This window comes from Bradyrhizobium sp., from assembly GCF_016219575.1.
GTDB lineage: Bacteria > Pseudomonadota > Alphaproteobacteria > Rhizobiales > Xanthobacteraceae > Bradyrhizobium.
On record NZ_JACRMG010000007.1, the window covers coordinates 1 to 55,733 of the forward strand.

The following is a 55,733-nucleotide window of genomic DNA, read 5'->3' on the forward strand; positions in this document are numbered from 1 at the left end:
ACTGCCCAGGGCTGAGCATCCACATAGGTCGCTCCACCATACTTCAGCGTCGGCCCCGTTCCGCCCGCGACTGGATCGAAGGAATAGGTGCTGCCGTTCAAGACAAGCTTTGTCACACCGTTCGACTCGATCACAGTGCCCATCGGCGCAGGCACTCCGATCACGCCGTCATGGTTCAGGTCTTGCTGGAAACTGACCTCAATCGACTGCAATGCGCTACTGCTGGCAGAAGCGTTTGCCAGCGGCCTCGAAACAAAGTTGCCGTTGGTGTCAGTGTTCCAGATCGTATAGACGCTGCTAGCCGAATTGAACCAGGCTACCTGGTAACCGCTCGACGTCTGTTCCACGCCGATCACCGCCCAGGGCTGAGCATCCACATAGGTCGCTCCGCCGTACTTCAGCGTCGGCCCCGTTCCGCCCGCGACCGGATTGAAGTAGTAGGTGCTTACGGTCAGAACCAGCTTGGTCACGCCCAACGATTCGATTGTAACCGATGTCACCGGAGCCGTCTGCGCGCCGAGAATGACGCTGGCGCTGAGCGCGATGTTGCCCGTGAGGTCGATCGCAAAGTCGGCAACGCCATCGCCGTTGATGTCGCCCCGCAGCGTGGTGATGCCACTGCTGTAGGAATAGTTGAGCGCGTAGGCGCCGCCGTCGAAAGCCGAGGTGCCGAGGAAGCGGAACGAGCCCATCGCGGAAATGTCGATGAGGTCGCCCGAACTGAAGTCGGTGATGATGTCATGCTGGCCGCTGGCCGCCGAGCTGTGGCCGGAAGCGAATACAAATGTGTCGGCGCCGCCATTGCCCGTCATCGTGTCGCGGCCGGCGCCACCGGTGAGCCGGTTGGCGATCGCGTTGCCGACGAGGGTATCGGCGCCAGAGCCGCCGATCGCATTCTCGATCAGGGAACTCGTATTGCCGTTGAACAGATACGCATTGTAGACGTTGCCGGCCGCATAATGGCCGGCGCCGAGATAGGCGAGTTGCGCGGCCGAGGTGATGCTCGACGCACCCGGATTGAGGTTGATCGAAACCGCCGTCGTGTAGTTCGACAGGTCGTAGGTGTCGATGCCGTTGCCGTCCCAGATCGTCTCGAAAACGCGGTTCGCCGAGCCGCCCGCGCCGCCGCCAGGCGCCAGTTGGGCGACGCCGTTGATGAACATCTGTCCGGTCGTCGAACTCCAAGTATAGACCGTGTTGCTGCTCTGGGTGTTGTAGTTGGCGCCATAGAGCGTCTGCAGGGCGAGGATGTCGTTCGCCATGTAGGTCTGCGAGAAGCCGTAGGATTCGGCCGTGTACCCCGTGAGCGGCGCCCCCGCATAGCTGCGGTAGCTCATGATGGAGTATTCGGAGTTGTCGTGCGCGTACGGCACCGCGACGTTGGAGACGCCGCCGGTCTCCTGGCTGTGCTTGAGGCCGAGCGCGTGCCCTAGTTCGTGCAGCGCCGTGGCGAAGAAGTAGTTGCCCGACGCCGCCGCCGCGTAGTTGTAGGCAGTGCCGAACCAGATATCGCCGCCGGACGCGGAGCTCCACGGATAGTAGGCGTAGGAGGTCGGATTTGCCGCCGGCGACTGTGCGATCTGGAGGTCGGCGGTATTGGTGCCGGCATAGCTGATCGAAATGTTGGTGTAGCCCTTGATCAGCCCGACAGCGTAGTTGATCGCCGACTGCATCGCGGCCGGCGCCGACGAAAAGCCGGATACCGCGGGTTCATTGTCGGGGGAATAGCCGCTGGCCGGATAGTCGCTCGTCGAATCCGGAAAGCTGTAGGTGATCGAGCCGCTCCACTTGGTGCCGCCGAGCAGGCCATCGATTTCAGGATTGTTGGTTGCACTGACGCCGACAGCGGTAGCCACGTCCGATCTCCGGGATTCGTTTCCTTCAAATGACTAGCATTGCGGTTGGAATGCTAGATGCGCACACCATACATCCGGCTTAATTTCGACCGCGTCCGTGCAGGCTTGATAGCAACACTTTCTTAACCAGGATTTACTGCACAAAGAAGCCGGGGAACGAAACGCGGCACGGTCAAGAAAGAGGAAAAAGGTGAGGAAAACCCGCCGTTCCGGCGTACTATTGGCAATGCTGCCGGCTGCTGTGGTGCTGCTGCCGGTTCCTGACCGTATTTCTCCGGGAGAGGATACCCCGATGTACAGAAAAGCCAATGCGGGAGAGCCGTCTGCCGCCTCACCGGAACGCACCATGCCGCCCGCGCGGAACCCCAAAATCGCCGTGGCGGAGGAATACGAGATCGCGCGGCGCCGCGGCACGGCCGAGGCGCTCGAGCTCTTCATTGCCCGGCATCCGGACAGCAGCCTGGCCGAGCGGGCGCGCACCGAACTAAGGCAAATGAAGCGATAGGGTGCGGCGGCCAAGACCGGGCGCAGGCCAATTTCATGGATGTATGCGTCGCAGGGAGGCAGGCCCCCCTTCCCGGCATTTGGAAATGCTCAACAAATTGTTTAAGCACTAACTCACGCTTTTCGGCCGGCAAGAAAACGAGAGATTTCAATGCCCTTCCCGCGCGCTTCCCAGGCCCTCTCCCGCTTTACCGTGCTCGACCTCACCCGCGTCCGCTCCGGGCCGACCTGCGTGCGCCAGCTCGCCGATTGGGGCGCCAACGTCATCAAGGTTGACGCACTTCTGGAAGATGCCGCCGGCGAGCAGCCGGGCGGCCCGCGCCAGGGCTCGGACTTCCAGAACCTGCACCGCAACAAGCGGGCCATGACGCTGAACCTGAAAGATCCCAGGGGCCTCGAGGTGTTCATGCGGCTGGCGAAACAGGCCGACGTCATCGTCGAGAATTTCCGTCCCGACGTGAAGGCCAAGCTCGGCATCGACTATGAGAGCGTGCGCAAGGTCAATCCACGCATCGTGTATGGCAGCATTTCCGGCTTCGGCCAGGACGGCCCCTACCACAAGCGCCCGGGCTTCGATCAGATCGCCCAGGGCATGGGCGGGCTGATGTCGGTCACCGGCGCGCCGGGCGCCGGCCCGATGCGGGTCGGCATCCCCGTCGCCGACCTCACCGCGGGGCTCTTCTGCGCGCTCGGCATCCTCACCGCCCTGCTCGAGCGCGACGTCTCGGGCGAAGGCCAGTGGGTGCAGACCTCGCTGCTGCAGGCACAGATCTTCATGCTCGATTTCCAGGCCGCACGCTGGCTGATGGAAAAGGAAGTGGCAAAACAAGCCGGCAACAACCACCCGACATCGATCCCGACCGGCGTATTCAAGACTTCGGACGGCTATATCAACATCGCCACCACCGGCGGCCGCATCTGGGAGCGCTGCGCGCAGGCCATTGGCGCGCCCGAGCTGGTCACCAACCCCGATTACGCTACCGCCCCTGCGCGCTCGAAGAACCGCGACGCGCTCAATGCCGCGATCGAAAAGCTCACCGAGAAGAAGTCGACGGAAACCTGGGTGAAGGAATTGAACGCCGCCGGCGTGCCCTGCGGTCCCATATATTCCATCGACCAGATGTTCGATGATGCGCAGGTCAAGCACCTCGGCATGGCGCAGCATGTGCCCAACGACGAGAATCGCCACATCCAGCTCGTCGGCCAGCCCGTCACGCTGTCGCGCACGCCGAGCAGGATGGCCGTGCGCCCGCCGGAATTCGGCGAGCAGACCGACGAGGTGCTGGCCGAGTTCGGCTTTGCCAATGACGAGATCGCAGAGCTCAGGCAGCGCAAGGTAGTGTGAGGCATCGGCATGCAGGGAGCCGGCTATCTCGCGATCTGGAGCGACCTCACGCCCGAGGACGAGACCGACTGGGCGCACTGGATCACGCGCGAACACGCCGCCGAGCGTGTCGGCATCAATGGATTTCTGGCCTGCCGCATCTTCCGCGCGCTTGGCACGGCGGCAAACCGCTATTTCATCCTCTACGAGCTCGAAGATGAAAAAGTGGTCGGCGGCGCCGACTACCTGGCGCGGCTCAACGCGCCGACACCGTGGTCGCAACGCATCATGCCGCGGCTGGGCAACTTTGCGCGCGGCGGCGGCCGCATTGCCGCTTCCGCCGGTCTCGGTCAGGGTGGCATCGTGGCGCCGCTTCGCCTCGATGCCTCGCCGTCATGGGATGCAGCCACCGTCACCGCCGAGCTCGCGCGCCTCGACCGCATCATCGCCGCCCGGGTTCTCCTCACCGACATCGTAAAGACCTCGATTCCGACCAGCGAGAAAGGCATGCGCAGCAATGACGGCTCCTTTGCAGCCCTCGTGCTGATCGAAGGGCTGGATGAGGCCGCCGTCCGCAACGCACTGCATCATCTGCGCGCGCGATTGCCTGCCGAGCATCGCAACGCCGTCGACGCCCTGCCGCTCTACCGGCTCGCCTTCAGCCTGCCGAAACGGCTGCTGCCGGGCTGAGAGACCCGTAGGGCGGATTAGCCGAAGGCGTAATCCGCCGGTTGCAGCGGCGGATTACGCTGGCGCTAATCCGCCCTACGCTTGCTGCCAAGGATTTCCTCAACGATTTCAGCTTCATTTCCAATAATCAGAATTCCGCTTGACAGTTACGCAAATCAGAACTATGTTGGGTGCACCCTGAGCCCGCCTGAGGGGCGTTTCGCGATCGTCACGATACGTTGGGCACGGGATGCGATGGACGCTGCGGCGTCAGGCGAGCTTTGGTTCGCCGGACGAAAACGCGGCAGCGTACGGCGAAATCGTGTGGTCCTGGCGCCGCGACCCTGGCGTCTATCCTCGCCGGCCTGTGCTGGCGGGGCAACGGGGGCAAGACAGGCCGTTCCCCGGGGAGAGCGCGACATAAGCCGTAAAGCCATTGCGCGGGGAAGGCCGGGCTGTCCCGGCTGTACCTGTCAAATCCGTGTGCATTTTCTGTTGCACTCTTCGCACACGGTGATGCGGGCGCAGTCGGCGCCCGGCCTTCCCTGCGCCCTCTTTCCGAAAGAGGGCCAACGAAATGACAAACCCGGGCAAGGACGCGCCGCGGGAATGCGGATTCACGCCTTCGCCGGCCGCAGCGCACGCGTCACGCCGCTGAACAGGCGATCGATCACCGGCCAGAATAGCAGCACGATGGCGAGCGTCGTGATCGAGCCGACCAGGTAGTTCGACCAGAACACCTTCAGGTCGCCGCCGGCGCCGATCATCGAAAGGCGGAACGCATCCTCGGCGCGGTTGCCCAGCACCAGCGCCAGCGTGAACGGCGCCAGCGGAATGCCGATCTTCTTGAAGACGTAGCCGATCACGCCAAAGCCGAGCATCAGCCAGATGTCGAACATCGCGTTCTGGATCGCATAGGCCCCGATGGCGCAGGACACCACGATCATCGGCGCCACGGCGGCGAACGGCACGCGCAGGATCGAGGCGAAGATCGGCACGGTGGTGAGCACGAGCACGAGGCCGACGACGTTGCCGAGATACATCGAGGCGATCAGGCCCCAGACGAAGTCCTTGTGCTCGACGAACAGCAGCGGCCCCGGATTGAGGCCCCACACCATCAGGCCGCCGAGCAGGATCGCAGCCGTCCCGGAGCCGGGAATGCCGAGCGCCAGCATCGGCAACAGCGCCGCGGTGCCGGAGGCATGGGCGGCGGTTTCCGGCGCGAACACGCCCTCGATGCGGCCCTTGCCAAAACTGTCCTGGTCCTTGGCAAAGCGCTTGGCGAGATTGTAGCCCATGAAGCTCGCCGCGATCGCGCCGCCCGGCGTAATGCCGAGCCAGCAGCCGATGAAGGACGAGCGCAACAGGGTCACCCAGTATTTCGGCAGGTCTTTCCACACCGACAGCACCACGCGCAGCGAAATGCCGGCGGCATGCCCGCGCAGCGCCAGCCGCTCTTCCATGGTGAGCAGGATTTCGCTGATGCCGAACAGGCCGATCACCGCGACCAGGAAGTTGACGCCCCGGAGCAGTTCCGCCGAGCCGAAGGTCATGCGGAGATTGCCCGACACGGTGTCCATGCCGATGCCGGCGAGCAGGAGTCCGAGCGACATGGAGATGACCGTCTTGTGCTTGGCCTCGCGGCCGAGCCCGACGAAAGAGCAGAAGGTGAGAAGATAGACCGAGAAGAATTCCGGCGGGCCGAACTTGAGCGCAAAGGAGGAGATCATCGGCGCCAGGAAGGTGATCAGGAGCACCGCGACCAGCGAGCCGATGAAGGAGGAGGTGAACGCCGCGGTGAGCGCCTCCGCCGCCCTGCCCTGCTGCGCCATCGGATAGCCGTCGAAGGTGGTCGCCACCGACCAGGCTTCGCCGGGGATGTTGAACAGGATCGAGGTGATGGCCCCACCGAACAGCGCGCCCCAGTAGATGCAGGAGAGCATCACGATGGCCGATGTCGGATCCATGGTGAAGGTCAGCGGCAGCAGGATCGCCACGCCGTTGGGACCGCCAAGCCCCGGCAGCACGCCGACGAAAATGCCGAGCACGAGCCCGATCATCATCAGCACAAGCGTCTTCCAGGTCAGCAGCACGGCAAAGCCGTGCATCAGAAGGCCGAAGGCTTCCATGTCGCGCGCCCCGGCTCTAGCGGCCGAGGGCCGCTTCGAGCGGCCCCTTCGGCATGATGACGTCAAAGGCGACGTCGAAGGTGACGAACATCGCTGCGGTGAAGATGAAGGCGGTGAGCAACGACTTCCACCACGCGATCTTGCCGACAAAGTACATGAAGCCGGAGATCAGCAGGAAACTTGCCACATAGAGGCCGAGGAACTGGGTCGCTAGGACGAACAGCACGGTCGGCACGAACACGGCAAGCACGCGGCGGAGTTGCGCCTGCGTGACGAAGGTCTCACGCGCCTCCTTGCGCGACAGAAACGCCGCGACGAGGCCATAGAGGCTCGCGCCGGCGAGAATGATGGCGAGATAGAACGGGAAATAGCCGGGCTGCGGACCGGTGGATTCCCAGCCCGCGCCGGTGCGCCAGTTGTCCCAGCCGAGCGTCACAGCGAGCCCCAGCAGGAGAAGGCAGACGACGACGTCGACGGCGCGATTGCTGGTGACCGCAGGCGAGTTCGCCTCGGGCGCGGTCGGATCGTCGATGACGATTTCGATATCGGTGTTGGACATGGGAAGGGAACCCGGCTGGCGATGATCGCAAACCGGGATACGTGCCGATGTGGCCCCCGTCAATGACCGGCGGCGCGCTCGGGGAATGCGCTCGCAAGTGCAGCACGGTCCGCGCGCAGCACGCCGCGCTCGGTGATCAGCCCCGTCACCAGCCGCGCCGGCGTGACGTCGAAGGCGTAGTTGGCCGCTTGCGAGCCCTCGGGAACTACGCGCACGGTCTCGATGCGGCCGTCGCGGGTGCGGCCGGTCATCTCCGTGACTTCGCTGGCCTCGCGCTGCTCGATCGGGATTTCCGCAATCCCGTCATTGATACGAAAGTCGATGGTCGGCGACGGCAGCGCAACATAGAATGGCACGCCGTTGTCATGCGCGGCGAGCGCCTTCAGGTAGGTGCCGATCTTGTTGCAGACGTCGCCATTGGCGGCGACGCGGTCGGTGCCGACGATGGCGAGATCGACCATGCGGTGCTGCATCAGATGCCCGCCGGTGTTGTCGACAATCACCGTGTGCGGTACGCCGTGATGGCCGAGCTCCCAGGCGGTCAGCGAAGCGCCCTGGTTGCGCGGGCGGGTCTCGTCGACCCAGACGTGGACGGGGATGCCGCGGTCGTGGGCCTGGTAGATCGGCGAAGTCGCGGTTCCCCAGTCCACGGTGGCAAGCCAGCCGGCGTTGCAATGGGTCAGCACGTTGACCGCCTCGCCGGGCTTCTTGAAAGCGGCGATCTTCTCGATCAGGGCGAGGCCGTTCCTGCCGATCTCGCGATTGATGGCCACATCCTCTTCCGCGATCTCGGCGGCCCGCGCATAGGCTGCCTGCGCTCGCGACGACGGCGGCAACGGCCGCAGCGTGCGCATCATCTCGTCAAGCGCCCATTTCAGGTTGATCGCCGTGGGGCGCGAATTCACCAGAAGCTCGTAGGCACGGTCGAGATTGGCGTCGGAACGGTCGTCGCGCATGGCGAGCGCCATGCCAAAAGCGGCGGTGGCGCCGATAAGCGGGGCGCCGCGCACCAGCATGGTGCGGATCGCATCGGCCGCGGCAGCCGCGTTCTCGATTCCGACGACGACGAATTCATGCGGCAAACGGCGCTGGTCGATCGCGCTCACGGACCAGCCGTCGGGCTTGAGCCAGATGCTGCGAAAATGCTTGCCGTCGACCTTCACGACCGAAGCACCCTCCCCGCCACGGCATCGAGCTTCTTGAGCAGCGCGGGATCGCGCGCCTCCGGCGCGGTGATCAGCGCGGTCTCCAGGGCGCGATCGGAACCGAGCGGGCACGGCTCGTGTTCCCGCGGGAAATCCCGCGCCAGCCGCGACACCAGCGCCTTCGCCTTGTCGGCGTTGGAATTGAGCATGCGGATAATGTCCTGCACGGTGACCGCGTCATGATGGGGATGCCAGCAATCGAAATCGGTGACCATAGCGACGCTGGCGTAGCAAATCTCAGCCTCGCGGGCGAGTTTGGCCTCGGGCATATTGGTCATGCCGATCACGGAATAGCCGGCTGCCTTGTAGGTCAGGCTTTCGGCGAGGCTGGAGAATTGCGGACCTTCCATGCAGACATAGGTGCCGCCATCGACGGCGTCGATGCCTTCGGCTTTCGCGGCAGCGGCGAGATGCTCGCGCAGGCGCGGCGAGACCGGATTGGCCATCGAGACATGGGCGACGCAGCCCTTGCCGAAGAAAGAGCTTTCACGCCTGTAGGTACGGTCGACGAACTGATCCACCAGCACGAAGCATCCGGGCGGCAGTTCCTCCTTGAAGGAGCCGCAAGCCGACAGCGCAACGAGGTCGGTGACCCCCGCCCGCTTCAGCGCGTCGATATTGGCGCGGTAGTTGATGTCGGAGGGCGACAGCACATGACCCTTGCCATGGCGCGGCAGAAAGACAATCGGCAAGCCCCCGAGCGTGCCGCGCCGGAGCGGCGCCGACGGCTCGCCCCAGGGGCTTGCAACTGTCTCGTCGCGGACGTTTTCCAGGCCCGGCAGGTCATAGATGCCGGACCCGCCGATAATGCCGAGCACGGCGCGGGTCATGACTGCTCCAGATCAATCGTGTCGGGGGAAAGTTCGACTATACTGCGGCGCAATAATCAACCCTTGTTATCCGGCACGAAGCACGTTGATATGCCGGCCATGAAAGATCGCAACAAGCGCCAATCCATCATCGATGCCTGCCTGCGCATGAACGCGCTGGGCATCAACCAGGGCACCTCGGGCAATATCAGCATCCGCCATGGCGATGGCCTGCTGATTACGCCGACCGGCACGCCTTACGAGACGATGCGGCCCGAGCAGATCGTCCAGATGGGCCTCGACGGCTCGCACGATCCGGCGCAGCGGCCGTCGAGCGAATGGCGGTTTCACCGCGATATCCTGAAGGCGCGGCCCGACGTGGAGGCCGTGGTGCATGCCCACCCCACCTACTGCACCGCGCTTGCGATCATGGGCATGGAAATTCCTCCGGTACACTACATGATTGCCTGCGCCGGCGGCGATACCGTCCGCTGCGCGCCCTACGCGACGTTCGGTACCCAGGAATTGTCCGATCATGCAGTACGTGCGCTGGAAGGCAGGTTCGCCTGCCTGCTCGCGCAGCACGGCATGATCGCGGTCGGGCCGTCGCTGGCGAAGGCAATGTGGCTGGCCGTGGAGGTCGAGACGCTGGCGCGGCAATATCACGCGTCCCTCCAGATCGGGAAACCGCCGCTGCTGTCGAAGGAGGAGATCGAGAAGGTGCGAGTCCGCATGGCGGGGTACGGCCACGCGGACAGGTGAATGAAGGCCTGCGCTACCGGCGTTACTTGGCGATGAAACCGGCCTGATTCATCAGAGACGCATTGAGCTTGTCGTCTTCCTCGAGGAACTGGACCATGTCCTTTCCGGTGAGGAAGATCGGCTTCAGCGCCTGCTTCTCCATGTAGTCCTTGTATTCGGGGGTCTGCGTCACCTTCTGGAACAGGTCGACATAGAACGCCTGCTGGTCCGGCGTGACCTTGCCGGGCAGGAACATGGCGCGCAGCATCAGATACTGCACGTCGAGGCCTTCTTCCTTGCAGGTCGGGATGTCGCTCCAGGACTGCGTTTCCGTAACCTTGGTCTTGTAGGCGATGCGCTCCTTGTCGAACACGCAGAGCGCGCGAACCTGGCCCGCGCGCCAGACTTCGAGGTTTTCGGAGGGGTTGTTGACGTTGGCCTCCGTGTGCCCGCCGACCAGCTGCGTCGCCGCCTCACCGCCGGACTTGTAAGGCAGATAGGAGAATTTGGCTCCGGTCTTCTGCTCCATGAAAACAGTGAGCACGTGATCCTCGCGCTTGGAGCCGGTGCCGCCCATCTTGAAGGGCGAGCTTGCGGCCTTCGCGGCGGCGATGAAGTCCTTCACGGTCTTCGGCCCCGACGCGTTGTCCCACAGCACGAACTGGTCCAGCGCGATGACAGACACCGGCGTGAGGTCGCGCCAGTTGAACGGAATCTTCGCCGACAGCGGCAACATGTAGATCAGCGAATAGGCAATCAGCACCTTGTTGGCATCGCCGTCGCTGGACTTCATGTACATCAGCGCTTCCGCACCCGATGCGCCGCCCTTCAGCGACACCACCATCGGCTGCTTCATCAAATTGTTCTTCTGGATCGCGGCCTGCATCATCCGCGCCATCTGGTCCGACGCCCCGCCGGCGCCGGCGGCGACGACGATCTCGACGGGTTTGGTCGGCTCCCAGGCGGCCGATGCCGGAGCGACTGCGATGACGGCGGCAAAGGCGGCCGCGGCTTTGAGGACATGTCTCACGCGTCTCTTCCCTGTATTCTTGTTCTAGCTGAGGAAAAGTGCCCAGCATGAGGATCCATTGTGCGCAGTCATCCGCGCAAGTTCAAGACGAGCTGTCGTCGCAGCCATATGATTTTCGCATGATTCGATCGGCCGGGTCACCGAACCGGCGCCAGCTACTTGCCCTTCCAGTTCGGCGTCCGCTTGCTCAGGAAGGCGTCCATGCCTTCGCGGAAATCCTCGCTCATATAGGCCTTGAGGATCAGGTCTTCGCCCTCGTCGCGCGACAGCGTGCGGCGGATGCGGCGCACCGCTTCCTTGGTGACCTCCAGTGTGATCGGCGCGTGGCTCGCGACGAGCCTGGCGGTTTCGTCCGCCCGGCGCTGCAGCACCATGACGTCAGGCACGATTTCGTTGAGCAAGCCAAGCGCAAGCGCTTCCTGTGCTTCAACAAGCCGCGCCTTGAAGATCAGATCCTTGGTGCGCGCGGGACCGACCAGCGAGACCAGGCGGGAGATGTTCGACATCGACAGGCAATTGCCGAGCGTGCGCGCGATCGGAAAGCCGATGCGCGTTGACTCGGTGCCGATGCGGATGTCGCAGCAGGCCGCAATTCCCGCGCCGCCGCCGGTGCAAGCGCCGGCGATCGCCGCAATAACGGGTACCCGGCAGGATTCCAGCGTGCCGAGCACGCGGTCGATCCGCGCTTCATAATCGAGCGCGTCCTGCGCGGTCTTGAACGCGCGGAATTGCGAGATGTCGGTGCCGGAAGCGAATGCCTTGTCGCCCGAACCGGTAAGGATCAGCGCCTTGATCGAGCGGTCCTGATTGATGGACTCGCAGATGGAGGCCATCTGTTCGTACATCGCAAAGGTCAGCGCATTGCGCGCCTGCGGACGGTTGAAGGTGATCCGGGCGATGCCGTCCTCGACGGAATAGATCAGGTCTTCGGTGGCAGTGACCGGCGCATTCATCCTGGCTCTTTCTCTTTTCTCGCGTGGACCGATGCCGCCTCAGGCGACCGCCGCCTTCGGCATTGGCACCACGTCGCGTCCCTTCAGCACGTCCATCGCCGCCAGGACACCGCCGCTGCGATGCGGAACCTCGGCGAGGTCGAGACCCATCTCGACGCCCGACAGCGTGCCCATCAGCATGAGGTCGTTGAAATGACCGATATGGCCGATGCGGAACAGCTTGCCCTTGACCTTGTTGAGGCCGGTGCCGAGCGACATGTCGAAATTCTCTAGCACCACCTTGCGGAAGGCGTCGGCGTCATGGCCCTCGGGCATCCGTACGCCGGTCAGTGCCGGCGAATGTGCATTCGGATCGAGGCACTGCGTCTCCAACCCCCACACCTTGATCGCAGCACGTGTGGCGGCGCTATGGCGCTTGTGGCGGGCGAACACGTTCTCGAGACCTTCTTCCTCGAGCATCCTGACCGCTTCGCGCAGGCCAAACAGCAGATTGGTCGCCGGCGTATAGGGCCAGGTGCCGGCCTTGTTGATGTTGATGACCTCCTGCCAGTCCCAATAGGACCGCATCGCCGTGTTGGTCCTGGCCACCGCAAGCGCCTTTTCCGAGACCGCGTTGAAGCCGAGACCCGGAGGCAGCATCAGGCCCTTCTGCGAGCCCGCCACCGACACATCGATGCCCCAGGCGTCGTGCTCATATTCGAGCGAGCCGAGGCCGGAGATGGTGTCGACCATCAAGAGCGCCGGATGCTTGAGCGCATCCATGATCTTGCGAACTTCGCGCGGGTCGGTGACGCAGGCGGTCGAGGTCTCGTTATGGACCACGCAGACCGCCTTGATCTTGTGCCCCTTGTCGGCCGACAGCCGCGCCTCGATCTGGGTGAGGTCGGCCCCATGACGCCAATCGCCCGGGATGAAGTCGACGTCCAGCTTGAACTTGTCGGCGATACCGCGCCACAGCACGGCAAACTGGCCGGTCTCGGCCATCAGCACCTTGTCGCCGGGGGCGAGCGTATTGACGATCGCGGCTTCCCAGGCGCCGGTTCCCGAGGACGGATAGATGATCACGGGCTGCTTGGTGCGGAACACCCGCTGCATGGCCGCCATGACGGCAAAACCGATCTCGGCGAATTCCGGACCGCGATGGTCCATGGTCGGCATATCCATGGCGCGCAGCACCCGGTCCGGCACATTGGTCGGTCCCGGAATCTGCAGAAAATGCCTTCCAGTATGCACGGTCATGGGCGTCCTTCCCGGTCTTGCCTTGTCTTCCCTTGGCTTTGCGAGCCGCTCGAATACCACTATTCGGCGGACTTGTCCCACGCCTGGTGGGGGCTGCCATTGCGCAATGGGCAGGGCTTCGCCTTGCCAAGCCGAGGGCAGGAAGGCAAGACAGTTCAAGGACATCGGGCGAGACCATCCATGGCGGCAACGAAGGCCGGAAAGTCGCGAAATTCGGCGGAAAACAGCGCGCTTGCCGCGCGGCTTTCGCGTGAAATCACGGGCGATATCCTGTTCGACGCCTTCAGTCGCGGCCGCTATGCCACTGACGCCTCCTTCTACCAGATCGTGCCGGCCGGGGTCGTGGTGCCCCGCAGCATGGACGAGGCGCTCAAGGCGCTCGCCATCTGCCGGGACGACGGCCGAATCGTCACCCCGCGCGGCGGCGGTACCTCGCAATGCGGCCAGACCATCAATGAGGGCATCGTTGTCGATTTCTCAAAGCACCTGAACCGACTCGTCTCGCTCGATGTGGAAAGCCGAACCTGCGTGGTCCAACCCGGCATCGTGCTCGACGACCTCAACCGGCAACTGAAAAAGCACGGGTTGTGGTTTCCGGTCGACGTCTCCACCGCCTCCCGCGCCACCATCGGCGGCATGGCTGGCAACAATTCCTGCGGCGGCCGCTCGCTGCGCTACGGGACCATGCGCGACAATACGTTGTCGATGGATGCGGCGCTGGCCGACGGAACATTGCTGCATTTCGGTGAGGTGCCGCGCGATCTCGCGCGGGCGAATTCGCCGGACAGCGGGCTTTCGCTGTTCCGCGACATGCTCGATCTCGGCGAGCGCGAGGCAGACGAAATCGCCGCGCGCTTCCCGAAAGTGCAGCGCCGGGTCGGCGGTTACAATCTCGATGCGCTGGTGCCGCGCAACGCGCCTAACAACCTGGCGCACCTGCTGGTCGGCTCCGAAGGCACCCTCGCCTTCACGACGCAGGTCGAACTGAAGCTGTGGCCGGCGATCCGCAACAAGGTGCTCGGCGTCTGCCATTTCGGCGGCTTTTACGAAGCGATGGATGCAGCCCAGCACCTGGTCAAGCTGCGGCCCATCGCGGTCGAACTGGTCGATCGCACCATGATCGCGCTCGGGCGCGACATCGCGATGTTCAGGCCGGTGATCGATGCGACCGTGCGCGGCGATCCCGACGCGCTACTGATCGTGGAATTCGCCGAAGAGAACCACGTCGACAATCTGCAGAAATTGAAACACCTGTCCGAATTGATGTCGGACCTCGGATTCGACTGGAACCGCCCCCAGCGCAAATGGGGTGGCGTAGTCGATGTCGTCGAACCGGAGACACAGACGGCAATCGCGGATTTCCGCACGTCCGGTCTCAACGTCATGATGTCGATGAAGCAGGAAGGAAAGCCGGTCTCCTTCGTCGAGGACTGCGCGGTGCCGCTGCCGCATCTCGCCGACTACACCGAGCGGCTGAACGCCATCTTTGCCAAGCATGGCACCCGCGGCACCATGTATGCGCACGCCTCCGAAGGCTGCCTGCATGTACGCCCTGTGCTGAACCTGAAGCTTGAAAAGGACGTCAAGGCGATGCGCGCCATTGCGGAGGAAGCCTTCTCCATGGTGCGGGAATACAAGGGATCGCATTCCGGCGAGCATGGCGACGGCCTCGTGCGCTCTGAATTCCACGAAAGCATGTTCGGCGAACGCATCATCGCCGATTTCAAGGAGGTGAAGCAGCGCTTCGATCCGGGTCAGACGCTCAATCCCGGCAAGATCGTCGATCCGCCGAAAATGGATGATCGCTCGCTGTTCCGCTATTCGCCGGACTATCGCGTCGGCGAGCTGAAAACTGCGCTTGACTGGTCGGCGTATCCCGGGGCCGGAGGCGGCTTCCAAGGCGCCATCGAAATGTGCAACAACAACGGCGCCTGCCGCAAGCTCGAAGGCGGCGTGATGTGCCCGTCCTACCGCGCCACCCGCAACGAAAAGGACGTCACGCGCGGCCGTGCCAACACGCTGCGGCTTGCGATCTCCGGCCAGCTTGGCCCCGCCGCGCTGTCGTCCGACGAAATGATGGAGACACTGAAACTTTGCGTCTCCTGCAAGGCCTGCCGGCATGAATGCCCTGTTGGCGTCGACATGGCCAAGATGAAGATCGAGGTGCTGGCGGCGCGGGCGGCAAGACACGGGCTTTCGTTGCGAGACCGGCTGGTCGGGTACCTGCCGCGCTATGCCGGGCTTGCCTCGCGCTTTGCGCCGATTGCGAACTGGCGCAACCGCAGTCCGTTGCTGCGAATCCTGTTCGAGAAGTTTGCCGGTATCAGCGCCAGGCGCGCCTTGCCCGCCTTCCGCCGCGACGTGTTCGCGCCCGACGCCGAAGTTTTCGGTCCCGCCGATGGACGCGAAGTCGTACTGTTTGCCGATACCTTCAATCGCACTTACGAGCGAGAGAACCTCGACGCCGCATTGCGGGTGCTGGTGGAGGCCGGCTACCGCATCCACATTCCACAGCCCGCCGATGGGAGACGGCCCTTGTGTTGCGGACGCACGTTCCTGTCCGCCGGCCTCGTCGATCAGGCGCGTGAGGAACTGGCCCGTCTCGTTGCGACCTACTCCCCGTTCGCCGCGCGCGGTGTGCCGATCATCGGGCTGGAGCCGAGTTGCCTGCTCACCCTGCGCGATGAATTGCTGTCGCTACGATCCGACAATGACGCCAGGGCGATCAGCGCGCACGCACTGCTGTTCGAGGAATTCCTGGTGCGCGAGGCCGAGGCCGGACGGCTGAAACTGCCGCTCGGTGCGATCGCAGGCCAAGCGCTGGTGCACGGCCACTGCCACCAAAAATCGTTCGGTGCGTTCAAGCCGGTGGAGAAGGCGCTGCGGCTGATACCGGAATTGAAGGTCGAGGTGATCGAGTCCAGTTGCTGCGGCATGGCCGGCGCCTTCGGCTACGGCGCGGACACTTATCAGGCCTCGATGGAAATGGCCGAACTGTCGCTACTGCCGGCCGTGCGCCGCGCCGACACCGACACCATCGTCGTCGCCGACGGCACCTCCTGCCGCCAACAGATCAAGGATGGCGCCGCGCGCGAAGCGATCCATGTCGCCCGCGTGCTGGGGATGAGCCTCGACAAAATGAAATCAACATCTGCCAATACGAAGGAATAATTTCATGGCCGAACTGACCCTCGAAGTCGCCCGCAAGATCCTCGATGCCGCCCTGGCAAAAGGCGTCGAGAAGAAACTGAAGCCGCTGGTGATCACGATCCTGGATGCGCGCGGCGCCGTGAAGGTCACCGCCGCGCAGGACGGCACCAGCCTGATGCGGGCCGAGATCGCGCATGGCAAGGCCTATGGCGCGCTGGCGCTCGGCATGGGTTCACGGGCGCTGTTCCAGCGCGCGCAGGAACAGGCCTACTTCGTCAGTGCAGTGAATGCGCTTGCGCAAGGCCGGCTGGTCCCGGTCCCGGGCGGCGTGCTGATCCAGGACGGCACCAAACTGCTCGGCGCCGTCGGCGTCAGCGGTGACACGTCAGATAATGACGAGATCTGCGCTGTCGCCGGCATCGAGGCGGCCGGACTGAAGGCGAACGCCGGCTAGCCATTTGCCCGGCCGGGCCGGCTTGCGCTTTTCGCCGAAAGCCTTCAGGCCTTCCTTGACGTCTTCGGTCATCACAAGCCCCGCAATCTGGTCTAGCTGTTGCGCGCAGGCGCTGCGACCTTTTTGACCCAGACCTTGTTGTCGTGGAAGGGTGCACCGCCGATCGGCGCCACCACATCCGCTCCTGTCAGCGTGTTGATGCCGCGGCCGCCGATATGGGACTTGTTGGGATGGATCGACTCGGCGATCAGGACGCCGCGGCGCAGGCCATCGAACAGTCTCGCCGTCAGCTTGGTTTCGCCGCGCGTGTTGCCAAGCGTCACGGCATCGCCATCGGCAATCGACAACGCCGCTGCATCGTCGGGATGGATCATCACGCTCGGGGCGCCTTCGCGGGCCTGCGAGCCCGGTGTCTCGTTGAAGCTGGTGTTGAGGTAGCTGCGCGATGGCGAGGTGGCGAGCCGGAACGGATGCTGTTCGTCCGCCTCCTCGATGACGGCCCAGTGGTCCGGCAGCACTGGCATCTGCTCCCAAGGGCCCTTGCCAGGAATACCGATGGGCGGATGCGCCCAATCGGCCTTGAAGTGGAACTTCTTGTCGGCATGCGCAAAGCCGTCGAGATAATGCGAGGTACGGAAATCCGGCTGGATGTCGCGCCAGAGGTCGGCCTCCAGGGTTGCGATGTCGCCATGGCCGCTTTTCTTCAGCGTGGCGTCGATCAACTCGCGTGGCGTCATCTGGAAGGCAGGATGCACCGCGTCGAGCCGCCTGCCGAGCCCCTGCAACACTTCGTGGTTGGTTCGACATTCGCCTGGCGGGTCGATCAGCTTGGGCCCGACGGAGATGTGCTGGTGACCGCCGCCGTAATAGAGATCGTCATGCTCGAGGAACATGGTGGCCGGAAGCACGATGTCGGCCATCGCCGCCGTTTCGGTCATGAACTGCTCATGCACCGCGACGAACAGGTCTTCGCGCGCAAAGCCCTGGCGAACAAGGTTCTGCTCCGGCGCCACCGTCATCGGGTTGGTGTTCTGGATCAGCATCGCTTTGACCGGCCCCTTGCCCTGCAGCGCTTCAGCGTCGCCGGTAAGGATGCGTCCTATCCTGGATTGATCGAGCGCCCGCGTGGAGCGGTCGATGGCCTCGTGCGCCTCGATCATGGACTCGTTAAACTGCCAAATCGAATAGTTGTTGTGGAACGCGCCGCCGCCCTCATATTGCCAGGCGCCGGTCACCGCCGGAATGCACAGAGCGGCATGCATCTGCGCCGCGCCATTGCGGCTGCGGGTGAAGCCGTAGCCGAGACGGAAGAACGTGCGCCTGGTCTGGCCGACCGCGCGGGCAAACGCCTCGATCTCCCCCACCGGCACGCCTGAGATCGCCGACGCCCACTCCGGCGTCCGTGTCTTCAGATGCGCTTCCAGCTCGTCGGGGCAATCGGCGTAGCGCGCCATGTAGTCGCGATCGGCAAAGCCTTCGCGAAACAGCACATGCATGACACCGCAAGCGAAGGCGCCGTCGGTGCCGGGTCGCAGGATGATCTTGATGTCAGCCTGCTTCATGGTGTCGTTGTTGTAGATATCGATCGCCGCGATCTTCGCGCCGCGCTCCTTGCGCGCACGCATCGCGTGGGTCATGACATTGACCTGGGTGTTGACGGGGTTGGTGCCCCAGATCACGACCAGGTCGGAGACACCCATCTCGCGGGGATCGACGCCGGCGATCTTGCCGGTGCCGACGGAGAATCCGCTGCGCGCGGTACTGACGCAGATCGTCGAGTAGAAACGGGAGTACTTCTTCACATGGGTGAGGCGATTGATGCCGTCGCGCATCACCAGACCCATGGTGCCTGCGTAATAGTACGGCCAGACCGACTCGGCGCCGAACTCGCGCTCCGCCTTCAAGAAGCGATCGGCAATCTCATCCAGCGCTTCATCCCAGGAGATGCGCGCGAACTGGCCGGAACCCTTTTGGCCGGTTCGGCGCATGGGATAGAGCAACCGGTCCGGATGATGGATGCGCTCGGCGTAGCGCGCGACCTTGGCGCAGACGACGCCCGCCGTATAGGTCTGGATTTTCGAGCCGCGGACCCGGCCGATGGAGCGGCCGTCGATCACCTCGACATCGAGCGCGCAGGCCGACGGGCAATCATGCGGACAGGTGGAATGGCGGATGTCGATCTTGGCATGCTGGTTCATGGGACGAGAAGTAGCATCAAATCCTTGCGCAGCCGAGTGGGTCTTGCCGAGCAAATTGGCGCACAGCCTATGCGTCAGGCGCCGAAATAGGCCCCGCCATTGGCGTGGATCGCCTGCCCGTTGATGTAACGCGCGGCGGGACCGCAGAGGAAGCGTACCATGGCGGCGACGTCCTCAGGCCGCCCCTTTTCGCCGGTTAATGTATGGTGCGTCGCATGATGCGAGGGTTCCGGCTTGTCCTTGGGCCGCGGCGTGCCGATCAGGCCGGGAACGACGCAGTTTACGGTGATTCCATCGCCAGCCAGATCATGGGCAAGTGCGCGGGTGAAGCCGACGATGCCGGCCTTGGCTGTCACTACATGAGCCCGATTCGCCGCACCCGTATGCGCGCTCAGGCCGCCGATATTGACGATGGTGCCCGCGCCCGACTGGCGGAGCGCCGGAAGGCAGGCCTTCACGCAATGGAAGGCGCCATCGAGCGTCACGTCGAGGATCTCGCGCCAGCTCGCATAATCCATCTCGGCGAACGGCTTCTCACGACGCAGCGCGGCGTTGTTGACGAGGATGTCGATGCCGCCGAATGTCCTGACGGCTTGACCGGCCATCGCCTGCACGGCCTTGGCATCGGCGACATCTCCGATATGGGCGGTTGCCCTGCCCCCGGACGATTCGATTTCGCGCACGACGGCTTCGGCTTCAGTCCGGTTGCTGCGCGCGTTCACCAGAACAGCCGCACCGCCTTCGGCCAGGGCCAGCGCGATGGCCCGCCCAATGTTGCGACCCGCGCCGGTGACGATGGCAACCTTATCAGCGAGTTCCTGTGCCATGTCCACCTACCCCCGCAACGACGTGAGATCGATGCGGCCGTTGTACAAAGCCGCCATCAGCCTCAATGCCGCTTCGCCACGCGCCTTGCTCCAGCCGCCGTGTTCGACGTTGAGCAAGAACTTGTCAATCACGTCTTGCCGCGTCAGCGGCTCTTGCGCGCCGCCGCGCAAGTGAGGCTGCCGCTCCTCGACCACGCTGCCGTCCTTCAGCGTCACTCGCATATGGCCGGTATAGTTGCTTGGATAGGGATTGTCCGGATCGATGACGAATTTCACTTTCGCGGCGAGCGCGAGCACGCGTGGATCGGCAATCGCGCTTTCGGTGAAGGCGCCGAGCCCGACGCCGCCACGGACGAAGCCGGCCGCGAGCAGATAGGGCACGGCGAATTTGGCGGCATAGCCGTTGCGCGGGCGCTGCTTATCGGCGAGCGGCTCCCAGAGCCGGTGCACCGTGCCCTCCGCGACCTCGCAAACCACTTCCGCAACATCCTCGGCCTTGATGCCGCGCCCAGCCAGTCGCCGCGCGCAATCGATATAGGGCTGCGCCATGGTCCCACACGGATAGGGCTTGAAAGCAAGCGTATCGGTGACCCAACGCACGCCGAAATCGCCAACCAGCGCGTCGTAGTCGCCCTTTGTGGTGTGGGCGAAACCTTGGAACAGCCCGTGCACGCCCTCGAACACTGTGCGCGGGCCGACGAAACCGCCCCGCGCCAGAAGCGCGGCACGAATGCCGGATTGCGCGGCCCAGCCGGCATGCAGTCGCTTGGTCCAGGCGCCCTCGGCGAGATATTCGATGATGCCGCCCGCCATGCTGCCGGCAATCCCAAGCGCATCGACGATTTGCTTTGCGTTGAGGCCAAGCGCAGCACCGACACCGGCTGCGGCGCCCATCGCGCCGAATACCGCGGTCGGATGAAAGCCGGCCTTGTGGACGGCCTTTGGCACGACAAGGCTCAATCGGCAAAGGACTTCAGTGCCAACCGCAATGCCAGTCAGTGCCATGCGACCATCGGGATTGTGCCGTTCGCAGGCCGCCAGTACCGCCGGCACGATCACCGCGCCGGCGTGCACCGGACCACCCTCAAAGGTGTCGTCAAAATCCTCGCCATGCGCAGCGGTACCGTTGACGAAAGCGGCCCCGGAGGCGTTCAGCGTGCGCGCATGTCCAATCGCGGTGCACGGACCGTCGTCGTCGCAGCCCGCAAGGGCGCCCCGCACATAGTCCTCGTTGCGCGCGGTGACGCAGAGACCGACCACGTCGACCAGAAGACTCTCGCATTTATGAGCGGTTACAGCCGGTAGTCCACCCGGCTGCAGCGCAGCAATCCTCGCCGCCAGCACTTCGGCGATAGCCGTCTGAGGCAACATAGCCGGCATCAGACACGAAACAGTTTTGTGTAGCGCGCCTTGATCGCCTCTCCCTCTTTTTCCACCGCCGCGGCGTCGTCCTTCATGGTCTTGATCTCGGCGAGCGGCCTGCGGCCGGCTTTTTCCTTGGTCTGCGAATGCACCGAGCGCAGACCACCGACGTCGACAATAAGCTGCTGTGCCTCCCGGCTCAGGCTGAAGGCCTGGAACAGCCGTGCCGCGTTCGGGTGCGGCGCGGCCTTGAAGACGCCGTTCGGACCGATGATCAGCGGGGAGCCTTCGGTGGCATAGACCGGCTCGACGGGACGCCCCGCCTCCTTGATCTGGAAGATATTGTATTCGTTGCCGTCGGCCATCACGGCGCGCTCGCCAAGATCCAGCTTCTTCGGTGGATCGGCCGAAGACTGCACTTGCATCACATTCTGCTTGGCGAGTTGCTCGAAATAACTCCAACCGAGATCGCGCTGCATCTGGTAGGTCGCGGTCATGATCGTGCCGCTGTAGCCGGGATGCGCTTTGACAATCTTGCCCTTCCATTTGGGATCCAGCAGATCGGCAAAACTCTTCGGCGCGTCTTCCGCCTTAACCAGATTGGTGTTGTAGGCGATAATACTGAGCCAGACGCGGAAGCTCGCGAACTGGCCGTCGGGATCCTTGTGCTCGGCAGGATAAAACTTCGCGACATCCTCGGGGACGTAGGGCGCCAGAATGCCGTCGCGTTTCCAGACGATGAAATGGGCGGCATCCGAGGAATTTACGATATCGACCGCATGTATCTTGCTGGCATATTCCTGGCCGATCCGCTGGAACACGCGTTCGGCCCCGGTTCGCTCAACCCGCACCGCGATCCCCGGATATTTGGCTTCGAATGCCTTGGCCAACTTCTCCGCCACCGGCAAGTCGGTCGAGGTATAGTACATTACCTGACCTTCCTTTTTCGCAGCCTCGACCAGCGCCGGCGTAACCGCCTCCGCAGGTGGCGCTGCGGCAACTACCCGGGTTGAAAACACCGCGCCCGCCGCCAATGCTGCACCGCCCTTCAATACGCCGCGGCGCGAAATCGAAAGCTGTTTCATCCCTGTTCCCCGCTCGTGAAAGGCGAAGTTGCATACACCGAAGCCTAACCCTTATTCCGAAGCGACGCCCTTAGTCTATCGTCGACAGCCTATTCGCACTGCAGATAGATTGGCTACACAGGAAAGAACACCAGGGAGAGACGAATGACCGGCTCAAGGTTCGTGCTGGCGCTGGCCGCAGCCCTGCTGACGACGCCGATGGCAGCGCCAGCATTGGCGCAGGATTATCCGGCGCGCCCCGTCAAGATAATCGTGCCCTTTGGCGCAGGCGGGCCGGCCGACGTCACCGCCCGCCAGCTCGGCAACATCCTGCAGGAGAATTTTGGCCAGCCATTTGTGGTCGAGAACCGTACGGGCGCCGGCGGCGTGATCGGCACGGTCGAGGCAGCAAAGTCGCTACCGGACGGCTACACGCTGTTGATGATGTCGAACACCCAGACTGCAAATGAATCGCTGCTGTCGCCGGCACAGCGCAAATATGAACTGATGCGCGACCTCGCGCCGATTGCGCCGGCCAATTATTCCGACCTTGTGATCGTGGTACACCCGTCGGTGCAGGCAAAGACTCTGGCCGAATTCGTTGCGCTCGCCAAATCGCAGCCGGGCAAGCTGAACTATGCCTCGTCCGGCCAGGGCACGCCCTATCACATGGCCGGCGAGCTCTTCAAAGCGATGGCGGGAATCGACCTCGTGCACGTGCCCTATCGCAATAGCGGCGAGGCGCGAAGCGGCGTGATCGGCGGCCAGGTGCAGATGATGATCGACGCGGTGCCGGCGATGGCACCGAATGTCAACGAAAAGCAGGTGCTTGCCCTCGCTACGACCGGCAAGAAGCGCTCGACCGTCATGCCTGACGTGCCTACTGCCGATGCGGCCGGCGTCCCCGGATACGAGGCGACGATATGGCTCGGCCTGATGGCGCCGACGGGAACACCGAAGCCGATCATCGACAAGCTGAACGTCGCCGTGAATGCAGCAATCAAGCGGCCTGATATCGTGAAGCTGTGGACCGGTCAGGGTGCAGTGCCGATGTCAATGACACCGGAAGAGTTCGACAAGTTCCTGCGTGGCGACATCGTGAAGTGGGCGGACGTCGTCAAGAAATTCGCCGACAAGCCGCAGTAGGTTTTTTCGATGCCGCAGATCCGCTTCCGGCTGAACGGCACCGAGACAGCCGTCGACGCCGATCCGGAGCGTTCGCTGCTGGATATTCTTCGAAGCGAGCTCGGCTTGACGGGACCGCATTTTGGCTGCGGCGCCGGCGAATGCGGGACTTGCAACGTCATCGTCGGAAATCGCGCCGTCAATTCCTGCGACATGCCCCTGTGGTCCGCCGAGGGTAAAGACATCACTACACTGGAGGGTTTGGGCAGCGCAGAACGGCCGCATCCGCTGCAGCGCGCTTTCATCGCCGAGCAGGCGATGCAATGCGGCTACTGCATTTCCGGAATATTGATGAGCGCGGCAGCGCTGCTGCGGCAAAACCCATCGCCATCCGCCGACGAGGTGAAAGCAGCACTCGACCGCAACCTCTGCCGCTGCGGTTCGCACAACCGCATCGTGCGTGCTGTGCTGCGCGCGGCAAGAGAGATGTCCGCCGGATGAACACACCCTCCCCGCCCAGGCTGCCGGTCAGCCTCGCAGCCAATCCGCGGCTTTCATCGTGGCTGAAAATTTCAGCAGACGGGTATGTCGCGGTATCGCCCGGCAAGGTCGAGATCGGCCAAGGCATCATCACCGCGTTGGCGCAGATCGCCGCCGACGAACTCGATGTCGACATTTCCCGCGTGCGCATGCAGCGCGCCTCAACCGCCTCAAGTCCCAATGAAGGCGTGACCTCGGGCAGCCTCTCGATCCAGCAATCCGGCCGCGCACTCCGGCATGTCTGCGCCGAAGTGCGGCGCATCTTTCTGGCGAAAGCCTCCGATCGGCTGGGCACGAAAATCGATATGCTCGACATCCAAGACGGCACGATCAAGGGGCCGGGTAACGTCACCACGAGCTATTGGGAGCTGGCTGAGGAAATCTCGCTGGATCGCGATGCAAGCGGCGATACGACGGCAAAGCCGGTGGCGCGGCGGTCGCTGGTCGGACGCTCCGTGGAGCGGATCGATATTCCGGGCAAGGTCTTTGCGCAGCCACGTTTCATTCAGGACTGCGCGCCGCCGGGCACGCTTCACGGACGCGTGCTGCGGCCGGAAATTTCGGGCGCGAAGCTGGGAGAGCTCAAGCAGGACAGCGCGTACGCTGTCGCAGGCATTGTCGCTATCGTGCGCGACGGCGGTTTTGCAGGCGTCATCTGCGAAACCGAGCACGCAGCGGACGCTGCACTGAAGGCGCTACACGGGGGCGCGACCTGGGTGGGCGGCGAACCGCTCCCGGTGGAAAGCGACCTTGCGTCCTTCCTGAAATCGCAGCCGGCGGATTTGACCGTCATCGATACCCGGGGAGGCGCCGCTTACCCCGCGATATCACGCACAATCAGGCGGCAATTCTCGCGTCCCTACATTGCCCACGCTTCAATCGCGCCTTCCTGCGCCCTGGCAAGATGGGACGGCGGCCGCATCCACGTCTGGACCCACAGTCAGGCGATCTATCTCCAGCGCATCGATCTCGCGCGCGTCCTCGGGCTGCCCGTCGAAGACATCACCGTCGAGCACATGGAGGGCGCGGGTTGCTATGGACACAACGGCGCTGACGATGTCGCGCTCGATGCGGTCCTGCTGGCGCGTGCGACCCAAGGCCGTGCGGTCCGCGTGCAATGGTCACGCGCCGACGAGATGACCCATGCGCCGTTTGGCGCGGCAATGCTGGTCGAAATCGCGGCCGATCTCGATGCTCGCGGCGAGGTCGTCGGCTGGCGGCATTCGATCTGGGGCAACGGCCATACATCGCGCCCGGACGGCCTGGAGCCGCCCAAGCTTCTGGCAGCGACCGAACTGAAGGAGGCGTTTCCCCGCCTCGCAGCCGGCAACCAGCGCCAGCCGAGCGGAGGTGCCGACCGCAATTCCGTCCCGCTGTATGATTTTCCGTCATGGCAGGTCGAATTCCACCGGCTCTTGGCCATGCCAATCCGGACCTCGGCGCTGCGGTCGCTCGGAGGGCAGTGCAACGTGTTCGCGATCGAATCCATCATCGACGAGATCGCCTGCGAACACAGCGAAGATCCCGCCGCATTCCGCCTGCGCCACTTGCGGGACGGGCGCGCGCGAGCGGTCATTGAGGCCGCAACGAAGCGCGCTACCTGGAAGTCGGAGAGGCAGCCCGGAATCGGCCATGGCCTCGGGTTCGCGCGCTACAAGAATACGGGCGCCTATTGCGCCGTGGTGGCGGAGGTCGAAGCCATCGGTGAAGTTCGAGTGAAGAAGCTGACGCTGGCCGCAGATGTTGGCGAAGCCATCAATCCGGACGGCGTCCGGAACCAGCTCGAGGGTGGCGCCATTCAGGCGACCAGTTGGGCGCTCAAGGAGCAGGTGCGGTTTGACCGGCAGCGCATCACCAGCACGGGCTGGTCCAGCTACCCCATCATTCGCTTCAGCGAAATACCGGACATCGACATCGTCCTGATTCCGCGTCCGGACCAGGAGCCGCTTGGCGCTGGCGAGGCAGCGCTGGGGCCGGTCACCGCGGCTATTGGAAACGCCGTTTTCGACGCCCTCGGCGTGCGCATTCGTGATCTGCCGATCACCCGCGAAAGGCTGGTCGACTTGCTCGAAAACGCGTCATGAGGCCCGAGAATGGGGTGATGCAGAAGGGCCACACCGGCCCCAAATCCGGCTCGCGAGGCTTTGACACCCCGGGATTCGAAACCTACCGTGGAAACAACGGCTGAGGGTGCATTTCGTGCGAAATCCATGGATTTTGGCAACGGCCTCAACGGTCGCGCTGGCGGGCGCGAACGAAGCCTGTGCTGCGACTGCATATTCCTGGACTGGCTTCTATATTGGCGTGAATGTCGGCGCCGCCGGCCATGAAGCGACGACGCGCGACCTCAACGGCTGGGGCGCGAACGGCCTTTTCAGCCCACCCTATGTCAGTCCGTGGTTCAAATCGAGCACGACCACAGCGACGTTCGGTGGTCAGGCCGGCTATAGCTGGCAGATGAGCTACTTTGTCGTCGGCGTGGAGGCTGACGTCAACTATGTCGGTGCGTCGCAGACGTTCGTGCCTCCGAATACGCTCGCGACGCCTTGCGGGACTTCTTGCGTTGCGACGGCGACCAATGAGCTGACTTGGCTCGCGACCTTCCGTGGGCGCGCCGGATTCACCGTCGACCGTATCCTTATCTACGGCACCGCCGGCGTCGCGGTAGGACAAGTCAGCAACAGCTGGGGTTGGGATAGTGGCCCGCCGATCAGCGACTCGTTTTCGGTATCGGAAACCAGGACCGGCTACGCCGCTGGCGGCGGCGTCGAAGCGATGTTGACGCAGCATGTGTCGTTGCGCGCGGAGTACCTGCACGTCGATCTTGGCACTTCGCGCAACACAATAACAGGCGCGCCGCGCTTCGGCGCACCGGGGATCTTCACCAGCGAATTCAAGAACACGGCGGATATCGGCCGCGTCGGCTTGAGCTACCGCTGGTAACCCGCCCAAATCACTTCCGACGTCACCCAAGCGAGGGAGCGATCCCCGCCAGCCCGCTCCGCATGATGCGGCCCATGTCATTGCGCGGGATGTCGGCGACCTTGACGATGTGAACAGGCACAAACAAAGCCGGCAGATTCTGCGCACAATACGCGCGCAAGCCCTCGATATCGACGTCGGCCGCTCCCGCCACCACGGCCCACACTTCGTCGATCCCGCTGGCGCTGGCACGACAGAATGCACCGGCGTGGGCCACACCGGGATAGGACTGCAGCACGGTCTCGATCGTTTCGGGATTGACCTTGTTGCCGCCGACGTTGATGACAGCTTTTTCCCTGCCGGCGATAATGAGCAGGCGTTCCGGCGTGATGGTGCCTAGGTCACCAGGATAGAACCATCCGTCCTTGAAGACTCCTTCGGCGTTGCGCGGCGCGCCGACATAGCCGGAGACGCAGGTATGCCCACGAAAGCGAACGCGGCCCTGCTCGCCGGCCGGCAAGGACCGATCGGCCTCATCCACGATCTCCGCACCGATCCAGGGCGCGATATACCCGACAGCTCCCTTGGTTCCGACGATCCGGTGCGCGGGCGCCGACGCCAGCGGCGTGATCTCCGTGGCCGCATAGGTCGCGATCAGATGCGTGCACATGCGTTGCCTCACCCGCTCCGACAACGCCGCTGAAAGCATGCCTCCCGACGACAGCATGGTCTCGAACGGGCAGATGAAATCCGGCGAACTCTCGTAATAGCCCACGAATTCTCCCGCGCTTGCCGGCGAACCAATCATGCACTGGACGTTGTAGAGCCCGAATGCCTGCAGCGTTTCAGCCGGATCGGTGCCGCGAAAGAAAACCGCACCGCCCCGCGCGAGAATCTTCATCGCCCAGAGATAGCCCCAGCTCGTTGTCAGGCCTATGTCGAGAAAGATGCGCGCACAGGTCGGGACGATATCGCCAAAGATTCCGTCACAGGCGTGCATGCGCCTGACCAGCATTTCCTGTGTCAGCGCAATGCCCTTTGGATCGCCCGTCGTCGCCGACGTCAGAACGATGCGCGCGGCAGCGGTCTCGTAGCGGCCCGGAGCGTCATACCGTGGAATCGGCCCGTTATCCCCGGTCATCCAGCCCCAATCCGCGCGCAGCACCTTTTCGCAGCCGAGGATTGCATCCGGCATGTCGGTGATGACGGCATCAATGGTGAACTCGTCCGGCAAAGCCGCCTGTCCCGTCGACAACGACACAGCGCCGATCCGCTTCAGCGCGAGAATGGCGGCGAGATGGAGAACAGGGTCGCGTGTCCATATCGCTATGACGTCATTTGCCTTGATCCCCGCGCCAAGGCAGCGCCGGCCAATGGCATTGGCGAAAGCCCGCAGGCGGCCATAACTGACCGGTCCATAATTCGATCCAGGCACGCAAACGGCGAGTGACGTCGGATGATAGAAGGCCTGAAATTCAAAGGCGTCTGCGATATTCACGGCTCGGCTCAGTTGTTCGAATATGAGCCGAAGCTTCATTGAAAACGCCGGTCAGGTCAAACGCGTTGTCGGATGAGCGCGATACCTTGACCTCCGTGCCCTGCACGTGCGGTATTTGCGACCCTGTTGATGCGACGGCGCGGGACGGGATTGATGACTGGCTTGAACATCCTGAGCGGCGGCGCGGCGCAAGGCCTCGTTAGGAGTCTTGCGCCGGCCTTCAAGGCAAAGACCGGCCTCGATATCGACGGAGAGTTCGGTGCAGTCGGCGCAATGGCTGACAAATTGCGTTCCGGACGACCTACCGACATTGTCATACTCACACAAGCGCTGGTCGGTACGCTGGCCCAGCAGCAACTGGTCGCGCCGGCTTCCGCCAGGAATGTCGGCCTGGTCGAAACTGCCCTCGCCGTCCGAGCCGGCGATCCGTTGGTATCGGCGCCGGATCAGGCGGCCCTTCGCAAGGTATTGCTCGCCGCGCATGCAATCTATGTGCCCGACATTAAGGCTTCCACCGCGGGCATTCACATCGCAAAGGTACTCACGCTGCTTGGTATCACCGGAGAGGTCGAGAGCCGCCTGAAAATCTATCCGAATGGCGCGACCGCGATGCGACATCTGGCGGAGTCGCCCGCGCGGCAACCAATCGGGTGCACGCAATCGACGGAAATCATCAGCACGCCCGGTGTTGCGCTGTCGGGCGCACTGCCGCCCGGCTGCGAGCTTGCGACCATGTACACCGCAGGTATCACGACTGATGCCGCGCATCCGCGGGAGGCACAGACACTGATTGATCTTCTCACAGCCGAGGATCATCGCGATCTTCGCGACCGCGCAGGCTTTCTGGAACCCGCGTGACTTACAGGACGCCGCGACGGTAGCCGAGCAGCCGCGCCTCGGCAAAGGACATCATCAGCGATGTCAGGTAGCCGATCACGCCAAGCAAGATGACTCCGGCAAACAGGTCGGCCGACCGGAATGCGCGCGCCGATAGCAGCACGGAGTGGCCCAGTCCGTCGAGACCGGCGAGGATTTCGCAAACCACCGACAGGATCAACGCCACCGTCAGGCTGAGGCGCATACCGGCAAGTATATCAGGCGCTGCGGATGGCAGCGCGATCTTGAAGATCACGGCGAGGCGCGACATCTGCAAGGAACGCGCGACCTCATAGAGCCGCGGCTCGACGGCGGCAAAGCCGTGTATGGTCGCGAGCAACATCGGCCAGATCGCACCGAACGAGATCACGAACAGCGCCATCGTCTGTGTCAGACCGAACATCGCAATCGCGACCGGGATGATCGCCGAGACCGGCAGCGGGCGGAGAAATTCGAGCGACGGTGCGACATAGCTCCGTGCCGTGCGCGAGGAGCCGATCAGCGCGCCGAGCGCAATTCCGGCAACCGACGCAAGGAACCAGCCATAGACCATGTGTTCGAGTGTGCCGAGTAACTTGCTTGCGAGATCACCGGCGGTAAAGCCGCGGACCAGCGACGCCCAGGCGCGGTCGGGACCGGGAAGAAATACGGGCGAAACCAGCTTCAGGTTGGCAATGAGTTGCCAGAGCCCGACGAAGGCTGCGGCGACTACGAAGCTGACGATACGCCAATAGATGACCGGGCGCGTCATGTGCGATCCCTCACCAGCGCCGCGCGTCCGAACAACCGGCCTTGCATCAAATTGAGACCGGCGTTGAGGCCGAAGCCGATCAGGCCGATCCAGATCAGATAAGCCAACATCAGGTCGGCCTGCAGCCCCTGCTGCGCCGCCATGATGGCCGCACCAAGCCCGATCGGGTTGATGGCAATTTCGACAGTGACGGCCACGATCAGCGCGATGCCGGCGGCGAGGCGAAAAGCGACGAAGATGCGCGGCAACGCCGCTGGGATCACGATCTTACGCACACGATCGGCCGGCGACAGTTTTAGCGCGCGCGCCACTTCCATCAGGCGCGGTTCGATCTCGCGCACGGCTGCTCGGGCCAGAATCAGCACCGGCCATATGCACGCAAAGGACACGATCGCAATTTCCATGCGGTAGCCGAATCCGAGTGCGATCAACGCGATCGGCAGCAGCGCGATAGAGGGAATGGGACGGATGGCCTCGATGGTTACTTCCATCAGCCGGTCGACCGGCTGCAGGAGACCAAGGAGAATGCCCAGGGCCAGCCCGATGCTCCCTCCAAGGAACAAGCCGGCAAAGGCCGACATCAGGGTGTCGCGAGTCGCTGTGAGAATGGCGCCGTCGGCGAAAGCGGACCACAGCGCAGCCAGCACCGCGCTTGGCGGCGCCAGCGAGTCGCTGTGGAGATGAGCCGAGCGCGCCCAGATTTCGAAAACGAGCAGCAAAGTGACGGGAAGCGCCAGCGCCTTGCCCCGATCCGCCATCATGCCTCGGACGCCTTGATGAAATCGAACAATTCGCGGCGCAACCGCAGGAATTCCGGATTTTCTCGCGTCGTCAATTGATCGCGGGGCCGAGGCAGATCAATCGCGAGATCAATGCCGATGCGACCGGGATTCGGTAACAGCCCGATCACGCGGTCGCCGAGATAAATCGCCTCTTCCAGATCATGGGTGACGAAGATGACGGTGGTGGTGGAGGCCGCGACCAGCGACAGCACCTCGTCCTGCAATCCCTGCCGCGTCATGGCATCCAGCGCACCGAAGGGTTCGTCCATCAACAGCGCCTTTGGATCCTGCGCGAGGCAGCGCGCAATCTGCAGCCGCTGTTGCATGCCGCCGGACATTTCGGCCGGATACTTATTCGCATGGTTGGGCAGCCCGACCTTCTTCAGGAGTGCATCGATGCGGCCTGCGCGTATTGCGCCGGGAACGCCGGTTGCTTCCAGCGCTAGCGAAACATTGCCCGCCGCCGTGCGCCATGGCAGCAGCGCTTTGCCATAGTCCTGGAACACGATGGCGATGTCACGCCGCGGCGACAGCATCGCCTGCCCCTCGAATTGCACCGAACCGGACGTCGGCTGATACAGCCCCGCAGCAAGCCGCAAGGCCGTGGTCTTGCCGCAACCGGAAGCTCCGACCACGCAAAGGAATTCACCAGGCTTCACCGCAAGACTCAGATCCTCGACAATGGATCTGCCGCCAAGAATAAGCGTGACATTGGAAAATGCGATCTGCGCCGTTTCCGGTCGAGGCACGGCAACTTCTCTTGGCGCAATGGCAGACGGGGCCACCTTCACTCTCTTGCCTGAGCCGGATAAACGAATTTCAGTGTCGAGGCCAAATGCGCCTTCAACATGGTCTGCGACACGTCAAGCTCGCGCGCAAGAATCCTGTCCGCGAGGTTGCGATGAGCCGCAACGAACTCGGCGCCGTCCTCGAAGCCGCGCATCATCACCCGACGATAACGGTAGGCCTGGTCGTAGAGATCGGAATGTGCCGTTAGCAGACGCTTGGAACCGCATGCCGTCAGCAGCGAGGTGTGGAACGCCTTGTGCAGGCGGTCGAAATCTTCCGCGCCCTCGCGAAACTGGTCGCCGTGGCGCTCGACATAGCGTTGCATCTGGTGAAGCGCGGCGAGAATGCCGGCCTCCCACGCATCATCGCCATTGGCAATGGCAAGCCGCAGCGCTTCCAGCTCCACCACCGTACGCATACGGGTGATGTCGAGGAGATCTTCCCGGCTGACCTCGGCGACGCGGAAGCCGCGTTGCCCGATGCCGACGATCAGCCCGCGCGACACCAGCCGCGACAGTCCTTCGCGTAGCGGCGTGGCGCCGATGTCGTAACGGCGGGCAAGGTCAACAATGCCAAGCCGCGCCCCCGGTTCGAGCTGCCCGGTAAGGATGTCATGTTCGACCAACACGGCGGCACGCTCGCTCAGCGTATCGGCGCTGGCGGCGGCTTCCGGAATCCCATGCGCCGGTGCAGTCATGCAGCCCCTATTTCAGTATCAGCTTGTTCAGATCCAGTTTGGACTGCAACATCTTCTGCGACGACATGATGTCGATCCACCATGCGAGTTGCTCGGGCTTTAACGACGGCTCCGAACGGTTTGGCGGCGTGGCCTTGACCAGTTCGATCGGCTGCTTGGTGAATTTCGAAATCGAAACCGATGCCTTTTCGCGGTCGCTATTGACGATCGGCGCGGTCTCGGCGATGGCGGCGCGGAACTTCTTGACGGTCTCCGGATTCTTCTCGGCCCATTCACGCGAGGTCGCATAGAAGATGATCGGTTCGGTGCGGCCAAGCTCGGCGGCATAGCGCGCACCCACGGAGCCGAGGCCCGCATTGGTCATCCGCGTCACGAAAGGCTCGCCGGTCAGCACTGCATCGACGCTGCCGGACTTCATGATGTCCATCATGGTCGGGAACGTTACTTCCACGAAGTTGACCTGCTTTGGATCGACGCCCTTCTCGACCAGCCATTTGACGAACAGCACATGCAGGAAGGCGCCGAGGCCGGGTGCGCCGACTTTCTTGCCGACGAAGTCCTTTGGCGAATTGATGGTGATGCCGTTTTTGACGAATGCCGCGACATTGTTGTTGGTGACCGGGCTCATGACGCTCGCGCCGCCAATTGCGACGAGGTCGAGCCCGCCGTCCGCCGCCTGCAAGAACACCGTCGAGGTCGGGCCGCCGACCTGGATCGAGTTGGAGAGGATCGCCGCGGGAATGTTCGAGTTGATGCCGATCAGCACCATCTCGGCATCGATTCCGTGCTTCTTGAAGACCCCTTCGTCGATGGCGAGCATCGCGGAAGCGCAGTCCGACGTTGCCGTGCAACCGATCTGGATCTTGTTCTGCGCGAGCACCGGTCCGGCCGAAAGCACAACCGCCATCGCTGCTGCCGCAAGGATTCTCGTCATTTCGCCTCCCCGACCGCGATGTTCGCATCGCCTCTTGTTTATCGATATTTTTAATGATCATATATTTTCGAAAATCACAAGGGGGAACGCCCATGAAACTTTCGACATTTCGCTCCGGCGGCGCGGAAAGGATCGGTCTTGTTCATGGCCGCGACACCAAAGTGTTCGACTTGGCCAAGGCGGCAGAGCGCGCCGGCAGAACAAATCCTGCTTTCGTTTCAATGCTCTCCCTGGTGGATGCCGGCCCCGCCGCACTCGACCAAGCGAGCAGCCTGTTCGACAAGTATGGCAAGGATGACGCACTTTCCGAAAATGTCGCTGGCGTTGAAATTCTCGCGCCGGTCCCGGAACCGAGGCAGATGCGCGACGGCATGTCGTTCCCGCTGCATATCCTGCAGGCGCCACGCGGCCAGTTAAAGCTCGCGGCGCGCGCCAAGGGAGACGCGGCTGAACTCGCTCGGATCGACGCAGAGCCGCTCGGCGAATTGCCGGAAGTCTATCGCAAGCAACCGATTTTCTACATCACCAACCGCTTCAGCGTGCGCGGCACGAATACGACGGTAAAATGGCCGCGCTACAGCCAGGTGATGGACTACGAGCTGGAATTCGGCATCATCACCAAGAACAAAGGCGCCAATATTCCGGCCGCCAGGGCCAGGGACCACATCTTCGGCTTCACCATCTTCAACGATTTTTCCGCACGCGATGCGCAGCGCATCGAGATGGAAGGGCGGCTCGGACCGGCCAAGGGAAAGAGCTTCGACGGCGGCAACGTGATTGGCCCGTGGATCGTGACACCAGACGAGATCGGAGATCCCTACAAGCTGAAGATGGAAGCCCGCGTCAATGGCGCGGTGCGCTCACGCGGCGTCTCCGACGGCATGCTGTTCTCCTTCGAGGAAATCATCGCCCATGTCACCAAGGATGAGACCCTGATGCCGGGCGAGTTCATCGGATCCGGCACGGTGGGCAACGGCTGCGGACTTGAGCTCGGCTGGTATCTCGAGCACGGCGACACCGTCGAACTCGAAGTCGAGAAGATCGGCGTGCTGAAGAACCGGGTTGAACGGCAGGACGCCTGAGCGCTTAACTGCTGGCATCAAAATCAAACAAGCGAGGAAGACGCCATGGCGCGCAAACTGATCGACATCTCCGTGCCGCTACAGAACGACGTGCCGGCCGATCCGCCGGGCGGCCATCCGACGATTCAGTACATCAATCACCAGCAGGGCCTGCCGCGGATGCTGCAGTTCTTCGACGGATTGAAGGCTGAGGACTTGCCTGATGGCCAGGGATGGGCGGTCGAGCAGGTGCAACTCTCCACCCACAACGGCACGCATCTTGATGCACCCTGGCACTTCCATCCCACTATGAACCGCGGTGAGCGCGCATGGACCATCGACGAAGTGCCACTGGGATGGTGCTTTCAACCCGGCGTGAAGCTGGACTTCCGCCACTTGCCGGACGGCTATGTCGCGACCGCTGGGGATGTCGAGAACGAATTGAAGCGTATCGGTCACACGCTGTCGCCGCTGGAGATCGTCGTGGTCAACACCAGCGCCGGCGCCAAGTATGGCGAGCAGGACTACGTCAATTCAGGCTGCGGCATGGGCTATGAAGCGACCATGTATCTGCTCGAACGCGGGGTGCGGCTCACCGGCATCGACGGCTGGAGCTGGGATGCGCCGTTCGTCTACACCGCGAAGAAATATGCCGAGACGAAGGACGCCAGCCTGATCTGGGAGGGTCATAAGGCCGGCCGCCATATCGGCTATTGCCATATCGAGAAGTTGCACAATCTGGAGCTTCTGCCCTCGACCGGATTCTTGGTGTCGTGCTTCCCGGTGAAGATCGAGCGGGCTTCCGCCGGCTGGACCCGCGCCGTCGCCATTCTCGACGGCTAGAGAGCGCGCCGCCAATCTGCTGCCCACATGAATGGCGGCCTCAGCGCGCCGTGCCGCTGCGAGCCTGATTGGAGGGCTGGCCGATCTGTGCCGGGGTCGCCGATGCCGGGTCCGTACGCGTGCCAACAAACTCGGTTTGCACAGCGTCTACCACCCACTTTGCAACGTCGGGATGGCTAACAACATATCCAACCAGTGCAATCGCAAGGAGCAGCGGCAAGGCGAAGAGCTTCATGCTCCAATTCTGATAGATGTTCGGCTCGTCCTTTGGAGATTTGTCGAAGGGACCGTGCATGGACGCCTCCATAACGCAGGTACACTCCCCAGGCCCTTCCGCATACCGCACTGCACACGCCTTCCCCTGTGAATTGCTTCACAAGCCCGTCCAGTTCACCGCCTTGTGAGGTCTGCGCCGGAAACGACCACGTTGCGTCAGTTGCTATCGTCCGGTCCCGCCTCGATCAGGGCCTGCAGGGGTTCGGCCTTCAGCACCACAATGGCGCCGTGCTCGAGGCGCACCCAGCCCCGCGACGCCCAGGCGCGCAACTGCTTGTTGATGCTTTCGCGGGTCATGCCGACCATCTCGCTGATTTCCTGCTGAGTAATGGCGAGCGTGCGCTCGCCCTCCGTCAGCTTGCGCCGCTCGGTCAGCCGGAGCAGTGCGCTGGCTAGCCGGCCGGGCAGGTCCTGCAGAATGACCTGCTCCACCTGGTCGCTGGTCCAGCGCAGCCGCGCGCACAGCAGCTCGATGAACTTCATGGCCAACGTCGGTTGGCTTCGCACGAACGGCACGAATTCGCGGCGGTCGATGGTAAACATCTCGCAATTGGTGTTGGCTGTGGCATCCGCGCTCCTGACCTGGTTATCGAGCAGCGCCATTTCGCCAAATATCTCGCCGGGACCAATCAGGTTTAGGATGGCGTTGCGGCCGTCCGGCGAAGAGATGCTGATCTTCACCGTACCGCTGATCACCGCAAACAGGCTGGTTGGGGGATCGCCCTTGGCAAAGATGGGCGTACCCCGCTTCAGCGTGGCGTGCTTGGCGTAGCGGCAGAGCTGCTCGAACGCATCCGCCTCTAGGTCGGCAAAGTACGGATGTTTGCGCAGGACCGACAGCTTGCTGCTTGCAAACCCGCGGGCTTCGCCCTTGTTGTCCTGAGGCACGCTGGTTGACTCCCGGAAGGATTGCCGGCCGGCAATCCCTCCGTAATCAACGTAGTCCCTCTTTTCAACCGGAAACCGACTTTTTTTAGCCGCGCTGGGGGGCAGCAGCACGAATATGACGGCCAGCCTCGACGTCGCGACGGTAGTAAAGCCAGGCGCCCCTTCGTCGGGGCAGTCCCAGAATGATCCAGCATCCGCACAGGCGACACCAAAGCGGGAGACCAAGGGAACCGTGGCCCCGACCAGCACAGCAAGGTGGCGACAGCTACCGAACCACAGACCGGTCCGCGACGCGGAAATAGCCACTGGCGGCAGCGACCGACTTATCGGCATACGTGAACAGCTCGACAATCCAATGTTCCGACGCCGTCACCCCAACCACAGCACGCCGAAGATTCCGCGACGTTTGGGACAAGTCGCGCTACGCCAAACAACAAAAAAGCCCGGTGGCCAGATGGCCACCGGGCTTCTTGGAGATGCGACGATGTATGAGTCAGGCTGTTCGCGGTCGTTCCAGCAAGAGTTCAGCTACGCTAGCTCAAGAATTTGCGCCAATAGAGCGTGTGCGGCCACGCCCACGGATCTTTCGGTCGATACAACCGATAATTTGCCCGGATGAAGTTATTCGCCGAGACAGGATTGTCAGTAGTATCCGAGACTACCGCGTTCCACCCATTTCGTCGCACCTGCCCCTCCATTGCTCGCATAAACCGTAGCTGCAGGCTGTTTCCACAGTGGCCGCGGAGCACCCCGACTCGAGAAAAATAGCCGGCGTTGTGAGCACGAGTCGACGGAATCACTCCTGCAAATCCAACCGGCAAGTTGCCACGATAGGCGAGCCACCAATGTCCTTGTTCGAAGTCAGGAACGACTGCTGCGTCGAAGAATGTAAGACGATGAATTTCAGTCAGGATATCGGCGATATCCTCGTCGTGGCCGTCGACGGCGCGAATCCGATACATGCCGTATCCTTGGGATAGGTTTCCCCGCCTGGACGAACCAGCCCGAGAAGGGAGCCTGAGACAACTATCGGTTCTGACCTGCCGATTACTTTCCCAACATGACTTTGAAGCCAAGCCACGCTGCCCCGACGAGCCCCGTCACGATCACCGTGATCATCGCCTTGAAAGTATGGTCCTGCATACCGCGGAAAATAATGACGCCGTCGCCCGGCGTCTCGATCTTGTCTGTGAATTGCCGAAAACCATGGCCGAGGCCAAGCGAAGCGATCTTGCTCTCGATCAGCCGCTTGCTCGACTGCGCCAGCGTGCGTTGCGCCTCGCGGATGCAGACGGCAAGCGTGCCGCGCTCGGCCTGGCAGGTCTCAACCAGCAATTCGCCAAAGAAATGCGACTTGCCTGAGCCGCGACCGCCATAAACGCCCTTGTAGCGGGCGGGCCTCAGCAGCGGCTCGAAGGCCATGGCTGTCGGGATTTTCAGGATGGACAAAGGGTTGACCTGAATCGTTTCTTCGAAAGTGCGGGACAGGGCGCCTCACGACGCTTGCGTTCGTCAATTGCCCTCGCAGGGCGTGTTGCTTTCCTCACGATCCTGCACCCTTTTCCGATGAATCCCCGGGATGCACGATCACACGCTCGATCCGGTGAATTATCTTGAGCGGATCGTCTCCGCCTTGCAGTGGTTGCGCTACCTTGCCCCAGCCGCGATCGAGGATCGAATTCGCCGCCGAGACGCGCGCGGCGGGAGTTGCGTCCTTCGAGCGCATGATGCCGACCAGCACATTGATTGCGGTCCTGGTGTGGCTGCGGGCGATGGAGCGGATTTCGGTCAGGGTCCTGGCTTTGCTCACTCGTAGCATTCCCAAACAGCGATGACGACGAGCCCGGCGAGCGCAAGCGAGATCAGATAGGCGGTCACGGGCAGCTCCTGGAAGAAAAAGAAAGTGGCGGCATGATCGCTTTCCCTGGATCATTTCCGGCGCGAACCATATCCCTCAACCGGAGGGGCCGCCTGCGGCGGGGCGACGAAACCCCGCCGCAAGGCCGGTGCGTTCGCGCGCACCGGCCAGTAACGCGTTGAATAGGGCTCGGACGGCGGCTCGCTTCCGACGCGGGCAGGACAAGGGGAAGTGTGGCGTCGTGACGTGCGGCCGCCGTCCGATTGGGGATGGGCGTCAAACAAAAAGCCCGCCGCGGATGGCTCCGCGCGGGCTCTCGATGGTTTTTCCGATGATGGCCTTATGCACCTGATTTGCCCGACGCGTCAAGCGCAATTTCGTAAATTACGAAATTATTTCGCGAGCAGATCAAGTAGCTGTGCCTGACATCGCGCGTATTAGGGCGCCCGGGCCGTCAACCCTTTCCAATTCGTAAACGAATTGCGCACAAACTGAGGACATGGCTTCGACGAATGGAAACAGCCCTTCGCTAGCGTCGAACCAAAGAAAAAAGCCCGCCGCCGGTGTCCGGCGCGGGCCATGCAATCTTCGCGATGATGGCGGGATGTCAGTGATTTGCCCGACGTGTCAAGCGCGCTGAATGATTTTCTACAGCGTCGCCCAAGGCGAGTAGGCAACCCGCATGCCAAAGGAGACGGCCGATGTATTTTGCTGCTGTAGTCCTGCTGATCCTGTCCGGCGTCCTCTACGCGGCCGGACATCGCGAGCTCGGTGCCTATAGCGCCGACGTTTGCCGCTATGGCGGAATGTTCTGCGAAAACCCTTCGATCGTGCTGGTCGCCGCCGGCCTTGCCGCCGTCTGGGGCAAGTTCGTCAGCATCCGCTAGTTCCGCATCAGATAGAGCGGCGTGCGAAGCGTCAGCGTGTAGGACGGCTTCGGCACCCAGGCGATCTGTGCGGTGACTCCGAAAAGGCGGTTGTCATCGTCATCCATGCGGTCGAGGTCGAGGCGCACGATCGGCTGCGTGAAAGGTTCGAATGGCACCAGCCGCAGGATCTGCGCGCCGCCGAACGACTGCACGCCAACCCGGCCGGTGAATTTCCAGTTATTGGGCCACTGATAGTAGCCGCCAACCCAGCCGACGATATTGTTGTTGATCCGGGCAAGAGGGGAGTCCACGTCGACATTGGTGTGCTGCACGCCGGCCAGCCATCCCCTCGTCTCGTCTTCGTCAAGCGCGTAGCCGAACTCGACGATGTTGTTCAGCGAAGTAACGGTCAGCGGCGAACCCGGCGCGGAGCGCGTGACCGTCGTTTGCAGCGTCACGGTCGGAAAATATCCGCCATTCTGCTGATAGATGTCGGCCTGGACGCCGAGATTCCAGCTCGTGACCTCGAGCGACGACCATCCCGACCCGCTGTTCGAGGCGCTGGCGGTGAACCCGCCATAGAGCGAGATGCGGTCGCTGACATCGATAGTGAGCGGCACGTCGATCCACGCATTCTGGCTTGCAGGCGAAGTCAGCGTCGGCAGGGTTGGCAAGACCGGCGCGACCGGGAGCGTCGCGGCATTGAGCAACGTCCTGAGATTGGAGAGCGTCCCGAACGGCGAGAAGGACCCAAGACCGATCGAAAACGAGTTGGCCGGCAACGTCGAATAATTCGTTCTCAAATCAAGATAGATATTCGGCGACCATGGCGCGGCCGTGCCATTGGCATCGTCGCCGGCGCAGACCTGGCTACCGCTTATCAGCGCAAGCACCATGATCGCCATGCGGCTCGCCGCCCGCACCCGGCGATACGGGACGTCTCTTGCGCTTCGCCCTCCGCCTACGTTACCCATCACAGACCCTCGGCCGGATCGGACGTTACACCAGCGGAGGGAATGCATTCAACCTAATGAGCACGCAAACAAAAGCCCGCAGCCGTATCCGGCGCGGGCTCAAATGCTTCTCGCGATAATGGGCAAATGCCACTGATTTGCCCGACGTGTCAAGCCTTATTTTCGATAATTCAGAATTTGCCCTTCGCGGCATCCTTGGCGGCCGACATCACCCCGCCGCTGATCTGGCGCATATGCTCGCCGGCGTTGGTAAACTGGCTGCGCAGGAATTCCGACTGGATGCGCATAGCTTCCTGGAGGTCGGTGGCATGAACCAGCTTGCGGGCATGCTCGAAGGCCGCCCTCATGTTCTGCTCGGTGAAGGTCAGCGCCTGCTTCGAAATCTCGGTGCCCGGATTCGGCATCGACGCCATGGATTTCGCAGCCGCATCGAAGAACATGCCGAAGGCCTTTTCAGCCTGGTCGATGGTCTTTTCGGCCAGATCGCGCAATTCCGCCGGAACTTCCAACTTCGGTTCAATCATGGTCGCCCTCCAATTTCCGGTGGACGTTACCATATTTCCGGCTGCTGTCTGCGGCGTATTGGCGGCTTGGCCCAGCTTGCCGGCGAGGACCGCCGGCACCCGGCCACGACGGTGTCGGCGATCAGCCTCCGCCCGAAACCTGCGTCGCGATATGGAACGCCAGGAAAACCGCCGGCACGCTGATGAGCCTGAGAACCTGATCCACTGAAAGCATCGTTCGCCCCTTTGTCCCCGACGCCGCCCCCACGGCCTGCGTCAATTCCCGCGCTGCGCCGCGTGCTGATCCGAGACCAGCACCTGGTCGGTGTAGGCTGCGCCCGAGATGGTGAGCAGCGCCAGAATCGATATGACGGCCAGCGTTTTCATGCTGATGATGGTCGTTCTCGAATGTGGCCAAAAACGTCAGCGCTTGGCGCATTTTCAGGACGTTCCGGGGGAACTTGTTGGAACGTGATGTCGCGCGTGCGTCGTCTTGCCGGAGGGCGGACGAAATTTCGCTAACAAATCTCGGTGCATCGCGCCAAACCGCGCGATGCCGGATGATGTCGGGATTGTGGCGCTGTCGTAGCCGCCCCGTATCAGTACCGGTACGGCTCGATATCCAGCAGCGGGAACGCGCTGAACACGCTCGGAAGATTCGTCGCCGTGGCCTGGTTCAGATAGGACCTGTCCAGCTCCCGGAAGCTGGTGACGCCCAGCAGGCCAAGGCAACGGATCACCTCGTCCTCGAGCAGTTCCAGCATGCGGACGATACCGTCCTCGCCCGCCGCGGCCAGCGCCCAGCACTGCAGCCGGCCGATGCCGACCAGATCGGCGCCCGACGCGATTGCCTTGACGATGTCGGTGCCGCGGCAGAACGAGCCGTCGACCATGATCCTGGCGCGGCCGGCAACGGCATTGACGATCTCGGGCAGCACATGCATCGCACCGCGGCCGTGGTCGAGTTGCCGGCCGCCATGGTTGGAGACGTAGATCCAGTCGACCCCGTGGTCGAGGGCGATCAGGGCATCCTCTGCGGTGGCGATGCCCTTGATCACCAGCGGTATCTTGAACTTGCTCTTGATCAGTTTGACGGTGCGCCAGTCGAGCCCCTTCTGGAAATCGCCTCCGGTAGCCCGAATCCGGCTTTCGCGCACATAGCGCTTGGCAATATCGCGTTCGCGGCGGCTGTAATGGGCGGTGTCGACCGTGAGGCAGAACGCGGCATAGCCGTTGGAAATGGTCCGGCTGACGACGTCTTCGACGAAGGCGTCGTCGCCGCGGACATAGAGCTGGTAGAAGCGCAGCGCATCCGGCGCGGCCTCGGCCGTCTTCTCCAGGCCGGGCTCGGAGACCGAGCTCAGCATGTGCGAGGCGCCGAACCTGCCCGCGCCGCGCGCCACTGCGGCGCCGGAATCCGGATCGAAAATCTCAAGCGCGCCGACCGGCGCGATCATTACCGGCAGACGCAGCCTGCGGCCGAATGCCTCGACCGACGCATCGACCCTCGCCACGTTGCGCAGCACGCGCGGGCGGAACGCGATCTCGTCGAGCGACATGCGGTTGCGCCGCATCGTTGTCTCGGTCTCTGATGCGCCGACGATATAGTCCCACGCATTCTGGTTGAGCTGGGCGCGCGCCTTGTGCACGAACTCGTGCAGGTTCTGGAATTCCTCGCCGCTGGCGCCGAGTTCGACATTCCGCGTGGGCCGGGCCGGCGTGCCGTCATTCATGTGCTTCACTCCTCGCTTGTCTTATTCGTCCGTCCCGCGCGTCGGGATCGCCATGCCGAAGGCACCGGCCTCGGCCAGTTCGGCGATGCGGCGATCGTCGTAGCCGAGCGTCTTGCGCAGCACTTCCTTGGTGTGCTGCCCGAGCAGCGGCGCGGCAATGGGATCGACCGTCGGCGTGAGGCTCATATTGAGCGGCGTCTCGATGTTGGGGACCGCGCCCGCTGTCGGGTGCGGAATGCGGCTGAGGCGGTCGCGATCGCGCACCTCCGGAGCATTGAAGCCCTCTTCGACCGTACGCAGATAGCCTACGGGGATGTTGGCCTTCTTCATCTTCGCCATCCAGTTCTCGAGCTTGTCGCTGGCGAACACTCCGGCAATGATGGCGCGCAGCTTTTCCTTGTTGGCCGTACGCGCCTTGCGATGCGAGAAGTCCGGGTCGGTGACGAGATCCGGACGCTCCAGCACTTCCGTCACCAGCCGCCGATAGAGCCGGTCGTTGGCGCAGGCCATGTAGAGCGGTCCGTCGGAGGCGCGGTAGACGCCGACCGTCGGCGATCCGTTCGGCGAGTTGCCGAAACGGCCGGGATTGTTGCCGCTGATCAGATAGGCCATGCCGTAGAAGCCGGTCATGGCAACCGCGATGTCGATCAGCGCGACCTCGACGCGCTGGCCCCGGCCGAGTTTCTCGCGGGCGAGCAGCGCCATCAGGATCGCATTGCACGCCGACATGCCCGTGGCCATGTCGACGATCGGCGGCCCGGTACGCACGGGCTCGCCGTCCGGAAACCCGTTGAGCGACATGAAACCGCTTTCGGCCTGCGTGATCGGATCGAAGCCGGGACGCAGCGCAAAGGCTCCCTGGCGGCCGTAAGCCGAGATCGAGCAGTAGACCAGGCGCGGATTGGTCGAGACCACCGAGTCGTAGTCGAGGCCGTACTTCTTCATCACGCCGCCGGAAAAGTTCTCCACCACCACGTCTGCCTTGGCGATCAGCGCGCGGGCGACCTCCAGTGCTCTTGGGTTGGTGAAGTCGAGCGCGATGCCGTGCTTGTTGCGGTTGAGGCTGAGGAAAGCGGCGCTTTCGCCGCCGATTTCGGCATGCTCATACGCCCGGGTGTCGTCGCCGCCGTCAGGATTCTCGATCTTGATGACCTCGGCGCCGAAATCGGCCAGCGTTTGCGTACAGGCCGGCCCGGCGACGACGCGGGTGAAATCGACCACCAGCAACCCATCGAGCGCCGTCGGCTGATCCTTGGCGCGCGGCGCGCGCTCCGGCAGATGCGGTCCTGCGGTCATTCCCGGCGTTCCCCCCAAACTTCCGCCCAGCGGCATTGGGCCGAGGCGACACTTTGGGGCTTTTTAGCGAACACCGCAGGTAAGGCCAAACCCGGATTTTGCAGGGCCGGACCTGTCGCGGGCATAGCTGCTCGCGCCTCCGGCCGGGGCCGGCCCGATTGCAGTCGGCGAGGTCACGCAAACCAGCCAGACGGCGGCCCCGTTCGGCCGGCGGCCGTCACTGCTGGTTCTTCTGCCAGAACGAAAACAGCCCCTGCGAGGCGGACCCTCCGATCACGCAGGGGATACCGACAGCGACCTGCCCCAGCGCTGCGGCAGAGACGCAGCCGAGCGCCACGGCGCCGACACCGACCTGGCCCCAGAAGTCGAGATTGCGCCGCGCATCCGACCCCTTGGCCTTCAGATCCTCGACCGCAGTCACGGCATCGCGGCGCAGCGCGCCGATCTGCACGGTATCGGCGGCCTCGACCACCTCCGCCAGCGGCGCCCTGACCGGCTCCTTCGCGTGCGACAGTTCGCTGCGCAGGAACTCGCGCAGATTGGCATCGCGAATGGCGTAGCTTGCCAGGGTGTATCGCGCCATGCTGCCGACCGTCAGCTTGTCGACGGTATCGCGGCTCTTGCTCCAGGGCAGCATCTCGACGATGCGCTTGATCGGCATGTGCGAGCCGGTTGCGAAGTAATAGCCCCACAGCGTATCGAGCAGATCCTGGTTGCCGGCAAAGGTCAGCGTTGTGTTGACCTTCTTCTCCTCCTTGGCGAAGGGATTTTTCGTAAAGCCGTTCTTCAGCTTGTCCATCATCCCGGGTCTGGTTTCCTCGAGCGGGATTTCACTCAGGATCGGCAACTTGCCGGCGAGATAATTGTCGATCATGACGCGACGCGCCGGCATCCGCGGCGCCACCCGGCGCAGCACGTTGCGCCAGTCCGGCAATCCCGAATAGGCGATGGCGCGAACGATCACCCATTCATCTTCCGGCGCCACCGGAAAGAAACTTGCGATCAGCTTCTCGGCCCTGGCCGGGTTCGATCCGATCGCGCCTGCGATGAAGCCGAGATAGATGCCGGCATTCTCCGGCTCCTTGAAGGTCTGGGCGTGGAACAGTACCCGTACGGCGGCGGGAACGTGCGCGTAAGCCGGTTTGGTCCGGTAATTGTAAATCCATTGCTGCACCACACCGAGCGACGCGCGCGGGTCGATCTCGGGTGCCTTCTCCGCCAGTGCAGGCTGCACAAGCATGATCGCGGCGGCGACGAGAGCTAGGTAACGCATGTGATGCTCCTGGCGAGGTTCGGCGCGGATTACACCAACCTCTCCGGCTACTTGGATTGGCGAGACATGAGGCGTGCATTGCGACAATTCTGAGAAATCGCCCGTTAAGCTTGGCGTTCAAATTATGGCGGCGACTGCCCGCAACTCTCCCTGAGTCAGACATTCTTTTGCCCCGCGCCGGCAATTGCATCGCAGACGGACAATCGGGAGTCCGGCAAGGACGTGAGCAACAGACGCAGCATCCAACGCCAGCGCGCACAGCGGCTGCTGGCGGCAGGAGGGATACTGGCCGCAACCGTCGCGATGATGTCGATCGCGATGGCGGCTGAAACCACATCGTCGCGGGACGCCATCGTCGTCGAAGGCAATCGCCGCGTCGACGCCGAAACCATCCGCTCTTATTTTCACGCCGCGCCCGGCGGGCGCTACGACGATGCCTCGCGCGACGCCGCCTTGAAATCGCTGATCGCGACCGGCTTGTTCGCGAACATCGCGATCGACCGCGCCGGCGACAAGCTCGTCGTGCGCGTCACCGAGGCGCCGGTGCTTGCCCGCGTTGCATTCGAAGGCAACAAGAAGGTCAAGGACACCGACCTTTCCGCGGCGATCGAATCCAGGCCGCGCGGCGCGTTGCAGCGCGCTACGGTGCAGTCCGATGCAAACCGGATCGTCGAGATCTACCGGCGCGCCGGACGTGACCAGGTCATCGTCAAGCCCGAGATCATCGACCGGGGCAATGGCAGCGTCGATCTCGTCTATGCAATCACGGAAGGTACGAAGACGCCGGTACGAAAGGTCGAATTCACCGGCAACCGCACCTTCGGCAGCCGGCAGCTCCACGCCGTCATCAAGACCTCTGCACACTCGATGCTGAGCTTCCTCACAGGCGGCGACGCCTACGATCCCGATCGCATCGCACAGGACCGGGAACTGCTTCGTACCTACTATCGCAGCAAGGGCTATGCCGATGCCAGCGTGACTTCGGCCAGGGCCGAATACGATCCCGCGCAAGAGGGATTCACAGTGACCTTCGCGATCGACGAAGGCCAGCCCTACAAGTTCGGCGACGTCAATGTCATCTGCAACATTCCGGGCGTCGATACCGGCCTTTTGTCGCGCGTGGCGTCGATCCGCAATGGCGCCCGGTTCGATGGCAATGCCCTCGACAAGACGACCGAACAGTTCGCCATCGAGCTGTCGAAGCTCGGCTATCCCTTTGCGCACGCAACGCCGCGCATCACCAGGGATCAGGCCGCGCAGCGTATCGACATCTCCTTCGTCATCGAACAGGGCCCGCGCACCTATGTCGAGCGCATCGAAATCCACGGCAATTCACGCACCCGCGACTACGTGATCCGACGCGAGTTCGACTTCGGCGAGGGCGATCCCTACAACAAGACCCTGATCGACAGGGCGGAACGCCGCCTCAAGAGCCTGAGCTACTTCAAGACCGTGAAAATCTCGAGCCGTCCGGGTTCCTCGCCGGACCGCGTGGTGCTCGACGTCGAGACCATCGATCAACCGACCGGCGACATCAATTTCGCCGGCGGCTATGGCACTACGGACGGCTGGCTCGGCGAGGTGAAAATAAGCGAGCGCAATCTTTATGGCACCGGTCTTGACGTGAGGGCGGCCGCGACCTTCGGTCAGTATGCGCGCAGCATCAATCTTTCGGCATCCGAGCCGTACTTCCTCGGCACACGGGTCGCGGCCGGCATCGAACTGTTCGGCCGGCAAAGCGACCCCTCGTACTACCAATCCTATGGAAGCGCGACCTATGGCGGAGCGCTGGTGTTCGGCACGCCGCTGACCGAACAGCTCGGCGTGCAGTGGCGCTACTCGCTCTACAACCAGAACATCACGCTGTCGCCGAACAGCAATGGCCTTGTCGCGTCCTTGCCGATCCAGCAGGCAGCGGCGGCCGGCTCTGCCTGGGTGTCGCAGGCCGGAACCACGACCACCTTCAATACGCTCGACAACAACAAGAGCCCGACCAGTGGAATCCGGTCGCAGCTCAGCCAGGACATCGCCGGCCTCGGCGGCGACGTACGTTTCCTGCGCACGACGTCAGACACACGCTACTATCACCAACTGAACAGCGACGTCGTCGCCATGGTGCGCGGGCAAGGCGGTTACATCACCGGCTGGGGCGGACAGCAGGCGCCGCTGATGAACACGTTCTTCGGCGGCCCGACCATGGTACGAGGCTTTGCGCCCTATGGGTTCGGCCCGCGCGACCTGACGTCGGGCTCCACGCGGGACAATGTCGGCGGCAGCATGTATTTCGCGACGACCGCCGAGCTGCAGAGCAGCATTCCCGGCGTGCCCGACGAATACGGATTGAAGGCTACCGCTTTCGTCGACGCCGGCAGCGTGTTCGGCTACCGCGGTCCGACTAGCTTCTCGGGCCAGTCGATCCAGGTCGCCGACAAGAACATCGTGCGTTCCTCGGTCGGCGTTGGCCTGACCTGGGCCTCGCCCTTTGGCGCGCTGACGGTCGACTACGCCGTTCCGTTGAGCAAGGCCGCCTATGATGTGGTGCAGCCGCTGCGCTTCAGCGCGGGAGGCTTTTGACGGGTATGCGCGCCGACGCCGCAAACCCGTAGAACAACGCAAGGCGGTCCAGGCACTCCTGGAAACGTCGCGCAAGATAGTCCTTCCAGCGCTGGGTGATAAGGCCGCGGCTTTCGCCGACCTGCTGCATGGTCATGCCCCGGATCAGCACCTCATGGACCAATGCCGTGCCGTCCGCGCCGAGCTCTTGTTCGATGCGGTTGAGCCGCACGACCGCCCGCCTCTGCGCTTCCGTGACCGGCTCGCGCACTTGGCCGCCGTCGACGCGTTCGCGGGTCGGATCGACGGCCCGGGGACCGCGTTCCGCCTTCTCCCAGTCGTTCTGGAACGCGCGGCCGCCGCGATATTGCGCGTCGTCGATCTGATGATGCGTGTGCAACTTGGCCAAGGGATCGTCGCGGGTCGAGCGCAGGGCGACAATCTTGTCGCCCGGCTCGGTGCCGAAGGGGTCGTCGACCTGGATCGGCGCGACCTCGGCGTTGAGCGGCAGATCCTGTGCGCGCCGGTCATATGCGGTTGAGGGATCGTATGCTTTCCGGCGCTTCCTGCGTGCCATTCTTGACTGCCTCCACTCGAAATTTGCCGACTGCCGCGACCAGGCGAAGCGGTGCGGCACTGATGGCTGGTTTGACCGGAACATCGGGATTGCGCGTGAGATGGAAATGCGGCGTGCAATAGCTCGACCCCTTGCATCGGGGGTGGCCGCAGAAGGTGATGGCCTCGCCCTCCTCGTCGCCGCCATAGGGATAGCGGCAACTACCCTCTTCGAGCTCGATCAACTCAAGGCGACGCGGAACAACCTCGACACAGCGAAGCTGCACCCCCTCGACGCGCGAAAAAACAGGGCGGCGTCGCAAGAGCTTCAGCAACGCGGAATCATCGGCTCGCGGTCTCACCACTGGCTGAAATTGGAATTCCGTCGTCTCGAGCGTCGGCTTCGGCCGATCCGGCTCTCCGAGCCCCATCCGCCGCGCCCGTCCGAGCGCGGCGTTGCGGGAATAAGCGGTGCCGAACCTTGCATTCATGGCATCCGCGGCATCCTTGTAGGACATTCCCCTTGTCACAAACTCCCGTAGCGCCTCGCAATGCGCGGGCGGCCAGCACAATGGCTCCACCTGTCTCGTTCCCGTCTCTGTTCACCGGCCGCCAACCTGACCCGCTATTACGCTATTCCGAATATACGGTCAAGCCATTTTTCTGAAAACCGGCATTGATTTCCTTTATGAAATTCGGAATGAATGGAAAATCGGAAAGGGGAATCACCATGCTTGACGTCAAAATGATCGAACGGGGACTGAAAAAGACCGGCAAGTCCAAGGGCGGGCTGGCCGCCGCCATGGGGGTGCGGCCGGGCGCGGTATCGGAAATCTTCTCGGGGATCAGGCTGATCAAGGCCTCCGAGGTCGAGCCGATCATGGAATATCTCAGGCTCAACTGGGTGCCGGTCATGGGGCGCGTCGGCGCCGGAGCCATGATCGAGCCCGAGTATGAGCAGGTGCCGCCGGAAGGCCTCGGCGAGGTCGAATTACCCTTCCCGGTCGACGACGAAACCATCGCTTTCGAGGTCACCGGCGATTCGATGCTGCCGAAGTACGAAAATGGCGACGTTATCGTGGTCTACAAGGATCAGCGCCATCCGGTGTCGAGCTTCTATGGCGAGGAGGCCGTGGTGCGGCTGAAGTCCGGGGAGCGCTACCTGAAGACGATCGAGAAGGGCAAATCGCCGACCCTGGTGAACCTGGTCAGCTTCAATGCCAAGGCAATCAACGGGGTAAAGCCCGAGTGGATCGGCGAAATTTTCGTCACCCTGCCGCGCGGCCAGATCCAGCGGATGCGTGCCAAGGCGGCCAAGCGAACCAAGAAGGGCGGCAGGTAGCCGGATCGGGTGTCCCGCCCCAGGCGTCCCTGATTCGCCCCCCTGACCGGAAAGGGCGCCGCGCACCTCGCGGCGCCCTTTCATTTTTCGGAATTTGACGCTTGACTTGATTCCGATTTTCAGGAATACTACCACGTAGCGCAACCTCGTCGCGGCCGGATTCCGATGCAGTATTTCGTTGTGATGATCGACTACGGGCGTCGCGGCCGCGAGGCGATCGTCGATCCCGAGATCACCCGGCGTGAAGTCGTGGCCCGCGTCGCATCCGGTGAGTACAGGAACATCAGCTTCATTCACGAAGTCGCCGATTCGTCCGTCGAGGACGTCACGGCCGATATTCTTGCCGAGGCCACCCTGCCCGAAGTCGAAGCGGATGAGATCGATCTGCAGGCGGCGCGCCTCGATCATCTTCGCGATCTTCGCAAGCACACCGCGGACCAGCACGGAACCCTCGTCAGTCCCGGCGATCCGATTCGCGGATAGCAAACTCCATCATCAAAATGATGTGACGGCACGCGCCCGGCCCTCGCGTGCAGAATCAATATCTCGTCTCGCTTCGGTCGCACGATCTTCACGTAGCCCCGGTAAGAGGCCCGCAAGCAATGCCGTGATCCGTTCGAGGCACCATGGATATCGAGTTCGACTGCGACCTCACCCCGGACCAGTGGGAAGCGCTGAAGGCGCTCCGCCAGCGGGTGACGGCCGAACGTCCGCGCAGTCGCCATATCCTGGAAAGCCTCGTCGCGCTCGATCTTGTGTCGATCGATGGCGGCTTGCCCGTTATGACGGCGCGCGGACGGCGAGTGCTGATCCGGGGCTCGTCGCGGCTGCTGGACGTCGCCGCCTGAAAGCGTGGCGACCGCAACCGCCTTTACGCGGGCGGCAAGATATGGCTCAACTTCCCCGTCAAGCAACAACGGGCTCGCGGGCATCCTCTTGCCACATGAGCCGACGGGGAGAAAAATGGCCCGCCTGCCCTACCTGGAGGCCGATCAGGTCGCGCCCGAATATCGCGACATGCTCAAGCGCAACACCAATCTGCACAAGCTTCTGGTCAATTCACCCGATATGGCCCGCGCCTTCAACGGCGTCGGCGGCTACATCCGCTTCAAGAGCAAGCTCGATCCGCGCCTGCGCGAGCTGGCCATTCTTCAGGTCGGCTGGCTGGAGCGATCTGAATATGAATTCACCCACCACGTGAAGATCGGCAAGGAATTCGGCGTCACCGACGACGACATCGCCGGCCTGATTGCGGAGACCGAGGGAAGGCCATCGAGACTCGAACCGCTCGCAAAGGCGATCCTGAAGGGCGCGCGCGAGATGGTGCGGGAACTGGCGATGTCGGAGGCGACCTTTGCCGAAATCAAGCGCGAGCTTTCCGACGAGCACATGACCGACCTCGTGCTCACGATCGCATTCTATTGCGCCGTAGTCCGCGTGCTGGCAACGATGAAGATCGACAACGAGCCCTACTACAAAGAGGTACTGCAACAGTACCCTATCCCGGGAGTGAGCTGACATGCGCCTGAAAGATCGCATCGCCATCGTGGTCGGCGCGGGCCAGAGTCCGGGGGAAGGCATCGGCAACGGCCGCGCCACGGCCCTGACCTTTGCCCGTGAAGGAGCAAGGGTGCTGTGCGTCGATCACAATCCTGCTTCCGCCCAGGAGACCGTGGACATGATCGCGGCCAAGGGCGGTACGGCCATCGCCTTCGAGGCGGACGTCACGAAGGACGCGGACATCAAGGCCATGGTGGCCGATGCCCACGGCCGCTGGGGGCGCGTCGATATCCTGCACAACAATGTCGGGGTCAGCCTCTCTGGTGGCGACGCCGAATTGCTCGCGATCACCGAGGAAGCCTTCGATCGCTGCGTGGCGATCAACCTCAAGAGCTGCATCCTCGCGGCCAAGCACGTCATCCCGATCATGCGCCAGCAGCAAAGCGGCGCCATCATCAACATCTCCTCGATGGCGGCGATCACGACCTATCCCTATGTCGCCTACAAGGCCACCAAGTCGGCGATGATCGCTTTCACGGAACAGCTGGCTTACCAGAATGCGGAGTACGGCATCCGCGCCAATGTCATCCTGCCCGGCCTGATGAACACGCCGATGGCCGTCGATACCCGCGCCCGCGAGTTCAGGAAGAGCCGCGCCGAGGTCGAGGCGGAGCGCGACAGCAAGGTGCCGCTGCGCAGGAAGATGGGCACCGGCTGGGACGTCGCCAATGCCGCGCTGTTCCTGGCTTCCGACGAGGCAAGCTTCATCACCGGCGTGACACTGCCGGTGGACGGCGGCGCCAGCGTCCGGCGCGGCTAGAGCGCGTCGCGCGACGGCCTTCGCATCAGGAGTTCGCCCGCGCGAACTCGCAGGCCTTCCCTGACGTTCCCGCCGAACTCGAAGTCGCCGGGCGCGAGGATGATGATGGTCGAGCCGTGCTCGAACCAGCCAAGTTCCTCGCCCTTCCGGACCTCGACATCGCAGGGAAAAACCGTCGGCCCCCGGGTTTGCGCATTGAGGGTGAGGTCGAGGAAATGCAGACGGATGCTCGCGACCAGGATTGCCGCCACAGGCACCAGGGTCAGCGCCTCGCCGGTCCGCAGGCGGCTGCGGATGACCGCCCGCTCGTTCTTGCAGAACAGCCGCTCCACACGCTTCAGCGCAATCGGGTTGACGTTCCAGGTGTCGCCATGAATCAGCGTGACACGTTCGATACGGGCGTCATGCGGCGCATGGAAGCGGTGATACATGCTCGACGTCAGCCGCAGCGTGATGAAGCGGCCGTTGCGATGCTGCTCCACCAACTGGGGATCGCCTAGCAGGTCCAGCAGTGAATACGGCGCGCCCTTGACCTGGAACAGCTCGGTATCGGCGATCCGGCCGAACGCGCCGACGATGCCATCGCTGGGACTGGCCACGGTGGCCGGGTCCGGATCGAAGGGGCGCAGGCCGGGCTTCAGCTCCCGCGTGAAGCAATCGTGCAGGCTCCTGAATTCGGTCTTCTTGGCCTCGGACAGATCGAGGTCGGAGAACAGCCGCCAGCACGCGATCGAGAAATCCCGCACGATCGGGTTCTCGATCTTGCTGAACCAGCCCATGAAACGGGTGATGGCTGCCCGGGGAATCCGGTTGGTCAGCAGGAAGTTGATGTCTTCCTGCTGGGTGAAGGTGGAGATGAGGCCTTTGACTGTCATGAAACTGTCAGCACGGCTGGTTAGCGCTGTTCGGCATGGATTCACCCACCTTGATTCTCTCCCTGTCCACCGCCGCAGGCGCTGCCGCCGCGGCCTTCCCCAGATTGCAGGCCCGTCTGGCGCTGTCGCGCGCCAAGCATCGATCGCTCACGGGCCATTCGAAGATGTCGCGCGCAATCGCGCGGTTGATCCCGCACTACGAGTTCGATGTTGACGAATTCTTTCGCTCCGACGGCGCACCGGCGGCCATTGCCACCCAGCGCCAGGACGCCTTCTTTAGGCTCGCCCGCCTCTATGCAGAGCGCTACCCCAAGGGCCGGGCGCTTACGGCGGAGGCGGCGGAGCGCATCTCCGACCTGCAATTCACCAAGGCCTACCGCGTACCGTTCCAGTACAGCCGGCTGGTGCAGGAATATCTCGGCAGCAGTTCGTTCGTGGCATCCTCGTCCGGCGTCACCGTCACCGACGTCGACGGCAACGTCTCTTACGACCTCACCGGCTCTTACGGCGTCAACATTTTCGGCAACGATTTCTACAAGGAGTGCATCGCCAGGGCGGAAGCCCGTGCGCATGCGCTCGGCCCCGTGCTCGGCACCTACCATCCCGTGGTTGCCGACAATGCAAGACGGCTGTGCGAAATCTCCGGACTCGACGAGGTTTCCTTCCACATGTCCGGCACCGAAGCCGTCATGCAGGCCGTGCGGCTGGCACGCTACCATACGAAGCGATCGCATCTGGTGCGTTTTGCCGGCGCCTATCACGGCTGGTGGGGCGACGTGCAGCCAGGCGTCGGCAACCCCGTCTCGCCGCACGAGACCTATACGCTGGCCGAGATGTCGGAAAAGACGCTGCGCGTCTTGCGCACCCGCCGCGACATCGCCTGCGTGCTGGTCAATCCGCTGCAGGCGCTGCATCCCAACAGCAACGCGCCCGGCGATTCCGCGCTGGTCGACAGTTCCCGCATCGGCCGATACGACCGCTCGGCCTACACCGAATGGCTGAAGACGCTGCGCGAGGTCTGCACCGAGCGCGGCATCGTGCTGATCTTCGACGAGGTCTTCGTCGGCTTCCGGCTCGCCGCCGGCGGCGCCCAGGAATATTTCGGCGTCCGCGCCGACATGGTGACCTACGGCAAGAGCCTGGCGGGCGGATTGCCAATCGGTGTCGTCTGCGGCCGCAAGGATCTCATGCGCCGCTTCCGCGCCGACCGCCCCGCGGACGTCTGCTTTGCCCGCGGCACGTTCAATTCGCATCCCTATGTCATGACCGCAATGGATGAATTCCTGACGCGGTTGGCCGATCCCGCCTACCGCAGGATCTATAAGGGACTTGACGATCTCTGGAATGCGCGGGCGAAGAAGCTGAACGAGATGATGACGGCCGCCGATCTGCCTGTCCGCGTCAGCAATCTCTCCTCGATCTGGATGGTCCATTATACCGAGCCGTCCCGCTACAACTGGATGCTTCAATACTATCTGCGCGCCGAAGGACTGGCGTTGAGCTGGGTCGGCACAGGCCGGCTGATCTTCAGCCTGAACTACGGCGATGCTGACTTCGCCGCCCTGGCCGAACGCTTCGTCGCTGCGGCCGGCAAGATGAAGGCGGATGGCTGGTGGTGGCACGATGCGGCACTCACCGACAAGGCCATACGCCGTCAGATCCTGAGAGAGATGCTGACAAGAAAACGGCTGCGGTGAACCGCAGCCGTCGCTCAGTCGGTTACTCATCTTACGCGTGCTTGACGTGCTTCTCGAGGCCGGGGTCGATCAACTCACCCTTCAGCAAGGCCAACGGCGCCTTGTAGTAAAGTTTGAAGTCGTTGAAGGGGTCGGTGATGATCTTGGTCATCCAGACGAGGCCGGTCTCGACGTCGCGGATGAAGAACAGGTGCACGGTGCGGAACAAGAGGCCACCGATACCGACCGCAAGCCATATCTTGGCAACCTGCCGGGCAAAATCGGTAAACGTTGTCCAGGGCTCGAACAGTCCGAACACGGTCGGATCGAGCACCAGCACCAGCGGCGACAACGCCCAGATCGACATCAACACGACCTTGCGCTGCAGGTTATAACCCACCTTGATCTCTTCCTTGTGCTCGTGGGTCGCCTGGTTGACGTGATCGTACCCCTTCGGCTCGAAGAAGAAGTGCCCCGCCTGGCGTGTGCTCATCGATACCAGCCAGCCGACCAGCGCCGACACCACGGGATCGATGAACAGCATCACATAGGCAAACAAGAAGCTGACCGCGCTGACGAAGTGCAGGCTCTGGTTGATCCGGCTGTGGTGATAATAGCGATGGTCATCCCAGCGCTGGGTTCGCAGTTCTTGCAGGAAATTCTTGATCATCTGGTCTCCCCAAGGTCTTTCGTGATTCTTTTTTACGCGGCTTCGATGTCTGCCGTGTGACATCATCATGATGACATGTGACAATGCCCGGCGAAGCAATGACGCGACGAGACGCCTGGTCGCCTTCGTCAGGCGGCGGCCGCGATATCGATCTTGCGGAAGCGGACCAGCGAGAAGTGGCCGAGCGGCGGCACCAGACGGCGCTCTACCAGCTCGATTCCCTGCGTACCCGCCAGCCATTTGGCGTAGCGCGACCAGGCGAACTCGGCAGTGCGGAAGCCGAGCGGACGCACCACCGGCTGCAGGCGCTGTTCGATGAAGCGGCGCATGCCTGCGTCGGCGCTGACCCGGGTCAGGATGATCAGTTCGCCGCCCGGACGAAGCACGCGCGCGAATTCGTCGAGGGCCGCCTCCGGGTTTGGCACCGCGGTCACGACATATTGCGCCATCACCACGTCGAAGGAATCATCGGGAAATTCGAGCTTCTCGGCATCCATCACCGCGAGGCCCTCGACGTTCTTGAGGCCTGATTCGGCGACGCGCTTCTTCGCCTTCTCCAGCATCGCTTCGGAAATATCGGTACCGAAGATGCGCAGATGCGGCGCATATTGCGGCAGCGAGATGCCGGTTCCGACGCCGACCTCGAGCACGCGACCGCCGATCCGGTTGGTCGCGGCAATCGCCGCCCTTCTGCCCTTGCTGAACACGCCGCCGAAAACGAGATCGTAGATCGGGGCCCAGCGGTCGTACGCCTGCTCGACCGTCGCGCGGTCGAAGTCGAGTTGCTGCGTGCCGTCGAGCTTGATGATTTCTGCCATGATCAGTTTGCCTTGTTGATGCGATATTCAATTAGCCCTGCACCGCGCTCTGGCCGGCCACGCGGCGCACCGGACGCGGCGCACGATTCGGCTGCAGCGCCGTCAGATTGCCGAGGAATTGCCGTGCGCTGTTCTCCCAGGAGCGCTCCAGCGCGAAATTCCTGCAGGTCTCGCGCGACATTTGCAGCGCCCGCAAACAGGCGGCGCGCAGATCGTGGTCGATGGCGCCGATCGGGCGATCGGCAATGACATCTAGCGGTCCCGTGACCGGGAAGGCCGCCACCGGCGTGCCGCAAGCCAGCGCTTCCAACTGCACCACGCCGAACGTATCGGTCAGGCTCGGGAAGACGAAGACATCGGCGG

55 protein-coding genes and 1 pseudogene (1 of these 56 running past the window's edge) are annotated in these 55,733 nt (G+C 63.1%); 21 read left to right on the forward strand and 35 right to left on the reverse strand.

Going from position 1 to position 55,733, the window contains the following annotated elements; genetic code table 11:
- Window positions 1–1,856: M10 family metallopeptidase C-terminal domain-containing protein (locus tag HZB49_RS04225; protein WP_291609251.1), on the reverse strand; the 1,856-nt coding region annotated here is incomplete at its 3' end.
- Between the two features lie 190 nt (window positions 1,857–2,046).
- Between HZB49_RS04225 and HZB49_RS04230 the strand changes: the two genes are divergently transcribed.
- From HZB49_RS04230 to HZB49_RS04240, 3 genes are all read left to right on the forward strand, one after another.
- A complete protein-coding gene (locus HZB49_RS04230) occupies window positions 2,047–2,361 on the forward strand; it encodes a hypothetical protein (RefSeq protein ID WP_291609252.1) in 315 nt (104 codons plus the stop codon).
- Window positions 2,362–2,511: 150 nt separating this feature from the next.
- Window positions 2,512–3,705, forward strand: coding sequence for a CoA transferase (locus tag HZB49_RS04235; protein ID WP_291609253.1), 1,194 nt, complete (start codon window positions 2,512–2,514; stop codon window positions 3,703–3,705).
- A gap of 9 nt (window positions 3,706–3,714) precedes the next feature.
- Window positions 3,715–4,374, forward strand: a complete 660-nt coding sequence (locus HZB49_RS04240) for a hypothetical protein (protein WP_291609254.1) — start codon at window positions 3,715–3,717, stop codon at window positions 4,372–4,374.
- Window positions 4,375–4,970: 596 nt separating this feature from the next.
- On the opposite strand, the gene HZB49_RS04245 is transcribed toward HZB49_RS04240, so the two are convergent.
- Genes HZB49_RS04245 through HZB49_RS04260 form a run of 4 tightly spaced genes read right to left on the reverse strand, consistent with a single transcriptional unit; the run spans window position 4,971 to window position 9,076 of the window.
- Window positions 4,971–6,482 (reverse strand): tripartite tricarboxylate transporter permease, encoded by a 1,512-nt coding sequence (locus tag HZB49_RS04245; RefSeq protein WP_291609255.1) that lies wholly within the window; start codon window positions 6,480–6,482, stop codon window positions 4,971–4,973.
- Between the two features lie 16 nt (window positions 6,483–6,498).
- Window positions 6,499–7,041, reverse strand: coding sequence for a tripartite tricarboxylate transporter TctB family protein (locus tag HZB49_RS04250; RefSeq protein WP_291609256.1), 543 nt, complete (start codon window positions 7,039–7,041; stop codon window positions 6,499–6,501).
- Between the two features lie 59 nt (window positions 7,042–7,100).
- A complete protein-coding gene (mtnA, locus tag HZB49_RS04255) occupies window positions 7,101–8,204 on the reverse strand; it encodes an S-methyl-5-thioribose-1-phosphate isomerase (protein WP_291609257.1) in 1,104 nt (367 codons plus the stop codon).
- The gene (locus HZB49_RS04260) at window positions 8,201–9,076 is read right to left on the reverse strand and encodes an S-methyl-5'-thioadenosine phosphorylase (protein ID WP_291609258.1); all 876 of its coding nucleotides are present in this window, start codon (window positions 9,074–9,076) and stop codon (window positions 8,201–8,203) included. Before HZB49_RS04260 ends, mtnA begins: the two co-directional genes overlap by 4 nt.
- A 99-nt stretch (window positions 9,077–9,175) precedes the next feature.
- On the opposite strand from HZB49_RS04260, the gene HZB49_RS04265 reads away from it, so the two are divergent.
- Entirely contained in the window at window positions 9,176–9,817 is a 642-nt protein-coding gene (locus HZB49_RS04265; RefSeq protein WP_291609259.1) for a class II aldolase/adducin family protein, read from the forward strand.
- Between the two features lie 22 nt (window positions 9,818–9,839).
- On the opposite strand, the gene HZB49_RS04270 is transcribed toward HZB49_RS04265, so the two are convergent.
- From HZB49_RS04270 to HZB49_RS04280, 3 genes are all read right to left on the reverse strand, one after another.
- Window positions 9,840–10,826 (reverse strand): tripartite tricarboxylate transporter substrate-binding protein, encoded by a 987-nt coding sequence (locus tag HZB49_RS04270; RefSeq protein ID WP_291609260.1) that lies wholly within the window; start codon window positions 10,824–10,826, stop codon window positions 9,840–9,842.
- Window positions 10,827–10,981: 155 nt separating this feature from the next.
- A complete protein-coding gene (locus tag HZB49_RS04275; RefSeq protein ID WP_291609261.1) occupies window positions 10,982–11,779 on the reverse strand; it encodes an enoyl-CoA hydratase/isomerase family protein in 798 nt (265 codons plus the stop codon).
- A 39-nt stretch (window positions 11,780–11,818) separates the two neighbouring features.
- Window positions 11,819–13,018 carry an aminotransferase class V-fold PLP-dependent enzyme gene (locus tag HZB49_RS04280; RefSeq protein ID WP_291609262.1) on the reverse strand — a complete coding sequence of 400 codons (1,200 nt, stop codon included), beginning with the start codon at window positions 13,016–13,018 and terminating at the stop codon, window positions 11,819–11,821.
- A 180-nt stretch (window positions 13,019–13,198) separates the two neighbouring features.
- Here HZB49_RS04280 and HZB49_RS04285 point away from each other — a divergent pair, with 180 nt between their 5' ends.
- Together HZB49_RS04285 and HZB49_RS04290 are read left to right on the forward strand one after the other, a co-directional pair.
- Window positions 13,199–16,189 carry an FAD-binding and (Fe-S)-binding domain-containing protein gene (locus tag HZB49_RS04285; protein ID WP_291609263.1) on the forward strand — a complete coding sequence of 997 codons (2,991 nt, stop codon included), beginning with the start codon at window positions 13,199–13,201 and terminating at the stop codon, window positions 16,187–16,189.
- Window positions 16,190–16,193: 4 nt separating this feature from the next.
- The gene (locus tag HZB49_RS04290) at window positions 16,194–16,622 is read left to right on the forward strand and encodes a heme-binding protein (RefSeq protein WP_291609264.1); all 429 of its coding nucleotides are present in this window, start codon (window positions 16,194–16,196) and stop codon (window positions 16,620–16,622) included.
- Between the two features lie 3 nt (window positions 16,623–16,625).
- On the opposite strand, the pseudogene HZB49_RS04295 reads toward HZB49_RS04290, so the two are convergent.
- The 5 genes and pseudogenes from HZB49_RS04295 to HZB49_RS04315 all read right to left on the reverse strand — a co-directional run.
- Window positions 16,626–16,712, reverse strand: a pseudogene (locus tag HZB49_RS04295) (enoyl-CoA hydratase/isomerase family protein); the annotation flags it as partial.
- A gap of 2 nt (window positions 16,713–16,714) precedes the next feature.
- Window positions 16,715–18,820 carry a molybdopterin oxidoreductase family protein gene (locus HZB49_RS04300; RefSeq protein ID WP_291609265.1) on the reverse strand — a complete coding sequence of 702 codons (2,106 nt, stop codon included), beginning with the start codon at window positions 18,818–18,820 and terminating at the stop codon, window positions 16,715–16,717.
- 74 nt (window positions 18,821–18,894) lie between these two features.
- Complete coding sequence (fabG, locus tag HZB49_RS04305) at window positions 18,895–19,647, reverse strand: 3-oxoacyl-ACP reductase FabG (RefSeq protein ID WP_291609266.1); 753 nt, start codon at window positions 19,645–19,647, stop codon at window positions 18,895–18,897.
- Window positions 19,648–19,653: 6 nt separating this feature from the next.
- Window positions 19,654–21,018, reverse strand: a complete 1,365-nt coding sequence (locus HZB49_RS04310) for an MmgE/PrpD family protein (RefSeq protein WP_291609267.1) — start codon at window positions 21,016–21,018, stop codon at window positions 19,654–19,656.
- Between the two features lie 8 nt (window positions 21,019–21,026).
- A complete protein-coding gene (locus HZB49_RS04315) occupies window positions 21,027–22,094 on the reverse strand; it encodes an extracellular solute-binding protein (RefSeq protein WP_291609268.1) in 1,068 nt (355 codons plus the stop codon).
- A 144-nt stretch (window positions 22,095–22,238) separates the two neighbouring features.
- On the opposite strand from HZB49_RS04315, the gene HZB49_RS04320 reads away from it, so the two are divergent.
- The 4 genes from HZB49_RS04320 to HZB49_RS04335 all read left to right on the forward strand — a co-directional run bounded on the left by HZB49_RS04320 (window position 22,239) and on the right by HZB49_RS04335 (window position 26,681).
- Window positions 22,239–23,219, forward strand: a complete 981-nt coding sequence (locus HZB49_RS04320; protein WP_291609269.1) for a tripartite tricarboxylate transporter substrate binding protein — start codon at window positions 22,239–22,241, stop codon at window positions 23,217–23,219.
- Window positions 23,220–23,228: 9 nt separating this feature from the next.
- On the forward strand, window positions 23,229–23,699 hold the full coding sequence (locus HZB49_RS04325; RefSeq protein WP_291609270.1) for a (2Fe-2S)-binding protein: 471 nt from the start codon (window positions 23,229–23,231) through the stop codon (window positions 23,697–23,699).
- Window positions 23,696–25,822, forward strand: coding sequence for a molybdopterin cofactor-binding domain-containing protein (locus tag HZB49_RS04330; protein ID WP_291609271.1), 2,127 nt, complete (start codon window positions 23,696–23,698; stop codon window positions 25,820–25,822). Before HZB49_RS04325 ends, HZB49_RS04330 begins: the two co-directional genes overlap by 4 nt.
- Before the next feature lie 115 nt (window positions 25,823–25,937).
- Window positions 25,938–26,681, forward strand: coding sequence for an outer membrane beta-barrel protein (locus HZB49_RS04335; RefSeq protein ID WP_291609272.1), 744 nt, complete (start codon window positions 25,938–25,940; stop codon window positions 26,679–26,681).
- Window positions 26,682–26,703: 22 nt separating this feature from the next.
- Here HZB49_RS04335 and HZB49_RS04340 read toward each other — a convergent pair whose 3' ends face one another.
- Window positions 26,704–28,197, reverse strand: coding sequence for a class I adenylate-forming enzyme family protein (locus HZB49_RS04340; protein ID WP_291609273.1), 1,494 nt, complete (start codon window positions 28,195–28,197; stop codon window positions 26,704–26,706).
- Between the two features lie 114 nt (window positions 28,198–28,311).
- Between HZB49_RS04340 and HZB49_RS04345 the strand changes: the two genes are divergently transcribed.
- Window positions 28,312–29,016 carry a substrate-binding domain-containing protein gene (locus HZB49_RS04345; RefSeq protein ID WP_291609274.1) on the forward strand — a complete coding sequence of 235 codons (705 nt, stop codon included), beginning with the start codon at window positions 28,312–28,314 and terminating at the stop codon, window positions 29,014–29,016.
- A 1-nt stretch (window position 29,017) separates the two neighbouring features.
- Here the strand turns inward: HZB49_RS04345 and HZB49_RS04350 are convergent, their stop codons facing one another.
- The 5 genes from HZB49_RS04350 to HZB49_RS04370 all read right to left on the reverse strand — a co-directional run bounded on the left by HZB49_RS04350 (window position 29,018) and on the right by HZB49_RS04370 (window position 32,987).
- Window positions 29,018–29,785, reverse strand: a complete 768-nt coding sequence (locus tag HZB49_RS04350; protein WP_291609275.1) for an ABC transporter permease — start codon at window positions 29,783–29,785, stop codon at window positions 29,018–29,020.
- The gene (locus HZB49_RS04355; protein WP_291609276.1) at window positions 29,782–30,366 is read right to left on the reverse strand and encodes an ABC transporter permease subunit; all 585 of its coding nucleotides are present in this window, start codon (window positions 30,364–30,366) and stop codon (window positions 29,782–29,784) included. The genes HZB49_RS04350 and HZB49_RS04355 overlap by 4 nt, the downstream gene beginning before the upstream one ends.
- 176 nt (window positions 30,367–30,542) lie before the next feature.
- Window positions 30,543–31,352 carry an ABC transporter ATP-binding protein gene (locus HZB49_RS04360; protein WP_291609277.1) on the reverse strand — a complete coding sequence of 270 codons (810 nt, stop codon included), beginning with the start codon at window positions 31,350–31,352 and terminating at the stop codon, window positions 30,543–30,545.
- A 2-nt stretch (window positions 31,353–31,354) separates the two neighbouring features.
- The gene (locus HZB49_RS04365; RefSeq protein WP_291609278.1) at window positions 31,355–32,053 is read right to left on the reverse strand and encodes an FCD domain-containing protein; all 699 of its coding nucleotides are present in this window, start codon (window positions 32,051–32,053) and stop codon (window positions 31,355–31,357) included.
- Window positions 32,054–32,060: 7 nt separating this feature from the next.
- The gene (locus tag HZB49_RS04370; protein WP_291609279.1) at window positions 32,061–32,987 is read right to left on the reverse strand and encodes an ABC transporter substrate-binding protein; all 927 of its coding nucleotides are present in this window, start codon (window positions 32,985–32,987) and stop codon (window positions 32,061–32,063) included.
- A 92-nt stretch (window positions 32,988–33,079) separates the two neighbouring features.
- On the opposite strand from HZB49_RS04370, the gene HZB49_RS04375 reads away from it, so the two are divergent.
- The gene (locus HZB49_RS04375) at window positions 33,080–34,069 is read left to right on the forward strand and encodes a fumarylacetoacetate hydrolase family protein (protein ID WP_291609280.1); all 990 of its coding nucleotides are present in this window, start codon (window positions 33,080–33,082) and stop codon (window positions 34,067–34,069) included.
- A 45-nt stretch (window positions 34,070–34,114) separates the two neighbouring features.
- Window positions 34,115–34,891, forward strand: coding sequence for a cyclase family protein (locus HZB49_RS04380; RefSeq protein WP_291609281.1), 777 nt, complete (start codon window positions 34,115–34,117; stop codon window positions 34,889–34,891).
- Window positions 34,892–34,931: 40 nt separating this feature from the next.
- Here HZB49_RS04380 and HZB49_RS04385 read toward each other — a convergent pair whose 3' ends face one another.
- The 5 genes from HZB49_RS04385 to HZB49_RS04405 form a co-directional block, all read right to left on the reverse strand.
- Entirely contained in the window at window positions 34,932–35,186 is a 255-nt protein-coding gene (locus tag HZB49_RS04385; protein ID WP_291609282.1) for a hypothetical protein, read from the reverse strand.
- A gap of 137 nt (window positions 35,187–35,323) precedes the next feature.
- Window positions 35,324–36,055, reverse strand: coding sequence for a Crp/Fnr family transcriptional regulator (locus tag HZB49_RS04390; RefSeq protein ID WP_291609327.1), 732 nt, complete (start codon window positions 36,053–36,055; stop codon window positions 35,324–35,326).
- 533 nt (window positions 36,056–36,588) lie between these two features.
- Window positions 36,589–37,017: a GNAT family N-acetyltransferase gene (locus HZB49_RS04395; RefSeq protein ID WP_291609283.1), complete on the reverse strand. Its 429-nt coding sequence runs from the start codon at window positions 37,015–37,017 to the stop codon at window positions 36,589–36,591.
- Between the two features lie 85 nt (window positions 37,018–37,102).
- Window positions 37,103–37,504, reverse strand: a complete 402-nt coding sequence (locus HZB49_RS04400) for a phage terminase large subunit (protein WP_291609284.1) — start codon at window positions 37,502–37,504, stop codon at window positions 37,103–37,105.
- Window positions 37,505–37,598: 94 nt separating this feature from the next.
- Window positions 37,599–37,865: a hypothetical protein gene (locus tag HZB49_RS04405; protein ID WP_291609285.1), complete on the reverse strand. Its 267-nt coding sequence runs from the start codon at window positions 37,863–37,865 to the stop codon at window positions 37,599–37,601.
- Between the two features lie 749 nt (window positions 37,866–38,614).
- Between HZB49_RS04405 and HZB49_RS04410 the strand changes: the two genes are divergently transcribed.
- A complete protein-coding gene (locus tag HZB49_RS04410; protein ID WP_291609286.1) occupies window positions 38,615–38,800 on the forward strand; it encodes a hypothetical protein in 186 nt (61 codons plus the stop codon).
- Here HZB49_RS04410 and HZB49_RS04415 read toward each other — a convergent pair.
- The 5 genes from HZB49_RS04415 to HZB49_RS04435 all read right to left on the reverse strand — a co-directional run bounded on the left by HZB49_RS04415 (window position 38,797) and on the right by HZB49_RS04435 (window position 44,561).
- Window positions 38,797–39,687 (reverse strand): hypothetical protein, encoded by an 891-nt coding sequence (locus tag HZB49_RS04415; protein WP_291609287.1) that lies wholly within the window; start codon window positions 39,685–39,687, stop codon window positions 38,797–38,799. The genes HZB49_RS04410 and HZB49_RS04415 overlap by 4 nt on opposite strands.
- Window positions 39,688–39,926: 239 nt before the next feature.
- On the reverse strand, window positions 39,927–40,280 hold the full coding sequence (locus HZB49_RS04420; protein WP_291609288.1) for a phasin: 354 nt from the start codon (window positions 40,278–40,280) through the stop codon (window positions 39,927–39,929).
- A 578-nt stretch (window positions 40,281–40,858) separates the two neighbouring features.
- Window positions 40,859–41,992 (reverse strand): alpha-hydroxy acid oxidase, encoded by a 1,134-nt coding sequence (locus HZB49_RS04425; protein ID WP_291609289.1) that lies wholly within the window; start codon window positions 41,990–41,992, stop codon window positions 40,859–40,861.
- 21 nt (window positions 41,993–42,013) lie between these two features.
- Window positions 42,014–43,288 carry a CoA transferase gene (locus HZB49_RS04430; RefSeq protein WP_291609290.1) on the reverse strand — a complete coding sequence of 425 codons (1,275 nt, stop codon included), beginning with the start codon at window positions 43,286–43,288 and terminating at the stop codon, window positions 42,014–42,016.
- A gap of 217 nt (window positions 43,289–43,505) precedes the next feature.
- The gene (locus HZB49_RS04435) at window positions 43,506–44,561 is read right to left on the reverse strand and encodes a hypothetical protein (protein ID WP_291609291.1); all 1,056 of its coding nucleotides are present in this window, start codon (window positions 44,559–44,561) and stop codon (window positions 43,506–43,508) included.
- Between the two features lie 222 nt (window positions 44,562–44,783).
- On the opposite strand from HZB49_RS04435, the gene bamA reads away from it, so the two are divergent.
- On the forward strand, window positions 44,784–47,135 hold the full coding sequence (gene bamA / locus HZB49_RS04440) for an outer membrane protein assembly factor BamA (RefSeq protein ID WP_365856642.1): 2,352 nt from the start codon (window positions 44,784–44,786) through the stop codon (window positions 47,133–47,135).
- On the opposite strand, the gene HZB49_RS04445 is transcribed toward bamA, so the two are convergent.
- Entirely contained in the window at window positions 47,116–47,691 is a 576-nt protein-coding gene (locus HZB49_RS04445; RefSeq protein WP_291609292.1) for a hypothetical protein, read from the reverse strand. The genes bamA and HZB49_RS04445 overlap by 20 nt on opposite strands.
- Window positions 47,642–48,250, reverse strand: a complete 609-nt coding sequence (locus HZB49_RS04450) for a GcrA family cell cycle regulator (protein ID WP_291609293.1) — start codon at window positions 48,248–48,250, stop codon at window positions 47,642–47,644. Before HZB49_RS04450 ends, HZB49_RS04445 begins: the two co-directional genes overlap by 50 nt.
- A 149-nt stretch (window positions 48,251–48,399) precedes the next feature.
- Between HZB49_RS04450 and HZB49_RS04455 the strand changes: the two genes are divergently transcribed.
- The 5 genes from HZB49_RS04455 (at window position 48,400) to HZB49_RS04475 (ending at window position 51,331) form a co-directional block, all read left to right on the forward strand.
- The gene (locus tag HZB49_RS04455) at window positions 48,400–49,011 is read left to right on the forward strand and encodes an XRE family transcriptional regulator (protein ID WP_291609294.1); all 612 of its coding nucleotides are present in this window, start codon (window positions 48,400–48,402) and stop codon (window positions 49,009–49,011) included.
- A 165-nt stretch (window positions 49,012–49,176) separates the two neighbouring features.
- The gene (locus HZB49_RS04460; protein ID WP_291609295.1) at window positions 49,177–49,494 is read left to right on the forward strand and encodes a hypothetical protein; all 318 of its coding nucleotides are present in this window, start codon (window positions 49,177–49,179) and stop codon (window positions 49,492–49,494) included.
- A 143-nt stretch (window positions 49,495–49,637) separates the two neighbouring features.
- Window positions 49,638–49,859 carry a hypothetical protein gene (locus HZB49_RS04465; protein WP_291609296.1) on the forward strand — a complete coding sequence of 74 codons (222 nt, stop codon included), beginning with the start codon at window positions 49,638–49,640 and terminating at the stop codon, window positions 49,857–49,859.
- A gap of 115 nt (window positions 49,860–49,974) precedes the next feature.
- Window positions 49,975–50,529: a carboxymuconolactone decarboxylase family protein gene (locus HZB49_RS04470; RefSeq protein ID WP_291609297.1), complete on the forward strand. Its 555-nt coding sequence runs from the start codon at window positions 49,975–49,977 to the stop codon at window positions 50,527–50,529.
- A 1-nt stretch (window position 50,530) separates the two neighbouring features.
- Window positions 50,531–51,331: an SDR family NAD(P)-dependent oxidoreductase gene (locus HZB49_RS04475; protein ID WP_291609298.1), complete on the forward strand. Its 801-nt coding sequence runs from the start codon at window positions 50,531–50,533 to the stop codon at window positions 51,329–51,331.
- On the opposite strand, the gene asd is transcribed toward HZB49_RS04475, so the two are convergent.
- Window positions 51,328–52,206, reverse strand: coding sequence for an archaetidylserine decarboxylase (asd, locus tag HZB49_RS04480; protein ID WP_291609299.1), 879 nt, complete (start codon window positions 52,204–52,206; stop codon window positions 51,328–51,330). The two genes, HZB49_RS04475 and asd, sit on opposite strands and share 4 nt — an antisense overlap.
- Window positions 52,207–52,241: 35 nt before the next feature.
- Between asd and HZB49_RS04485 the strand changes: the two genes are divergently transcribed.
- Window positions 52,242–53,903 carry an aminotransferase class III-fold pyridoxal phosphate-dependent enzyme gene (locus HZB49_RS04485; RefSeq protein ID WP_291609300.1) on the forward strand — a complete coding sequence of 554 codons (1,662 nt, stop codon included), beginning with the start codon at window positions 52,242–52,244 and terminating at the stop codon, window positions 53,901–53,903.
- Window positions 53,904–53,934: 31 nt separating this feature from the next.
- Here HZB49_RS04485 and HZB49_RS04490 read toward each other — a convergent pair whose 3' ends face one another.
- The 3 genes from HZB49_RS04490 to HZB49_RS04500 all read right to left on the reverse strand — a co-directional run.
- Window positions 53,935–54,552, reverse strand: a complete 618-nt coding sequence (locus HZB49_RS04490; RefSeq protein WP_291609301.1) for a hypothetical protein — start codon at window positions 54,550–54,552, stop codon at window positions 53,935–53,937.
- 128 nt (window positions 54,553–54,680) lie between these two features.
- Window positions 54,681–55,370: a methyltransferase domain-containing protein gene (locus HZB49_RS04495; protein ID WP_291609302.1), complete on the reverse strand. Its 690-nt coding sequence runs from the start codon at window positions 55,368–55,370 to the stop codon at window positions 54,681–54,683.
- 31 nt (window positions 55,371–55,401) lie between these two features.
- On the reverse strand, window positions 55,402–55,733 hold the final stretch of the coding sequence (locus HZB49_RS04500; RefSeq protein WP_291609303.1) for a glycosyltransferase family 1 protein. The gene runs 724 nt beyond the window's last position; only the last 332 of its 1,056 coding nucleotides appear in the window; its start codon lies off the right edge, out of view; its stop codon occupies window positions 55,402–55,404.

What these genes read in the sequence shown, in the direction of transcription:
- HZB49_RS04235 (WP_291609253.1), top strand. Translation starts at nt 2,512, where the DNA reads ATGCCCTTCCCGCGCGCTTCCCAGGCCCTCTCCCGCTTTACCGTGCTC.
- HZB49_RS04240 (WP_291609254.1), top strand. Translation starts at nt 3,715, where the DNA reads ATGCAGGGAGCCGGCTATCTCGCGATCTGGAGCGACCTCACGCCCGAG.
- HZB49_RS04245 (WP_291609255.1), bottom strand. Translation starts at nt 6,482, where the DNA reads ATGGAAGCCTTCGGCCTTCTGATGCACGGCTTTGCCGTGCTGCTGACC.
- HZB49_RS04250 (WP_291609256.1), bottom strand. Translation starts at nt 7,041, where the DNA reads ATGTCCAACACCGATATCGAAATCGTCATCGACGATCCGACCGCGCCC.
- HZB49_RS04260 (WP_291609258.1), bottom strand. Translation starts at nt 9,076, where the DNA reads ATGACCCGCGCCGTGCTCGGCATTATCGGCGGGTCCGGCATCTATGAC.
- HZB49_RS04265 (WP_291609259.1), top strand. Translation starts at nt 9,176, where the DNA reads ATGAAAGATCGCAACAAGCGCCAATCCATCATCGATGCCTGCCTGCGC.
- HZB49_RS04275 (WP_291609261.1), bottom strand. Translation starts at nt 11,779, where the DNA reads ATGAATGCGCCGGTCACTGCCACCGAAGACCTGATCTATTCCGTCGAG.
- HZB49_RS04280 (WP_291609262.1), bottom strand. Translation starts at nt 13,018, where the DNA reads ATGACCGTGCATACTGGAAGGCATTTTCTGCAGATTCCGGGACCGACC.
- HZB49_RS04285 (WP_291609263.1), top strand. Translation starts at nt 13,199, where the DNA reads ATGGCGGCAACGAAGGCCGGAAAGTCGCGAAATTCGGCGGAAAACAGC.
- HZB49_RS04290 (WP_291609264.1), top strand. Translation starts at nt 16,194, where the DNA reads ATGGCCGAACTGACCCTCGAAGTCGCCCGCAAGATCCTCGATGCCGCC.
- HZB49_RS04300 (WP_291609265.1), bottom strand. Translation starts at nt 18,820, where the DNA reads ATGAACCAGCATGCCAAGATCGACATCCGCCATTCCACCTGTCCGCAT.
- fabG (WP_291609266.1), bottom strand. Translation starts at nt 19,647, where the DNA reads ATGGCACAGGAACTCGCTGATAAGGTTGCCATCGTCACCGGCGCGGGT.
- HZB49_RS04310 (WP_291609267.1), bottom strand. Translation starts at nt 21,018, where the DNA reads ATGTTGCCTCAGACGGCTATCGCCGAAGTGCTGGCGGCGAGGATTGCT.
- HZB49_RS04315 (WP_291609268.1), bottom strand. Translation starts at nt 22,094, where the DNA reads ATGAAACAGCTTTCGATTTCGCGCCGCGGCGTATTGAAGGGCGGTGCA.
- HZB49_RS04320 (WP_291609269.1), top strand. Translation starts at nt 22,239, where the DNA reads ATGACCGGCTCAAGGTTCGTGCTGGCGCTGGCCGCAGCCCTGCTGACG.
- HZB49_RS04325 (WP_291609270.1), top strand. Translation starts at nt 23,229, where the DNA reads ATGCCGCAGATCCGCTTCCGGCTGAACGGCACCGAGACAGCCGTCGAC.
- HZB49_RS04330 (WP_291609271.1), top strand. Translation starts at nt 23,696, where the DNA reads ATGAACACACCCTCCCCGCCCAGGCTGCCGGTCAGCCTCGCAGCCAAT.
- HZB49_RS04340 (WP_291609273.1), bottom strand. Translation starts at nt 28,197, where the DNA reads ATGAAGCTTCGGCTCATATTCGAACAACTGAGCCGAGCCGTGAATATC.
- HZB49_RS04345 (WP_291609274.1), top strand. Translation starts at nt 28,312, where the DNA reads ATGACTGGCTTGAACATCCTGAGCGGCGGCGCGGCGCAAGGCCTCGTT.
- HZB49_RS04350 (WP_291609275.1), bottom strand. Translation starts at nt 29,785, where the DNA reads ATGACGCGCCCGGTCATCTATTGGCGTATCGTCAGCTTCGTAGTCGCC.
- HZB49_RS04355 (WP_291609276.1), bottom strand. Translation starts at nt 30,366, where the DNA reads ATGTCGGCCTTTGCCGGCTTGTTCCTTGGAGGGAGCATCGGGCTGGCC.
- HZB49_RS04365 (WP_291609278.1), bottom strand. Translation starts at nt 32,053, where the DNA reads ATGACTGCACCGGCGCATGGGATTCCGGAAGCCGCCGCCAGCGCCGAT.
- HZB49_RS04370 (WP_291609279.1), bottom strand. Translation starts at nt 32,987, where the DNA reads ATGACGAGAATCCTTGCGGCAGCAGCGATGGCGGTTGTGCTTTCGGCC.
- HZB49_RS04375 (WP_291609280.1), top strand. Translation starts at nt 33,080, where the DNA reads ATGAAACTTTCGACATTTCGCTCCGGCGGCGCGGAAAGGATCGGTCTT.
- HZB49_RS04380 (WP_291609281.1), top strand. Translation starts at nt 34,115, where the DNA reads ATGGCGCGCAAACTGATCGACATCTCCGTGCCGCTACAGAACGACGTG.
- HZB49_RS04385 (WP_291609282.1), bottom strand. Translation starts at nt 35,186, where the DNA reads ATGCACGGTCCCTTCGACAAATCTCCAAAGGACGAGCCGAACATCTAT.
- HZB49_RS04395 (WP_291609283.1), bottom strand. Translation starts at nt 37,017, where the DNA reads ATGTATCGGATTCGCGCCGTCGACGGCCACGACGAGGATATCGCCGAT.
- HZB49_RS04410 (WP_291609286.1), top strand. Translation starts at nt 38,615, where the DNA reads ATGTATTTTGCTGCTGTAGTCCTGCTGATCCTGTCCGGCGTCCTCTAC.
- HZB49_RS04415 (WP_291609287.1), bottom strand. Translation starts at nt 39,687, where the DNA reads ATGGCGATCATGGTGCTTGCGCTGATAAGCGGTAGCCAGGTCTGCGCC.
- HZB49_RS04420 (WP_291609288.1), bottom strand. Translation starts at nt 40,280, where the DNA reads ATGATTGAACCGAAGTTGGAAGTTCCGGCGGAATTGCGCGATCTGGCC.
- HZB49_RS04425 (WP_291609289.1), bottom strand. Translation starts at nt 41,992, where the DNA reads ATGAATGACGGCACGCCGGCCCGGCCCACGCGGAATGTCGAACTCGGC.
- HZB49_RS04430 (WP_291609290.1), bottom strand. Translation starts at nt 43,288, where the DNA reads ATGACCGCAGGACCGCATCTGCCGGAGCGCGCGCCGCGCGCCAAGGAT.
- HZB49_RS04435 (WP_291609291.1), bottom strand. Translation starts at nt 44,561, where the DNA reads ATGCGTTACCTAGCTCTCGTCGCCGCCGCGATCATGCTTGTGCAGCCT.
- HZB49_RS04445 (WP_291609292.1), bottom strand. Translation starts at nt 47,691, where the DNA reads ATGGCACGCAGGAAGCGCCGGAAAGCATACGATCCCTCAACCGCATAT.
- HZB49_RS04455 (WP_291609294.1), top strand. Translation starts at nt 48,400, where the DNA reads ATGCTTGACGTCAAAATGATCGAACGGGGACTGAAAAAGACCGGCAAG.
- HZB49_RS04460 (WP_291609295.1), top strand. Translation starts at nt 49,177, where the DNA reads ATGCAGTATTTCGTTGTGATGATCGACTACGGGCGTCGCGGCCGCGAG.
- HZB49_RS04465 (WP_291609296.1), top strand. Translation starts at nt 49,638, where the DNA reads ATGGATATCGAGTTCGACTGCGACCTCACCCCGGACCAGTGGGAAGCG.
- HZB49_RS04470 (WP_291609297.1), top strand. Translation starts at nt 49,975, where the DNA reads ATGGCCCGCCTGCCCTACCTGGAGGCCGATCAGGTCGCGCCCGAATAT.
- HZB49_RS04475 (WP_291609298.1), top strand. Translation starts at nt 50,531, where the DNA reads ATGCGCCTGAAAGATCGCATCGCCATCGTGGTCGGCGCGGGCCAGAGT.
- asd (WP_291609299.1), bottom strand. Translation starts at nt 52,206, where the DNA reads ATGACAGTCAAAGGCCTCATCTCCACCTTCACCCAGCAGGAAGACATC.
- HZB49_RS04485 (WP_291609300.1), top strand. Translation starts at nt 52,242, where the DNA reads ATGGATTCACCCACCTTGATTCTCTCCCTGTCCACCGCCGCAGGCGCT.
- HZB49_RS04490 (WP_291609301.1), bottom strand. Translation starts at nt 54,552, where the DNA reads ATGATCAAGAATTTCCTGCAAGAACTGCGAACCCAGCGCTGGGATGAC.
- HZB49_RS04495 (WP_291609302.1), bottom strand. Translation starts at nt 55,370, where the DNA reads ATGGCAGAAATCATCAAGCTCGACGGCACGCAGCAACTCGACTTCGAC.